The organism is Pallidibacillus pasinlerensis, from assembly GCF_009996845.1.
GTDB classification, from domain to species: Bacteria; Bacillota; Bacilli; order Bacillales; family Caldibacillaceae; genus Pallidibacillus; species Pallidibacillus pasinlerensis.
Genome location: NZ_JAACYS010000020.1, coordinates 1 through 42,407 on the forward strand (window position 1 = coordinate 1; position 42,407 = coordinate 42,407).

At 34.8% G+C, this 42,407-nt stretch carries 35 protein-coding genes, 1 pseudogene and 3 other annotated features; of the genes and pseudogenes, 25 read left to right on the forward strand and 11 right to left on the reverse strand.

The features are described from left to right. The first annotated feature begins 52 nt into the window (after nucleotides 1–52). Nucleotides 53–1,447 carry an L-cystine transporter gene (locus GW534_RS06185; protein WP_161920190.1) on the forward strand — a complete coding sequence of 465 codons (1,395 nt, stop codon included), beginning with the start codon at nucleotides 53–55 and terminating at the stop codon, nucleotides 1,445–1,447. A gap of 95 nt (nucleotides 1,448–1,542) precedes the next feature. On the opposite strand, the gene GW534_RS06190 is transcribed toward GW534_RS06185, so the two are convergent. Further along, entirely contained in the window at nucleotides 1,543–2,367 is an 825-nt protein-coding gene (locus GW534_RS06190) for a purine-nucleoside phosphorylase (protein ID WP_161920191.1), read from the reverse strand. Between the two features lie 314 nt (nucleotides 2,368–2,681). Between GW534_RS06190 and GW534_RS06195 the strand changes: the two are divergent. The 4 genes and pseudogenes from GW534_RS06195 to GW534_RS06210 all read left to right on the forward strand — a co-directional run bounded on the left by GW534_RS06195 (nucleotide 2,682) and on the right by GW534_RS06210 (nucleotide 6,785). Next, nucleotides 2,682–3,451: pseudogene (locus GW534_RS06195) on the forward strand (SDR family NAD(P)-dependent oxidoreductase). Nucleotides 3,452–3,484: 33 nt separating this feature from the next. Next, on the forward strand, nucleotides 3,485–4,711 hold the full coding sequence (locus GW534_RS06200; RefSeq protein WP_161920192.1) for a dihydrolipoamide acetyltransferase family protein: 1,227 nt from the start codon (nucleotides 3,485–3,487) through the stop codon (nucleotides 4,709–4,711). A 12-nt stretch (nucleotides 4,712–4,723) separates the two neighbouring features. Next, nucleotides 4,724–5,806, forward strand: a complete 1,083-nt coding sequence (pdhA, locus tag GW534_RS06205; protein WP_161920193.1) for a pyruvate dehydrogenase (acetyl-transferring) E1 component subunit alpha — start codon at nucleotides 4,724–4,726, stop codon at nucleotides 5,804–5,806. Nucleotide 5,807: 1 nt separating this feature from the next. Further along, the gene (locus GW534_RS06210; protein WP_161920194.1) at nucleotides 5,808–6,785 is read left to right on the forward strand and encodes an alpha-ketoacid dehydrogenase subunit beta; all 978 of its coding nucleotides are present in this window, start codon (nucleotides 5,808–5,810) and stop codon (nucleotides 6,783–6,785) included. Nucleotides 6,786–6,818: 33 nt separating this feature from the next. Here GW534_RS06210 and GW534_RS06215 read toward each other — a convergent pair whose 3' ends face one another. Next, nucleotides 6,819–8,039, reverse strand: a complete 1,221-nt coding sequence (locus GW534_RS06215) for an EAL domain-containing protein (protein WP_161920195.1) — start codon at nucleotides 8,037–8,039, stop codon at nucleotides 6,819–6,821. Nucleotides 8,040–8,277: 238 nt separating this feature from the next. Here GW534_RS06215 and GW534_RS06220 point away from each other — a divergent pair, with 238 nt between their 5' ends. Then, nucleotides 8,278–9,960: a methyl-accepting chemotaxis protein gene (locus GW534_RS06220; RefSeq protein WP_161920196.1), complete on the forward strand. Its 1,683-nt coding sequence runs from the start codon at nucleotides 8,278–8,280 to the stop codon at nucleotides 9,958–9,960. A gap of 49 nt (nucleotides 9,961–10,009) precedes the next feature. Here GW534_RS06220 and hisC read toward each other — a convergent pair whose 3' ends face one another. Further along, nucleotides 10,010–11,083: a histidinol-phosphate transaminase gene (hisC, locus tag GW534_RS06225; protein ID WP_161920197.1), complete on the reverse strand. Its 1,074-nt coding sequence runs from the start codon at nucleotides 11,081–11,083 to the stop codon at nucleotides 10,010–10,012. A gap of 64 nt (nucleotides 11,084–11,147) precedes the next feature. Further along, nucleotides 11,148–11,362: a binding site (T-box leader), on the reverse strand. A 393-nt stretch (nucleotides 11,363–11,755) separates the two neighbouring features. Between hisC and GW534_RS06230 the strand changes: the two genes are divergently transcribed. The 3 genes from GW534_RS06230 to GW534_RS06240 all read left to right on the forward strand — a co-directional run bounded on the left by GW534_RS06230 (nucleotide 11,756) and on the right by GW534_RS06240 (nucleotide 14,186). After that, nucleotides 11,756–12,961: an MFS transporter gene (locus GW534_RS06230; protein WP_161920198.1), complete on the forward strand. Its 1,206-nt coding sequence runs from the start codon at nucleotides 11,756–11,758 to the stop codon at nucleotides 12,959–12,961. Between the two features lie 175 nt (nucleotides 12,962–13,136). Beyond that, nucleotides 13,137–13,460, forward strand: coding sequence for a PadR family transcriptional regulator (locus tag GW534_RS06235; protein WP_161920199.1), 324 nt, complete (start codon nucleotides 13,137–13,139; stop codon nucleotides 13,458–13,460). An 84-nt stretch (nucleotides 13,461–13,544) separates the two neighbouring features. Beyond that, complete coding sequence (locus GW534_RS06240) at nucleotides 13,545–14,186, forward strand: FMN-dependent NADH-azoreductase (protein ID WP_161920200.1); 642 nt, start codon at nucleotides 13,545–13,547, stop codon at nucleotides 14,184–14,186. A gap of 121 nt (nucleotides 14,187–14,307) precedes the next feature. Here GW534_RS06240 and GW534_RS06245 read toward each other — a convergent pair whose 3' ends face one another. Further along, complete coding sequence (locus GW534_RS06245; RefSeq protein WP_161920201.1) at nucleotides 14,308–15,333, reverse strand: PTS transporter subunit IIC; 1,026 nt, start codon at nucleotides 15,331–15,333, stop codon at nucleotides 14,308–14,310. Nucleotides 15,334–15,973: 640 nt separating this feature from the next. After that, nucleotides 15,974–16,227, forward strand: a binding site (T-box leader). 77 nt (nucleotides 16,228–16,304) lie between these two features. Further along, nucleotides 16,305–16,569 (forward strand) — a binding site (T-box leader). A gap of 62 nt (nucleotides 16,570–16,631) precedes the next feature. On the opposite strand from GW534_RS06245, the gene GW534_RS16760 reads away from it, so the two are divergent. From GW534_RS16760 to GW534_RS06280, 8 genes are all read left to right on the forward strand, one after another. Further along, the gene (locus tag GW534_RS16760) at nucleotides 16,632–17,189 is read left to right on the forward strand and encodes a hypothetical protein (protein ID WP_312854635.1); all 558 of its coding nucleotides are present in this window, start codon (nucleotides 16,632–16,634) and stop codon (nucleotides 17,187–17,189) included. A gap of 18 nt (nucleotides 17,190–17,207) precedes the next feature. Beyond that, nucleotides 17,208–18,023, forward strand: coding sequence for an anthranilate synthase component I family protein (locus tag GW534_RS16765; RefSeq protein ID WP_312854636.1), 816 nt, complete (start codon nucleotides 17,208–17,210; stop codon nucleotides 18,021–18,023). 46 nt (nucleotides 18,024–18,069) lie between these two features. After that, on the forward strand, nucleotides 18,070–19,089 hold the full coding sequence (gene trpD, locus GW534_RS06255) for an anthranilate phosphoribosyltransferase (RefSeq protein ID WP_161920202.1): 1,020 nt from the start codon (nucleotides 18,070–18,072) through the stop codon (nucleotides 19,087–19,089). Continuing rightward, nucleotides 19,090–19,875, forward strand: coding sequence for an indole-3-glycerol phosphate synthase TrpC (gene trpC, locus GW534_RS06260; protein WP_161920203.1), 786 nt, complete (start codon nucleotides 19,090–19,092; stop codon nucleotides 19,873–19,875). It begins immediately after the preceding gene. Between the two features lie 19 nt (nucleotides 19,876–19,894). Continuing rightward, on the forward strand, nucleotides 19,895–20,506 hold the full coding sequence (locus tag GW534_RS06265) for a phosphoribosylanthranilate isomerase (RefSeq protein ID WP_161920204.1): 612 nt from the start codon (nucleotides 19,895–19,897) through the stop codon (nucleotides 20,504–20,506). Further along, nucleotides 20,503–21,699, forward strand: a complete 1,197-nt coding sequence (gene trpB / locus GW534_RS06270; protein ID WP_161920205.1) for a tryptophan synthase subunit beta — start codon at nucleotides 20,503–20,505, stop codon at nucleotides 21,697–21,699. The genes GW534_RS06265 and trpB overlap by 4 nt, the downstream gene beginning before the upstream one ends. Next, a complete protein-coding gene (gene trpA, locus GW534_RS06275; protein ID WP_161920206.1) occupies nucleotides 21,699–22,499 on the forward strand; it encodes a tryptophan synthase subunit alpha in 801 nt (266 codons plus the stop codon). Before trpB ends, trpA begins: the two co-directional genes overlap by 1 nt. A 567-nt stretch (nucleotides 22,500–23,066) precedes the next feature. Next, on the forward strand, nucleotides 23,067–24,101 hold the full coding sequence (locus GW534_RS06280) for an NADH:flavin oxidoreductase/NADH oxidase (RefSeq protein ID WP_161920207.1): 1,035 nt from the start codon (nucleotides 23,067–23,069) through the stop codon (nucleotides 24,099–24,101). Between the two features lie 62 nt (nucleotides 24,102–24,163). Here the strand turns inward: GW534_RS06280 and GW534_RS06285 are convergent, their stop codons facing one another. Beyond that, nucleotides 24,164–25,666 (reverse strand): glycine betaine uptake BCCT transporter, encoded by a 1,503-nt coding sequence (locus tag GW534_RS06285; protein WP_161920208.1) that lies wholly within the window; start codon nucleotides 25,664–25,666, stop codon nucleotides 24,164–24,166. Nucleotides 25,667–25,839: 173 nt separating this feature from the next. Beyond that, entirely contained in the window at nucleotides 25,840–26,694 is an 855-nt protein-coding gene (gene pdxS, locus GW534_RS06290; protein ID WP_407670445.1) for a pyridoxal 5'-phosphate synthase lyase subunit PdxS, read from the reverse strand. 123 nt (nucleotides 26,695–26,817) lie between these two features. Between pdxS and pdxR the strand changes: the two genes are divergently transcribed. Next, complete coding sequence (pdxR, locus tag GW534_RS06295) at nucleotides 26,818–28,221, forward strand: MocR-like pyridoxine biosynthesis transcription factor PdxR (protein ID WP_161920210.1); 1,404 nt, start codon at nucleotides 26,818–26,820, stop codon at nucleotides 28,219–28,221. A 169-nt stretch (nucleotides 28,222–28,390) separates the two neighbouring features. Here the strand turns inward: pdxR and GW534_RS06300 are convergent, their stop codons facing one another. Together GW534_RS06300 and GW534_RS06305 are read right to left on the reverse strand one after the other, a co-directional pair. Then, the gene (locus GW534_RS06300; protein WP_161920211.1) at nucleotides 28,391–28,924 is read right to left on the reverse strand and encodes an NADPH-dependent FMN reductase; all 534 of its coding nucleotides are present in this window, start codon (nucleotides 28,922–28,924) and stop codon (nucleotides 28,391–28,393) included. 110 nt (nucleotides 28,925–29,034) lie between these two features. Then, a complete protein-coding gene (locus GW534_RS06305; protein ID WP_161920212.1) occupies nucleotides 29,035–29,601 on the reverse strand; it encodes a nitroreductase family protein in 567 nt (188 codons plus the stop codon). Between the two features lie 287 nt (nucleotides 29,602–29,888). Here GW534_RS06305 and GW534_RS06310 point away from each other — a divergent pair, with 287 nt between their 5' ends. Together GW534_RS06310 and GW534_RS06315 are read left to right on the forward strand one after the other, a co-directional pair. After that, nucleotides 29,889–32,042, forward strand: coding sequence for an EAL domain-containing protein (locus GW534_RS06310; RefSeq protein WP_246203980.1), 2,154 nt, complete (start codon nucleotides 29,889–29,891; stop codon nucleotides 32,040–32,042). 140 nt (nucleotides 32,043–32,182) lie between these two features. Next, nucleotides 32,183–32,458: a DUF1292 domain-containing protein gene (locus tag GW534_RS06315; RefSeq protein WP_161920213.1), complete on the forward strand. Its 276-nt coding sequence runs from the start codon at nucleotides 32,183–32,185 to the stop codon at nucleotides 32,456–32,458. Between the two features lie 64 nt (nucleotides 32,459–32,522). Here GW534_RS06315 and GW534_RS06320 read toward each other — a convergent pair whose 3' ends face one another. After that, nucleotides 32,523–33,650, reverse strand: coding sequence for a DEAD/DEAH box helicase (locus GW534_RS06320; RefSeq protein ID WP_161920214.1), 1,128 nt, complete (start codon nucleotides 33,648–33,650; stop codon nucleotides 32,523–32,525). A 122-nt stretch (nucleotides 33,651–33,772) separates the two neighbouring features. Between GW534_RS06320 and GW534_RS06325 the strand changes: the two genes are divergently transcribed. The 4 genes from GW534_RS06325 to GW534_RS06340 all read left to right on the forward strand — a co-directional run bounded on the left by GW534_RS06325 (nucleotide 33,773) and on the right by GW534_RS06340 (nucleotide 37,313). Continuing rightward, on the forward strand, nucleotides 33,773–34,432 hold the full coding sequence (locus GW534_RS06325; protein WP_161920215.1) for a hypothetical protein: 660 nt from the start codon (nucleotides 33,773–33,775) through the stop codon (nucleotides 34,430–34,432). A 267-nt stretch (nucleotides 34,433–34,699) separates the two neighbouring features. Then, nucleotides 34,700–35,461: an MFS transporter gene (locus GW534_RS06330; protein WP_161920216.1), complete on the forward strand. Its 762-nt coding sequence runs from the start codon at nucleotides 34,700–34,702 to the stop codon at nucleotides 35,459–35,461. 162 nt (nucleotides 35,462–35,623) lie between these two features. Continuing rightward, on the forward strand, nucleotides 35,624–36,496 hold the full coding sequence (locus tag GW534_RS06335) for a DMT family transporter (RefSeq protein ID WP_161920217.1): 873 nt from the start codon (nucleotides 35,624–35,626) through the stop codon (nucleotides 36,494–36,496). A gap of 100 nt (nucleotides 36,497–36,596) precedes the next feature. Further along, nucleotides 36,597–37,313 carry a Crp/Fnr family transcriptional regulator gene (locus GW534_RS06340; RefSeq protein WP_246203982.1) on the forward strand — a complete coding sequence of 239 codons (717 nt, stop codon included), beginning with the start codon at nucleotides 36,597–36,599 and terminating at the stop codon, nucleotides 37,311–37,313. Nucleotides 37,314–38,085: 772 nt separating this feature from the next. Here GW534_RS06340 and GW534_RS06345 read toward each other — a convergent pair. Then, nucleotides 38,086–39,318, reverse strand: coding sequence for a cytochrome P450 (locus GW534_RS06345; RefSeq protein WP_161920218.1), 1,233 nt, complete (start codon nucleotides 39,316–39,318; stop codon nucleotides 38,086–38,088). 281 nt (nucleotides 39,319–39,599) lie between these two features. Here GW534_RS06345 and GW534_RS06350 point away from each other — a divergent pair, with 281 nt between their 5' ends. Beyond that, on the forward strand, nucleotides 39,600–40,184 hold the full coding sequence (locus GW534_RS06350; protein ID WP_161920219.1) for a VanZ family protein: 585 nt from the start codon (nucleotides 39,600–39,602) through the stop codon (nucleotides 40,182–40,184). 106 nt (nucleotides 40,185–40,290) lie between these two features. Here the strand turns inward: GW534_RS06350 and GW534_RS06355 are convergent, their stop codons facing one another. Further along, nucleotides 40,291–41,748 carry a glycosyltransferase family 2 protein gene (locus GW534_RS06355; RefSeq protein WP_161920222.1) on the reverse strand — a complete coding sequence of 486 codons (1,458 nt, stop codon included), beginning with the start codon at nucleotides 41,746–41,748 and terminating at the stop codon, nucleotides 40,291–40,293. Nucleotides 41,749–42,407 lie beyond the last annotated feature (659 nt).

Below are 42,407 nucleotides of genomic sequence, written 5' to 3' on the forward strand. Positions count from 1 at the left end.
ATTAATGTTGTACAAAATATACTAGTATAGAAAATGTTGAGGAGGTACTTCATTGAATACGCTATTTGTTATTATAAATATTATAATCTTACTAGCCCTTATTGTTGGCTTATTTATGATGCAGAAGAAACATGTTTCATTTTCAAAACGTGTTTTTGCTGGTCTAGGACTCGGGCTTTTATTCGGTGTTATTATTAATTTAATTTATGGAACCGATTCTTTTGTAACTGAACATACGATTGAATGGTTCAATATCGTTGGTTCTGGTTATGTGAAATTACTACAAATGGTTGTAATGCCGTTAATATTTGTATCCATAGTTGGAGCTTTTACTAAAGTTACTTTATCCAAAAACCTAGGAAAAATCAGTTTTTACGGTATCGGAATATTAATTTTAACAACAGGAATTGCGGCTGCAATTGCCATCGCAACAACTGTAGGATTTGGTTTAGATGGAATGGAGCTACATGAAGGAGAAGCGGAAAAAGCTCGAAATGAAGCTCTTGCTGAACGAGCAGCAATGGTTGAAGATTTAACAATTCCTGAACAAATCTTATCCTTCTTCCCGTCTAATCCATTTGCAGATTTAACTGGATCTCGTCCAACATCGACAATTGCGGTAGTTATTTTTGCAGCGTTTATCGGTATGGCCTATTTAGGGGTAAAACGGAAACAGCCTGAACAAGGTGAATTTTTCAAGAAAATTATTGATGCCTTATATGCCATCGTAATGCGAATCGTAACATTAGTATTACGTCTAACTCCTTATGGTGTATTAGCATTAATGGTAAAAGTAGCTGCTACTAGTAATTACGCAGCAATTATCAATCTAGGGAAATTCGTCGTTGCTTCATATGTAGCCCTAATTGCGATGTTTATTGTGCAATTATTATTAATTTCTTTTGCTAAATTAAATCCAATTACGTTTGTGAAAAAAGGAATGCCGGCGTTAACCTTTGCGTTTACATCTCGTTCAAGTGCAGGTACATTGCCACTGAACATTAAAACACAAACAGATGGTTATGGTGTTTCTGAAGGTGTAGCAAACTTTATCGGTCCATTTGGTTTATCGATTGGTCAAAATGGTTGTGCAGGAACGTATCCTGCAATGTTAGCGGTTATGGCTGCACCAACAGTAGGCATCAATCCACTTGACCCAGGGTTTATCGTATCACTTATTTTAGTTATTATGATTAGCTCCTTTGGTGTAGCAGGTGTTGGTGGTGGAGCTACTTTTGCTTCTTTAATTGTTTTATCTGTCTTAAACTTACCGGTTGCGATTGTTGGGTTGTTAATTACTGTCGAGCCACTTATTGATATGGGACGTACTGCATTGAATGTGAGTGGAAGTATGATGTCAGGTGTACTTACTGGTAAAATTACTGGTGAATTAAATGAAGAAGTATACAATGATAAAAATAGTTTAAATGAAGTCGTGGAGGCATAAAAAGTAGACGCAATTAATAAATTTTTATAATGCCTAAAAAATAATAAATAAATTGAGTAAAAAAGTAAAAGGACTGCCAGTCAGCAGTCCTTTATTTATGCACTTAAGTTTTCTAAAACCCCTTTAATTAAACTCACAAATTTTTCTCTTGCCTTAGCTGCCACATCTATCACTTCTTGGTGACTAAGTGGAGTCTCTAATATTCCACTTGCCATATTTGTTAAACAAGAAATACCTAACACTTTCATATTGCTATGGGCAGCAACAATTACTTCCGGTACAGTAGACATACCGACCGCATCGGCACCTAACGTACGAATCATACGGATTTCAGCAGGTGTTTCATAAGTTGGACCTGTCCACCAAGCATAAACCCCTTCATGTAAAGTTACATCTTTTTCTTGAGCAACTTGCTGAGCAATAGCTTGTAGATCTTTATCATATACTTGGGAAAGATCAGGGAAGCGTGTACCAAGTTCATCATTGTTCGGTCCGATTAATGGATTCGCACCTGTTAAATTAATATGGTCTGTAATTAACATTAAATCGCCAGGCTCGAAATCTTTATTAACAGCACCACAAGCATTAGTAATAATTAATTTTTCAATACCTAACGCTTTCATGACCCGAACAGGGAAAGTTACTTCATCCAAAGTAAATCCTTCATAATAATGGAATCGACCTTTCATTGCTGCGACAGTTACACCCATTAAGTCACCAATCACTAGTTCATTCGCATGACCAACTGCACCGGATTGGGCAAAGAAAGGAATTTCGTTATAAGGAATATTTACCGGATTTTTAATTTCATCGGCAAGGGAACCTAAGCCAGATCCTAAAATTAAACCAACCTTTGGTTTCGCATCGGTTTTGCTTGCTATGTATTGTGCTGCTTGATTAATCTCTTGAATGTTATGCATGTATGTAAACCTCCATTTATTGCAATTAAAAATTGCAATCCATTATTTTCCTATCCATATAGAGTTTAATGAAATAAATTTTGTTTGTAAATAGTTAAAAGAATAGGAATGTAAAATGTGTCTATATTCCAGTTCAAAATTGCCTAGCACATTTATTCTTTATTATCCCCATAATTATTATACGGAAAAACTTATAATTTTATTCACGAATAGTTGTTTTTCTAGTCTGAAAATTATTTATATTGTATAATTAATTTGTAGTTCTAAGAGTGTGACTTTTTGTTGCCTTTTTTATATGTAAAGGGGGATATAATATGTCAAGATTTTCTGGAGCAATTGCTGTTGTAACAGGTGCGGGAAGTGGCATTGGTGAGGCAACAGCAAAACGGTTTGCTGAAGAAGGGGCAAAGTCATTCTTGTTGGCCGGACGTTGGAAAAGTTAGAACGAGTAGCAGCAGAAATAAATGAACAAGGTGAAAAAAGTGCCTTTCCTTTTGTTTGTGATGTAACCGAAGAAAAAGATGTGAATCTTTTAAAAGACTATATTGTAAACGATTTCAAAAATTTACATATTTTAGTGAACAATGCCGGTGGAATGGAAAATTCAACAATACAAGAGACAACATATTCAACTTGGGAACAAATGCAAAATGTAAATTTAAATAGTGTTTTCCTCGTTTCAAAAGTATTAGGAAAAATAATGATTGATCATCCAAACCAAGAGAATATGGACCGCACCATCATTAACGTTTCATCTCTATCTGGTCATAAACCAGGTGCGAAATTCCCACATTATAGTGCAGCAAAAGCATCGGTTTTAAATTTAACAAGGGCATTAGCCTTTGAGTACGGTCGTTTTGGAATACGTGTGAATTCAGTTTCACCTGGTTTTGTTGAAACCCCACTCATAGGCGATGCGATGGAAAACGAACGCTTTATGAATGCGATTAAGAAACGAATTGTTATGCAACGCTTAGCAAAACCGGAAGAAATAGCAAATACGATCGCCTTTTTAGCTTCAAATGAAGCATCATACATTACAGGTGCTGATTTACTTGTTGATGGCGGTTATTTGTTAACGTAATAGATTAGTAAATGTAAAGGGAGGTAGAGTAATGTGTATGTTTTAAAGTTTACTGATATTGGTGAAGGACTTCATGAAGCGGAAATTTTAAAATGGTTTGTCAATGCAGGCGATACGGTAAAGATTGATGATCCAATTGTTGAAGTGCAAACAGATAAAGCTTCCGTTGAAATCACCTCTCCGAAAAGTGGTGTCATTAAAAAGAGGAATGGGGAAGAGGGCGATACCATATATGTTGGAGATACTTTAGTCGAAATTGAACTTCAAAATGAGTCAAGCTCTGTATCAGCACCGACTACCAAGCAGAAAACTGACCAAGAACAAACCTCAAGTTTATTGGAAAAATATCCTCATTTAAAAAAGTCACCCATGGAAAAACGCATCATTGCAGCACCAAGTGTGCGTAAATTAGCTCGAGAAATGAATATTGATTTAAATGAAGTGCAAGGTTCAGCAAAAAATGGTCGTATAACAAAACAAGACGTACTGAACTTTGCAAATCGAAAAGAAGGACAACCAGTAAAAGTACAACAACCAACACCACCTTCGCCACATGAAGATACTCAAGATGAAATAATTCCAATTCGCGGCTTACGTAAAAAGATTTATGAAAATATGGTTAAGTCTGCATTCACAATCCCACATACGACGGGAATGGATGAAATTAATGCAGATCGTCTAGTTCAATTTAAAGAAGAACTAAACAAGTTTTCATCGTTAAAAATTACATACTTACCAATTATTGTAAAAGTCGTCGTTGATGCATTAAAACGAAATCCAATTTTTAATTCGACAATCGATGAAGAAAACGGAAATATTATATTGAAAAAACAATACAATATCGGGATTGCAACGGCCACATCAAAAGGCTTAGTTGTACCAGTTATCCATAATGCCGACCAAAAATCGATTGAAGAAATTGCAGTGGAAATTGCGGAGTTATCTCAAAAAGCTGAAGAAGGAAAATTGAGCCTAAACGAAATTCAAGGGGGTACCTTTACGATTTCAAATACGGGTATGAAAGGCGGGTTTTATGCGACACCAATAATTAATTATCCTGAAGTAGCAATTTTAGGTATCCATTCAATTAAAGAAAAACCAGTGATATTGCCAAACCGAGAAATTGGCATCGGTAGAGTGATGGGCATGAGTCTATCTTTTGATCACCGAATCATCGATGGTGCGCCTGCAGGTATGTTTATGAATGATATAAAAACGTTGTTAGAACATCCGGAAAAATGGATATTAAATGCAAGATAGGGGGGACTGAGTATGTTTAATGAAAACGAACTAACATTTACACAAGTAAAAATGTTAGATGAAGAAGGAAATATTATTGGTAATCCTACTATTACAACATCTGATGAACAGTTACGGGAAATGTATGAATGGATGAAAAAAGCAAGAATACTAGATCAAAAGCTTCTCAGATTACAAAGGCAAGGACGACTTGGTACATATGCTCCATTAAGTGGACAAGAAGCAGCACAAGTTGGGAGTGCTTATGCATTAACGAAAGAAGATTGGGTAGCACCGAGTTATCGTGACCATGCAGCGTCAATGGTACATGGTCTTCCATTAGAACAAATTATTTCCTATAGTAAAGGACATTTATACGGTGGAAAAATTCCAGAAGGATTAAGGATTCTTCCAGTGCAAATTATTATTGCTGCTCAAACACTTCATGCGACGGGAATCGCTTATTCTTCAAAATATAAAGGAGAAAATAGTGTAGCTATTACATATTTCGGTGACGGTGCCACATCTCAAGGAGACTTCCATGAAGCATTAAACTTTGCTTCTGTCTTCAAACTACCTGTCATCTTTTTCTGTCAAAATAACCAATATGCCATCAGTGTTCCACTTGAAAGACAGATGGCAAGTAAAACGATTGCGCAAAAAGCGGTAGCATATGGTATGACAGGTGTACAAGTTGATGGGAATGATATTTTAGCAGTTCATGAAGTGACAAAAGAAGCGATTGAACGGGCAAGAAATGGAGAAGGTCCAACGTTAATAGAAGCAGTGACATATCGTTTCGGTCCACATACAACTTCCGATGATCCAACAAGATATCGTTCAGAAGAAGAGGTAAAACAATGGTCACAACAAAAGGATCCGCTTATTCGCTTAAGAAAGTATTTAGAAAATAAAGGATTGTGGGATGAAACGAAGGACAACCAATTAGAAGAAAGCTTCAATGATGAACTAAACGAACTCATCGACGTAATTGAAAGTAAGCAAATCCCGACTGTGGATGAAGCCTTTGATTATGTATACGAAAACAAACATGACCTCTTAGTAGAACAACAAGAAGAGGCAAAACGATTCTTGGCTAACGGTGGAGGTGAATAAAATGGCGGAAATGACAATGATTCAAGCAATCCGGCAAGCACTTGAAATAGAAATGAAACGTGATGAGCGCATCGTCTTATTAGGTGAAGATATCGGTAGAAACGGTGGCGTTTTCCGTGTAACCGACGGACTCATTGATCAATTTGGTGAACATCGCGTTATCGATACTCCCCTTGCTGAGTCATCGATTATTGGTACAGCTGTCGGAATGAGTTTGAATGGGTTACGCCCAATTCCAGAAATTCAATTCTTTGGGTTTGTTTATGAAACAATGGACCAAATAGCAAGCCAAGCTGCTCGCATGCGATTCAAATCGGCTGGGAGATACAATGTTCCGATTGTCATTCGTAGCCCTTATGGTGGCGGGGTACGAACACCAGAATTACATTCCGATAGTTTAGAAGCTTTGTTTAGCCATACACCAGGAATTAAGGTTGTCATGCCGTCAACACCATATGATGCGAAAGGATTATTAATCGCGGCGATTCGTGATGAAGATCCGGTTATCTTTTTAGAGCCGATGAAACTATATCGTACAATTAAAGAAGAAGTTCCTGAAGAAGCGTATGAAGTGCCGATTGGAAAAGCGAAAGTGGTAAAAGAAGGGTATCATGCAACGATTGTCGGTTTCGGTCCGGTTATGCCACTATTGAAAAAGATTGTAGATGAATACGAACAAGAAGGCATTCATTTAGAACTTATCGATTTACGTACGGTAGCACCGATAGATATTGATACGATTCTAAAGTCCGTTGAAAAAACAGAACGTCTTATGATTGTCCATGAAGCGGTGAAAACGAACGGAATTGGTGCTGAAATTGCCGCTTTAGTAAGTGAAAAAGGAGTCTTTTCCTTATCAGCACCGATTCTTCGTGTAACGGGTTACGACACACCATATCCAGTCGGAACAATCGAAGATGATTGGCTTCCAAATCCTAAGCGAATCAAAGCTGCAATTCATGAATTATTAAGTTACTAATAAACGTAACGGCAAGCTTTGTGCTTGCCGTTTTTACAATAATCCTTCTTGTTCAAATAAATAGTCATATGGTATATCTAGAAAAATAAATAAGTCGTCCGAGATTGGATATGAGTACGTCCGTATTAGTTCATATCGTTCAATATCTGTATATAAATCGGATAAAATCCCTTTCTTTTCTAAATTCATCCGGGCAATGTTTTCAAAAAAGAAAGGTCGCCAACTCCAGTTTTTCATACGTTCGTTTTGTACGAGCTCCCAAGTTCCATCTTTCAGTTTTATCGCATCAGCTGAAACTTGAATCCCCATATCATTACATACATAAACGCGAAAGGCAAAATCGGAACATTTTTTTCCAATATGTAAAATTAAATCATCATAGTTTTGATCTATATCCACGGTTTGTAAGATTGATTTAAATAGACGATGGATATTTTTTGTCAATTGTAATTGAGCTTTTACTTTTTTTCGCTCATGATTGATGAACAATTGAAAATGTTTTTCTAATTTAGCTTTACAACAATTTATATCAACAAAATGAGGTTCGGGACGGTGTAAAAAGTTCCCTTGATAAAATTGTCCACCGTTTCGCCATGCGTAATTTAATTGATTATATGTATTAATCCCTTTAAACATTAAGGATGCACCGATTTTTCTAGCAAATAAAGAAAGAGAGTGATGAACATCTGGAAATAAATGAGGGAGATCTTCATCATTTAAAAAGCCAGCGTCGACTTTAATTATATTTGGTTTCAAAAGGGCTAAACGTTCTAAGTTCCCATTTTGTTCACCGGTATCATCAATTGCAATTTTTATACCGAATGATTTCATGTATTGGAACACTTTTTCAATCGATTCTAACTCGTCATAAGAAAATTCATCTTTTATTTGGATAACAATTTTATTTAGATTTAAGTTTCGTTCTGAATAGCTTTGTAATAATTCTATTAAGTTTTCGCCACGATCTTTATATAATATTTTTGCTTCATATTTAAATAGTAAATTAGCTGAAATTTTGTTGTTTAAATAGTAATTTAGTGAACTATGAATTACATGATTGATAATTTCCAGGAGATATTCTTCAGGAATAGATGGATCCTTAAAAAACCAGTCAAGGTTTTGAATTGTTCCATCTTGCTCTTGGAAAAATGCGCTGACTTCATAACCCGTTACTAATTGAGTATCAGCAGAGATGATTGGTCGATAGTAAGGAATGATTTTATCTTGATTAAGTAAGATTTCAACAGGATCCATATTTACACCTCCTTCATCCATGATAACATTTTATGTCGAGATAACAATATCCTTTAAAATGTACCAGGATTTTATGTGAATATGTAAATTCCTATTTTTCTTCTTATATATTTGTTAAAATATGGATGTTAATTATTGATAAATAGTAATAGAGAAACAGTAAGGTATAAGTTAACTGTACACTAGATGAAGTAAATCCATTTAGTTAAACAATTACTATTATTCTTGGGGGATTAAAATGGGGGTAACAAGAAAGCTTGTTTTTTCTTATTTACTAATTGTTTGTTTTATTATTATTCTCGGAGTGAGCTCTTTTTACGGTCTTTGGAATATTGCTAAAAATGGCAACGAAATGTATCGTAATCGAGTCATTCCTCAAGGAGAAATATCCCAACTAACACAAATGATGGAAAATACAAATGTACAAATGTTAACATCCGTTCTTTATGAAGGCGAGTCCTTTGCTCAAACAGCAAAATCCAGTTTAACAAACATTGAGGGTATCATTGAAAATTTAGGGAAATATTCAATGGAAAGCGATGAACAAGAGTATCTAGAATCGATTAAACAAGATTTTGAAGTATATAAAGGGCATATTTTAGACACAATACAATCCATTGAAAATCGAAATTTTTTTGAAGCAAAACATATGTTACATAGGAGTAATCCTTCATATAACCGGTTAAGTGTAAATTTAGAATCATTACAAAGTTTAAACCGTGAATATGCCGAAGCTTTGAATGCATCGAATAGAGACATATATGAAAAAGTGTTACTGTTAATTGTTGCGTTAAATATTATTGCAATTATTTGTGCTGTTACGATTGGAATTTTTATGGGTCGATCAATCGGACTTCCACTTAAAAAGGTAACAAAGCAATTGCAGAAAATTGCAAAAGGGGATTTAACAGGAAGAACGTTAGAAGTAAAACGGAAAGATGAAATCGGATTACTTATTTCAGCTACAAATGAAATGAAAGAAATTCTTCATAATTTATTAAATGATATATTTAAAGTTTCCGAAACTGTCAAATTACATAGTAGTGAGCTTAGACAAGCATCAAATGAAGTTAATGAAAGTTCGAATCAAGTTGCCTCAACGATGCAAGATCTCACTTCAGGGGCTGAGACGTTAGCTGTGCATGCACAAGAATTGGCGCAAGGAATGGATCATTTTGTTACTGAAATTCAAGATACAAATGAGAAGAGTGAATTTATCAAAACTTCATCTCTTGAAGTGTTGAAACTTGCTGATGAAGGTAAGAAAACAATGGATTCCTCTGAGGAACAGATGGGATCAATTAATGAAATTGTAAAAGATGCGGTTGGAAAAGTCGAACAGTTAGCGAATCACACTCAAGACATTTCCAAATTAATTACAATCATTAAAAAGGTTTCGGAACAAACGAATTTGTTAGCATTGAATGCAGCTATTGAAGCTGCCCGTGCTGGTGAACATGGAAAAGGTTTTGCGGTAGTGGCAGATGAAGTAAGAAAATTATCCGAACAAGTTGCCTCATCGATAAAAGAAATCACAAGTATTGTTGAGAAAATACAAGGTCAATCAAGTGCGGTTAGTGAATCTTTAAAAAATGGTTATGTTGAAGTGGAACGAGGGTTTGTTTTAACAAAAGCTACATCTGAAGCTTTCAGCGAGATCAATAAATCGATAACGAATATGGTTGTAAACATTGAAGAAATTGCGGAAAAGTTAGCAAGTATCACAGTTGGTAGTAAAGATATGAATGAATCAATTGAAGAAATCGCTGCAATAGCAGAGGAATCTGCAAGTGCTGTTGAACAATCATCTGCAAGTACACAACAAATTAATAGTTCAGTAGAAGAGGTGGCTGGTCGAGCAAATGGACTTGCTACACTATCAGAAGAATTAAATAGGCATGTAAAAAATTTTAAATTATAATTGCAGATTCAAAAGGGCTAACATCCATTAGGAAGTAGCCCTTTTTCAATTATACTAATAAATCTTTATTAATATCGTTTTTCAATATTTCGATTACTGCTTTATTTTGTTCCATCGTTCCCATGGAAATACGGACACCATTTGGCATTGGACGAACGATATATCCTTTTTCAATTAACTTTGTAAATACAGCTTGTGGATCTTTTGTATGAACGAAAATAAAATTCGTTTGTGATGGATAATAAGATACACCTAAAGTTTCCAATTCTTGTTCAAATAGTTCGATTCCTGTTCTCGTTTCTGAAACCGTATGTTTAATGAACTCTTGGTCATCTAATGCAGTAGCTGCAGCAACTTGAGCAATAGTGGAAGTATTGAACGGTAGGCGACCAATATTAAGTTTAGCAATTAAAACTTCATTACCGACAGCATAGCCAATTCGTAGGGAAGCTAGTCCATAAGCTTTTGAGAATGTTCTTAAAACAATTAGGTTATCGTAATTTTTAATTAATGGAACTGTTTCCGGATAATCTTCAGCAACAACATATTCATAGTACGCTTCATCTAGTACAACTGTTACATATCCTGGTACTTTGTGTAAAAAGCTTACTAGTTCTTCTTCTGTTACATAAGTTCCAGTTGGATTATTTGGATTACAAATCCAAACGATTCTGGTTTTTTCATCTATCGCTGATCTAATCCCTTCTAAATCAAAGCGACCATCGACAAGCGGAACTTCACGAATTTCCGCGCCTTCAATAACGGCATGATGTTTATATTGCACGAAAGTTTGGTTCGCCGTTACGATGTTATCCCCTTCACATAATAAGACACGGCTTAAAATTTGAATGACTTCATCAAGTCCTGCACCGAATAGTAATTCATTTTCTTTCACTTGTAGATGTTGAGCTACTTTTTGGCGAATGATTTCGGCATTACCATCTGGGTAAGTAGCAGCTTCTTTAAGCGCTTCTTGAACAGCTTTAGCAATTTTTGGTGAGCAACCGAAGGCATTTTCGTTTGATGCAAGTTTAATAACTTCATCAACATTGTATTCTTTTTTGATTTGCTCTGGCGATTTACCTGGTTTGTACGGTTGGAGTTGTAAAATTCTTTCTTTCATTAATCAAATCCCTCTTTTCTGAAGTTTTTTCATGTAAATATGCAAAAAATCCCTACTGAAATACAGTAGGGACGAATCATACGCGGTACCACCCTAATTGTGAAAATACTTTCACCACTCATGTTTATAACGGTTTTCACCGTCTTTTCCAATAAGGAAATAATAGAAAAAGATGCTCAAGGACTGTAATTCATGTTTTATCTATGTACTGATTTGCATCAACCATCAGCTTTCTAAAACAGGGAGATAAACACTACTAAAATCCTCTCAAATTGTTAGAAATATTATGTAATTGATTATAGTTTGATTTGAGGAAAGAGTCAATATTAATTTTGACTGAACAAGATTAATTAGTAGAGCTTAAATAATGACTTTTATCATTGAATAAAAGTCATTTGTTTAAAAGGTGATTATTTTATAATTTGATGGTCACTTTTTTCGTCGTTAAGCGAATAAACCAGATAACGACTATGCTTAAGATAATGGAAGCGATGATGAATGTCGAATTAGATAATTGAATACTATCAACTCAAACATCATTCACCACCTAGTTGTAATGTGATGTATTACAGTTATACACATGTGTGTATAAGTGTATAACTGAAAAGTCAACAGTTCTTTTGACATAAATCTAAAAATAGTACTAAAATGAGTTAGGATGGAGGTATAACATTGAGAGAGAAAAAAATATTTACTAAAGATTTCATTATTTTATTTTCTGCTAGTTTTTTTGTAGCACTAATTTTTTATTTATTGATGACTTCATTTGCCCTTTATACAGTGGAGCGATTTGCGGCTTCTGAAAGTGAGGCCGGATTAGCTGCTAGTATTTTCATTATTGGTGCTTTATTTGCTAGATTGTTAGCGGGTAAATATATTGAAGTAATCGGCCGGAAAAAGTTATTGTACGGCAGTCTCATCTTATATTTAGTTGCAATTTTATTTTACTTTTTGGCAAACAGTTTAAGTTTATTATTAATTATCCGCTTTATCCATGGAATGGGCTTTGGTGCTTCTACAACAGCGATGTCTACAGCTGTAATGGATATGATTCCTTATGAACGAAAAGGAGAAGGGACCGGTTATTACACTCTTAGTTCTGTCTTCGCAACTGCGTTAGGCCCATTTTTAGCTTTGTACTTAACGCAAAACTATGACTTCCAAACAATTTTCATCATCTGCACTATCTTTACTGTATTTAGTTTGCTTCTTTCCTTATTTGCTAAAATCCCTGAAGCAGAAATCTTTCGAGAAAAATTGAAAAAACAAAAATCTGGATTTCACATCCAAGACTTTATTGAGATGAAAGCATTACCGATTTCTTTTATGATGGTTATTATCGGAATTGCCTATGCAAGTATTGTCTCGTTTATTAACGTTTATGCAATCGAAATTCAATTACAAGACATTGCAAGTTTATTTTTTATTGTTTATGCGATTGTTCTATTATTCACAAGACCGATTACTGGTAGACTACTAGATTTAAAGGGAGATAATATCGTCATTTATCCGGCAATTATTTTCCTAGCCATATGTTTAGTTTTATTAAGTCAGGCCGAAAATGGAATTGTCCTTTTATTATCGGGTGCCTTTTTAGCATTAGGTTTTGGGACACTCGTTTCTAGTGGACAAGCTATTGCTGTGAAGGAAGCACCGAAGGAAAGGGTAGGTCTTGCCGTTTCAACTTTTTATATTTGTTTAGACGGTGGCGTCGGGATTGGACCATACTTGATCGGTTTTATTATTCCGTTTGTAGGATTTCGAGGCATGTATTTCATATTGGCATTATTCGTCTTTTTAACTGTAATTCTTTATTACTTTTTACATGGAAAAAAAGCAGCAATGAGAAGGAAAAAACAGTTACAAGAAGTGTCTTAGTGTAGAGAGGGAGGCTGTTCAATGGGCAGTCTCCTTTTTTATTTTTATCAACTAATTTTTTCGAATCAGTACCTTGTTTTAAACAGTACTGTATGATATATTATTTTTCAAGGTAACAAATATACATCAGTACTATATAATATATAGTACCAAACTTAGTATGGTGGTGAAAAGATTGAACATCCAATTTAAAAAAGGTGTTTTAGAATTGTGTGTGTTAGTTTTACTAAATAAAAAGGATTGTTATGGATATGAACTTGTTCAAAAGATATCGGATCAAATTGATATATCGGAAGGGACGGTCTATCCGTTATTAAGACGGTTGAACAAAGAGGGCTATTTTACGACGTATTTAAAAGAGTCGACAGAAGGACCGCCTAGAAAATATTATCGCTTGACTGATGAAGGAAAAGCATATCTTAATGAATTGCTAAATGAATGGGATGCTTTTACGAAAGGTGTTAATGAATTAATAAAGGAAGGTGCTAAAGGTGAATAAAAGTCAATTTTTAAATAAATTAAATGTGGAGTGATATCTTAGAATTCATATATTTTATAATTTTGAAATAGTGAGGTATTTTGTATGAACGTATTAGTTGTAAAAGGAAACAATCGACCAGCTTCAGAAAGTGTCTCAAGTAAGATGTACGAAACATTTTTAGAAGCAATTAAAGACAATAAGCAATTAAATGTAACTATATATGATGTATTTGCTGAAGATATGCCATACGTTGGTCAAGACTTATTTAATGCCTTTGGCAAATTGCAAAGCGGTGAAGAATTATTAGATATTGAACAACGTATTTTAGCTGCAAAACAAAAAGCCAAAGATGCTTTTTCCAAAGCTGATGTTATCGTATTTGTTTTCCCACTATGGAATTTAACAATTCCAGCTAAGCTACAAACGTTTATTGATTACATTTGGGAAGCAGGATATACGTTTAAATATGATGAAAATGGTAATCTTGTTCAATTAATGAAAGATAAAAAAATCATTTTATTAAATGCACGTGGTGGTATTTACTCTACCCCAGAAACAGCACCAATGGATATGTCCGTGAATTACATGCGCACTGCTTTTGGTGGCCTTTTCGGTATGGAAATCATCGCCGAAGTTATTATCGAAGGTCATAATGCTGACCCGGCTCGTGCTGAGGAAATCATTGCTGAAGGGTTACAAAAAGTAACGGAAGCTGCTAAAACACTTGAATTACAACTAGCTTAAAAATGAAGGCCAGAATCGTTATTATGTTTATACATAATGATTCTGGCCTTTTTGGTACAGAGGGGCGGGTCCGGTGTTTCATTTTGAAAATGCAACGAGGGACCTGTCCCGGTGTATCACATTATTGAACAACAAGAACTAAGTCTTCTGTTTTTGCTTTTCCTCTTGCTTTTAAAATGTTGTAGCAAACAACAGAGATAATAGCTGGAATGATTACACCAACGACGATGTACATACTTAATACCCATACTCCTTGGTTTGCTAAAATGTTTAATGGTGCGATCCAAGAGTTAAGTCCTAATCCTGCAAGCTGATATGGAACTTGGAAGTTGAACATAACAGTTGCGATTGGTGCACAAACAATTGCTGAAATAAACGGTCCGATGGCTGTCCATGGATTTTTTACTAAGTTTGGTACTTGTACTTTTGGTGTTAAAAATCCTTGTGCGATGTTGGCACCAAGGTTATTTTGTCTAAAGCTCATCGCTGTCCAACCAGCAAATTGTGCTGTACAACCGATTAATGCTGCGGCACTTGAAACTGGATCAAGTTGTAATGCGATAGCAATGGCAGCGGATGAAGCAGGAGACATTAGGAAAATACTCCAAACTAAAGATATTACAATAGAACCGACAATTGGTGAACCAGCGACAGATGTTGCGATAAACGCGCTTAGTGTATTAAGAAGCGGTGTGATAACTGCAGCTAATCCTACCCCAATTACCCCACCGACAAATACAGCAGAGAATGGAATTGCAAGCATATCAAGTTGTGTTTTACCTGTAACTCTCTTACCGATCCATACAGTAATTAATGCGGTTAACGTTGCACTGATCGGCTGACCGGTTGTAAGAACCCAACCTGTCTCAGTTAATGTCATCGCCCCCGCACCAACTGTTGCTGTAGCCATTGCACTAAAGATAACCAACGTATTCCCACCTAATTGATAAGCAATACCAGCACCAATAGCTGGAGCAAGCATTAATTGTGCTACTTTTCCAATCTGTAAAAATCCTTCCCAACCAGTGAATGTTCCAATTGTTTCAATGAGTAGACCAATCCCTAAACAAACTAACACCGCATTAGCTAAACCTACAGCTGCTTTATAAGTTCGATCTACAATATATTCTTTACTCCAGCGTTTCATTGATAATACCTCCTATGTGTTTTTTTGTTTTAATTGAGTAGTAATCTAAAAAAATGCTATAGTAAAGCTTTAGTTTAAAAGAGTAAAATGATAATAAAAAAACCTATCCGTTTTTGGATAGGCGCTGTGTTTATATTGCTTGAGCGCCTACAGGGTAGCACAAGTAGGACTCAAACAATAACCGATTTTTTTGGTTAATTGTTTCAGTCCTACTAATGAATAATAATAATGTTTTCTAATTGTTTAAGTTGGTTCGTTTTCATGAGGAAGATCTCCTTTCGATTTATTTTTGTTTTTTTAAATTGAATTTATATTATAATTATTATTATATATTGTCAATTATTTTTATTTTAAAATATTAAATGTTGTTATTTTGGAATAAAAAACAAAAATATAAATGAGCACTAAGTCAGCAATATCATTATTGGTATCGGTTTCAATTCCTTGTGTATCATAAGGTAAAAAAAGCTTTGTTTTTTATAACATTTTATTTACGTTCGAATATTAATTTTTTTTTAAAAAAATCTTGGTAGATTTATAATATATAAATATATTAATTTGTGATTAAATATTTAAGTAACAAGAATTCACCCTTGACAATATATTGGGAATTATATAATATAATCTTAAAATTGATTTGTATAACGCTATGAAGAAGAAGAGTAGTCGATTGAAACACTATAGAGAGCTGGTGGTTGGTGAAAACCAGTGTGGGGAGATCGATGAATGGGCTTCTGAGCTCCAAACCGAACCATGGATTTTCATGCAGTAGGCTTTGGCGAAAGTGTCTCATCGTTATCTGAGACAGTGACTAAACAATCTATGTTGTTTAGTCATGTCAAAGTGAGCTGCATTCAGCTAATAAAGGTGGTACCGCGGTCCCTCGTCCTTTACGGATGGGGGACTTTTTGCATTTTACAATTGTTTGTGAATTCGACTAAATACTTACGTTAAGTTAAAAAATTTAATATTCTAACTCGATGAGCAAGAGAAGTAAGTGACTCTGAAGCGTTCCAGAGAGCTGGTGTTGGTGGGAATCCAGTACGTGAATGGTTACCGAATGGACTTGCGAGAGACTTCCTGAAAGAAATATTTCGAGTATGGAAGTACGTTTTCCGGCGTTACACGGATAGGATATAAGGATTTTGGAAAATCCCGTATCCGAAAGAGATGAAAAGGAAGGACTATGCTTTCTTTTCAATAGAGGTGGCACCGCGGTATACAATCGCCCTCTACGAACACATGATACGTGTGTTTGTAGAGGGCTTTTTTCATTTTAAAAAATTTGGAGGTGTATTATGACAAAGTTTTATAAATTAGTTACGGTTAAGGCAGGTTCATTAACTCCGATTGATCTTTTTGAGAGATTGAATGGAAAGAAGAAATTTTTACTTGAAAGTACTTTTCTCCACGAACAAAAAGGAAAATATTCATTTATCGGTGCTGATCCATATTTAGAAGTAATCAGTGAGGGAAAAGAAACGATATTAAGAAGCGTTGATGGTCATGTTGAAAGATTAAAACAGCATCCACTAAATTTTTTGAAAAGCTATTTTCCTAAAATCGAAGTCAATCTACCAATCCCTTTTTACGGGGGTGCAATTGGCTACATTAGTTACGATACAATTCATCATTTTGTTTCCATTGGTGAAGCAAAAGTAGATGAAATTAAGATGCCTGATGTTCATTTTATGTTATACAAATCGGTCATTGTTTTTGACCATGAAGCAAAGTTGATTTCTTTCATTACGTTAAATTTAGATGGTGAGCCTGAAGATGTGTTGGAAAAAAGATTAGCTGAACTACAAAATGTATTAACTAGAAAAACGGTGGCTAACAGAAAAGAAACATGTTAAATCGATTTTCAATTCACAATGACTGAACAACAATTTAAAGAAAAAGTAGAAATTATCAAACAGCATATCGAAAACGAAGAAGTTGCCCAAGTCGTGTTATCACAACGGATGAAAGGAAAACTTGAAGGTGATTCCTTTACATTTTATTTGAAATTAAGGGAAGTAAATCCGTCACCATATATGTTTTACATTGACTTTGAAGATTATCAAATACTCGGAGCTTCACCGGAGAGTTTAGTTCAAACGAAAAACGATGAAGTAATTACAAATCCAATTGCCGGAACAAGGCATCGTGGCATGTCAGTGGCTGAAGATAAAGCATTAGAAAAAGAGCTGTTGACCGATAAAAAAGAATTAGCTGAACATGATATGCTCGTTGAACTAAGTCGCAATGATTTAGAACGTGTTTGTGAAGCGAGTTCAATCCACTCGCCAACATATATGAAAATTGAAAAGTATCAACATGTTATGCACATTGTTTCCGAAGTAAGAGGGAAATTGAAAGAAGATTTTACTAGTATTGATGCTTTGTTAGCTTGCTTACCAGCAGGAACTGTATCAGGAATGCCAAAAATACGGGCAATGCAGATTATCAATGAACTGGAAGAACAGAAACGAGGCGTTTATGCAGGAGGAATTGGCTATATCAATGTTAACTTAGACATTAATTTCGCTTTAGCCATTCGTTCGCTTGTAATAAAAGATGGTTTAGCCTATTTACAAGCTGGAGCAGGAATTGTTAAAGAGTCTGATCCAACTTTTGAATATAACGAAACATTAAATAAAGCTAGATCCATTATGGAAGTAGCGAAGCAAATTTCAGTTAAAGGATAAAACTTAGGTTTGGAAAAATGGAAAATTAAAGAAAGGGGATGCAAGTATGAAAATTTATTTAGAAAAATTAATTGCTGGTTCGGATTTGAGTTATGAAGAGATGAAGGGAGTAACCGAGTATTGCATTAACGAGGCGACGGATTCAGAAATTGCGGCTTTATTAACAGCGTTACAGGCAAAGGGAGAAACTGCCGATGAAATTGCCGGTATCGTCGATGTCATATGTGCTAAGTCGACCTTTAAAACAACTCCGATATTAAATGCCATTGATAATTGCGGAACAGGTGGAGATAAATCCTTTAGCTTTAATATTAGTACAACGAGTGCTTTCGTTCTGGCTGGTGCTGGTGTGACTGTTGCAAAGCACGGCAACCGTAGTGTGACAAGTAAATCGGGGAGTGCGGATGTTTTAGAGGCTTTAGGTGTTTCTATTACTCTATCAAATGAACAAATTGAAGAATTATTACACGAAAATAAAATTGCCTTTTTATTTGCACCAAATGTTCACCCTTCTTTAAAGCCCTTTACTAAAGTTCGCCGTGATTTAGGTATTCGAACCGTATTTAATGTAATCGGTCCTTTAGTAAACCCGGTTGATCTTGATACGCAATTTTTAGGAGTTTATGACAAATCGTTATTACCTATGCTTGCGGAAACTCTGAAAAAGCTTGGCAGAAGAAGAGCTATGGTTATAAACGGTGCTGGTGGATTGGACGAGGCGACATTAGCTGGAGAAAACCATATAGTCTTTTTACACGAAGGCAACGTTACTACCTATACACTCCGTCCGGAAGATGTCGGCTTACCATATTACGCGATAGAAGAAATCCGAGGCGGCGACGCAAAGCGAAATGCGGAAATTTTATTACAAGTGTTAAATGGTAAAATTGGTCCCCATTATTATACCGTACTTCTGAATGCAGGATTAGCATTATTTACAAGTGGCAAGGCGGAAAGCATTCGCGATGGAATTAGACTTGCTGAAGAAAGTATTCAATCCGGAGAGGCTCTGAAGCGATTAGAAAAACTCGTTGAATATAGTACAAATTTAAGCGGGGTGGTATAAGTGACAATATTAGATAAGATTATTGCTGAAAAAAGAAAAGAAGTAGCTGAATTAAAGAAAAAGAACATAGAGCCAGTTATTGAAAAAAGAGTGCCGATGTTTAAAGAAAAAGTGAAACAATCAAATCAAATGAATATTATTGCAGAAATTAAACGGGCATCACCATCTAAAGGTGAAATTGATGCTAGTGTTGACCCTATTGCGAGAGCGAAACAATATGAAAAATTAGGAGCTGCTGCCATCTCAGTTTTAACTGACCAACGATTTTTCAATGGCTCAATGGATGACTTGCGACAAGTTAGGGAAGCGGTAGATATTCCAATTTTATGTAAAGATTTTATAATTGATCCGGTTCAAATAGATTATGCGAAAGCAAACGGTGCCAATATTATTCTTCTTATTGTAGCTACCCTGTCACAAGATGAGTTAGCTGAGCTATATCATTATGCAAAAGGTTTAGATTTAGAGGTGCTTGTTGAGGTGCATAATGAAGAAGAAATGAAACGGGCGTTAGAGTTGAATGCTGAAATCATTGGGATAAATAATCGGGATTTAAAAACGTTTGACGTTAGTCTTTCAACAACCGAAAAATTAGCTTCAATGATTACAAATTCGGACACAATTTTAGTTAGTGAAAGTGGGATGAAAATAAGAGCGAACGTTGAATTAGCAAGGGATGCTGGTGCAAAGGCAATTTTAGTAGGTGAAACATTTATGTTAGCTGAAAACTTAGAAGAGAAGTTCCAAGAATTTCAGGTTGAATTATCGAAAAGTTCAGTGAAATGAGGTGGAGGAGCGAAGAACTATGTTAGTTAAAGTTTGCGGGATTCAAACAAGAGAAGCAGCTGAGGTAGTCGTTCAGGAGGGGGCAGATTTTATTGGCTTTGTATTTGCCGAAAGTAAGCGGAAAATTTCTCCTGAGCAGGCTACCGAAATTGCTAGCGGATTGCCTAACCAAGTAAAAAAAGTCGGTGTTTTTGTAAATGAACAGCCGAAGCGGATGATTGAAATTGCAAAACAAGTTGGATTAGATTATCTCCAATTACATGGAGATGAACCGGCTGAAGTTGCTCGAAAGTTACCATTTAGAGTAATAAAAGCATTTGCGGCAGATTCATCTAATCTTGAAAACATTCAAGATTATCCTTGTGATTATTACTTGATCGATAGTCCAGCTGGCAAATATCGAGGTGGAAGTGGAAAAACGTTCAATTGGGAACTAATTGAGGAACTAAAACTTGATCGAAGTAAGTTAATTTTAGCCGGTGGTTTAACTGTGGAAAATGTACAACAAGCAATTAAAGTGGTTCATCCAATTGGTGTAGATGTTTCAAGTGGTGTAGAAACGAATGGTGAAAAAGATGTTTTAAAAATAAAACAGTTTATTAAAAATGCGAAAGAAGGAGATAGAAAATGACAACATATACGTTGCCAGATAAAAGAGGAAAATTTGGACCATATGGAGGTCAATTTGTTCCGGAACTTTTAATGCCTGCCTTAATCGAATTGGAAGAGGCTTACGAAACAGCGCAAAACGATCTACAATTTCAAAAAGAGTTACGTTATTATTTAAAACAATATGTTGGAAGAGAAACTCCATTATATTTTGCCGAACAGTTAACGAAGCATGTCGGTGGAGCGAAAATTTTCTTGAAGCGAGAAGATTTAAACCATACAGGTGCCCATAAAATTAACAATACGATTGGGCAGGCTTTACTAACAAAACGGATGGGGAAAAAGAAAGTGATTGCGGAAACAGGGGCAGGTCAACATGGCGTTGCCACCGCTACTGTGAGTGCTTTATTTAATCTCGATTGTATCATTTTTATGGGAGCAGAAGATATTGAACGTCAAAAACTCAACGTTTTCCGGATGGAATTGTTAGGAGCGGAAGTACGAAGTGTTCCGAATGGAAGTGGGACGTTAAAAGATGCGACAAATGAGGCTTTACGTTACTGGGCAAGTCATGTTAACGATACCCATTACATTATCGGTTCAGCAGTTGGCCCCCACCCATTTCCGAAAATGGTCCGTGATTTTCAATCGGTAATCGGTATGGAAACGCGAGAACAAATATTACAACAAGAAGGAAAACTACCAGATGCCGTTATAGCTTGTGTCGGAGGTGGCAGTAATTCGATTGGCATGTTTTATCCGTTCGTTGAAGATGATGAAGTTAAGCTATATGGAGTTGAAGCAGGTGGCTTAGGGATTGAAAAAGGTCAACATGCTGCTGCGATTACAAAAGGGGAAAAAGGAATTTTGCACGGATCTTTATCAAAAGTGTTGCAAGATGATGCGGGACAAATAAAAGAAGCCTTTTCTATTTCAGCCGGTCTTGATTATCCTGGAGTTGGGCCGGAACATAGTTACTTACACGAAACAAATCGGGTCACTTATGAATCGGTAACAGACAAAGAAGCTTTAGAAGCATTCCAACTTTTATCAAAAACAGAAGGAATTATTCCAGCGTTGGAAAGTTCCCATGCGGTGGCTTATGCGGTTAAATTAGCAAAAGATATGTCCCCAGATGAAACGATTGTAGTTTGTTTATCAGGTAGAGGCGATAAAGATGTTGCTCAAGTGCAAAAACGATTGGAGGTAGAATAATGGGAAAAGAGCGGATTGAGAAGGTTTTTAAAGAAAAATTGGCTAACAGAGAGAAGTTATTTGTTCCTTATATTATGGCTGGAGATGGCGGGTTAGATATTTTACAGGAACGAATTCAGTTTTTAGAAGATAGTGGAGTTTCTGCTATTGAACTTGGTATTCCGTTTTCGGATCCTGTTGCCGATGGACCGACGATTCAAAAGGCAGGCTTGCGGTCTTTAAAAGAAGGAACAACGTTGAAGGGTGTGTTAGAAAAATTAAAAGAATTTAAAGAGGAGACAACGGTTCCGATCATTATTATGACATATATTAATCTAGTCTTTCGGTACGGTTTAGAAAAATTTGCCGAAGATGCTAGAGTAGCAGGAGTAGATGGTGTTATTATCCCCGATGTTCCTATGGAGGAAGAGGATCTCGTTACCGAGTATTTGAAGCGGAACGATATTGCCTTTATTCGACTTGTAGCATTGACAAGTTCTGAAGATCGTATAAAAGAAATTGCTCGTCGATCGGAAGGATTTTTATACGCTGTGTCTGTTATGGGAACTACAGGGTCACGAAAAACCCATGAAGAACAAGTAGAAGATTATTTGAAAAAGTTAAAGGAGTATAGTTCTGTACCTGTTTTAGCCGGATTCGGTATCTCAAGTGTAGAGCAAGCACGAAAGTTAAGCGCACATTGTGATGGTGTTATTGTTGGTAGTCGCATCGTTGATTTATTCCATGAAGGAAAAGAGGAGGAAGTCAAAGCATTGATTCAAGGAAGTATTCAAAAATTAGAACCAAGTCATCAAGAGTAATATGGCTTGGTTTATATGATTAAGTTGGTTTTATTTTGCTTGAAAAATAGTTGAGGTGGATTCGCTCATTATTCAGTTATTATCGCTCATAATGTTGTGGAATTCGCTCATAGGAAGCAATATCGCTCATTGTTTGAAATAGTCGCTCAAAAAATGGGGCAAATCGCTCAAAAGTTATTGGGTTTCGCTCATAAAATTTGGAAAATCGCTCATAAACAAGATCAAATTCACATAAAGGTGTCTAATTTCAATATGTGTTAGACTGAAAATTTGATAGAATGTGCGATTTTTTATTATAACTGTGCTAATTTTAGTAAAAAGTGTGCGAAAACCACATTGAAGTGTGCGAAATTAAAAAAATGTGTGCGAAACCGCAATGATTTTGTGCGAATTTCTTAATTTTTGTGCGAATCTTCCACAGTAACAAGAAGAATACTAGAAATTAGCAATCTTATTTTAATTGTTACCAAATATCCTTTTTCATTATTAAAAAGTTCATATAAAATGAATCCGAACTCCTTTCAGCGTATAATAAAATCGAAATACATATTGAATGGAGGTTCTATCTTGTATAATCTATTTAGCCCGTATCAAATTAAAGGATTGGAATTAAAAAATCGAATCGTTATGCCACCGATGTGTCAATATTCTGTGACAAAAAAAGACGGTATACCAAATGAATGGCATTATGTACATTATGTAAGTCGAGCAATTGGTGGAACAGGTCTCATTATTATTGAAATGACTGATGTAGAACCAGATGGTCGAATTACTGACTATGATTTAGGGTTATGGTCTGACGCTCAAGTTCCAGCATTTCAGAGAATTATTGAAGGGTGTCATCAACATGGCGCAAAAGTGGGGATTCAAATTGCCCACGCGGGAAGAAAAGCAGAAGATGCGGAAGTTCCAGTAGCTCCATCGTCAATCCCTTTTAGTGAAGAATTTAAAACACCTCGAGAATTAACGACCGATGAAGTGAAAGAAATGGTGGAAAAGTTTCGTTTAGCTGCGCGTCGTGCTGTAAAAGCGGGTGTTGATACCGTTGAAATCCATGGTGCCCATGGTTACTTAATCCATCAATTTCAATCGCCATTAACAAATAAACGAACTGACGAATATGGAAAAGACTTAGCAAAATTTGGTGTAGATGTAATTCAAGCAGTTAAAAGTGAACTGCCAGCAAATATGCCATTAACATTCCGTATCTCTGCTGTTGAGTATGTTGAAGGTGGTTACGGAATCGATTATGCAATTGAACTTGTCAAACAGTATAAAGAAGCCGGTGTTGATCTCTTCCATATAAGTTCTGGTGGAGAAGGACCAATTGGAAGCGGTGGAAAACCAGGAATTCACGCGGCTTATCAAGTACCTTTTGCTAGAAAAATTAAAGAAGCCTGTGATGTTCCAGTAATCGCTGTTGGTAGATTAGAAGAACCTCATCTTGCCAATGCAGTTATTGGTAACGGTGATGCAGATCTTGTGGCCATTGGACGTGGCATGCTCCGAAATCCACATTGGGCATTAGAAGCAGCTGTTCATTTAAAACAAGAAGGAATTATTCCAACTCAATACACAAGAGGATTTCCAAGAATTAAATAAACAGAAGAACCAGACACCTCGCGCAAGGAGTCTGGTTTTTATTTTAAAAAAAAATTACATTTTTATTTTTTTCCATACCTACTAAATAATTGTTTTGCTTCTTTATTTAATGAAGTGAACAAACTTACTGTCATTAAAATCATGATAATTGAAAATGGTAATGCGGCTACAATCATCGCATTTTGTAAGGCTAATAAACCACCGGAATAAAGTAATACTAAGGCAATTGCCATGAGTAAAATGCCCCAAATAAGTTTCATTCGATTAGATGGGTTGGCTATCCCATTGGCAGACAACATGGCTAAAACAAAAGTACCTGAATCGGCTGATGTAATAAAAAACACAACAACTAAAACTATAGCTACAATGGACATTACCATTCCTAATGGATATTGATCAAAAACTCCGAAAAGAGATTGTTCTAAAGCTAAGTTAGAAATGTTAGCAACACCTAGCGCTTCTAACTGTATTGCAGTCCCTCCAAAGGTTGCAAACCATAGAAAGCCAAATAGGGAAGGGAGAAGAAGGACACAAAAAACAAATTCACGAATAGTTCTACCTTTTGAGATTCTAGCAATAAAAATTCCGACAAATGGTGACCAGGCAATCCACCATGCCCAATAAAATATTGTCCAGGAATTAATCCAATCACGAATATCCGCATTCAGTGGTGCCAATCGAAAACTCATATAAGGAAGGTTTTGTAAATAAGTACCGATTGTGTTCGTAAATAAATTTAAAATCATCATCGTTGGACCGAATATAAGCATAATTACTAACAGTAATCCAGCTAAAAACATATTTCCATTACTTAAAATTTTAATCCCCTTTCCAAGACCAGACAAAGATGATGCAATAAATAAAAATGTAGCAACTACGATAATAATGATTTGTATGGAAAAATTAGTCGGTATTCCAAAAAGGAAGGAAAGCCCCCCATTGATTTGCATCGCACCGAAACCTAATGTAGTTGCTACTCCAAAAACCGTCGATAGGATGGCTAAAATATCAATAATTTTTCCTGTTTTTCCGTTCACTTTTTTACCTAATATCGGTTTTAATGTGTTACTAATTGTTAAAGGTTCTTTCTTTCGAAAAGTAAAATAAGCGATGATTAATCCTACGATTCCATAAATGGCCCATGCATGTAATCCCCAATGAAAAAAAGTATAGGTGAGGGCATCTTTCACTGCCTGATTTGTTCCAAGTTCTCCAGTTGGTGAGCTAATTGCATAATGGCTAATCGGTTCAGCGGAGCCATAAAAGACAAGCCCAATCCCCATACCGGCGCTAAAAAGCATGGTTATCCAAGATATGCGTGAAAAATCTGGTTTATCATCCTGATTTCCTAACTTAATACGTCCAATTGGTGTGATGAACAAATAAACACATACAATGAGAAAAACCGAGGCAACGATCAAATAATACCAGCCGAAATATTGTGTAATAAAATGTTGTATATTTGCTGTTACATTTTCAAGCGCCTGTGGAGCTAGGATACCGAATAAAACAATTAGTAAAAGAATAATTGCAGATGTATAAAAGACAGTTTTATCCTTCATCATTTAAACCCCTAACCTAAAAAGAATTAAAATATTTGCTTACTATCTTAATATGGCTAATTCATAGGGGATTAATCCAAAAGTATGAAAGATAAAAGAGACATGGAAAAAATTCCATGTCATAAAAACTCCTATAGTATAATGTTTTACGCCTTTATTAACGAAACAAGTTATTATTACCATCCACGATTTTGCATTCTTTCCTCTACTGCAAGTGTTGTAATATCAATACCTTTCATCGGTGATCCTAAATCTTTTGAAAGTTTAGCGATTAAGTCATAGTCTTTATAGTTTGCTGTAGCTTCAACAATTGCTCGAGCAAATTTCTCTGGAGTTTCAGATTTGAAAATTCCAGAGCCAACGAATACACCGTCTGCACCTAATTCCATCATTAAAGCAGCATCTGCAGGAGTTGCTACACCTCCAGCAGCATAGTTTACAACCGGTAATCTTCCAGCTTCTTTAATTTGTTTTAAAATTTCGTACGGTGCACCAAGATTTTTCGCTTCTGTCATTAATTCATCATCATTCATATTTACAATTTTACGAACTTGGGCATTCACTTTACGGATATGGCGAACAGCTTCTACGATGTTTCCTGTTCCTGGTTCCCCTTTTGTACGAAGCATTGATGCTCCTTCACCAAGACGACGAGCCGCTTCACCTAAATCACGGGCACCACAAACGAACGGTACAGAAAAATCGCTCTTTAATAAATGGAATTCATCATCCGCCGGTGTTAAAACTTCACTTTCATCTATGTAATGAACACCCATTGCTTCTAATACACGTGCTTCCACAATATGGCCAATACGCACTTTTGCCATTACAGGAATACTAACTGCATTCATTACTTCTTCAACGATTTTCGGGTTTGCCATGCGAGCGACACCGCCACTTTTGCGTATGTCTGAAGGGACTTGTTCTAATGCCATAACGGCAACTGCTCCAGCAGCTTCAGCTATTTTTGCTTGTTCTGCATTAACAACGTCCATAATGACGCCGGCTTTTGGAAATTGTAATTTTGTCATTGTTCCACACTCCATTTGAATTGTTGTATTTTTTAAAATTTACTATATTATAAAAAGAAGCTGGTATGAGAAAAAGTTCCAGATATATATAATTTAACAGGACCAGATTGGAGTGTGAAAGAAATGGATATGCTTGCTTGTAATTTAAAAAGGGATAGTGAAACCCCAATATATGAGCAGTTATATCAATTTATTAAAAGTGAAATTATAACTGGCAACATTAGTTATGGTTCTAAACTTCCTTCAAAAAGAAAATTGGCTGATTATTTGAAAATAAGTTTAAACACGGTAGAAACGGCTTATGATCAATTAATTGCTGAAGGATATATAAAAGGCGTACCACGTAAAGGATATTTTGTTTTGGCATATGAAGAGTTAGATATTATTAATTTGGAACATGAAGTTGTTGAACCGATAATAGAGAAGGAAGTGCAAGTTAAGTATAATTTTCACCCGAGTTGGATTGATACAGAAAATTTTCCTTTTGCAAAATGGCGGAAGTATGCGAAAGATATTATACATGAGGAGCATCAATCATTGCTTTTACATGGCGATGCACAGGGGGAATATAGCTTACGTAGTGAAATTGCCCATTATTTGTATCAGGCTCGGGGAGTAAAATGTTCACCAGATCAAATTATTATTGGAGCGGGAATTGAAACATTATTACTGATGCTCATCCAATTATTTGGACAAGATACGACATATGGAGTAGAAGATCCTGGGTATCATGTAATCTCAAGGATTTTAAAAAATTTCCCAAATGATGTAAAACCAATTATGGTTGATGAAGAAGGTGTATGTGTAAATTTGATAGAACAATTGCACCCTGATGTCGTTTATGTTACACCGTCACATCATTTTCCGTATGGTTATGTTCTATCTGTTAATAGACGGGTTCAGCTTTTAAAATGGGCACAGGAAAAGGAAAATCGATATATTATTGAAGACGATTATGACAGTGAGTTCCGTTATAGTGGCACACCAATTCCGTCATTACAAAGTATGGACCAAGCTGGAAAAGTCATCTATTTAGGTACTTTTTCTAAAGCGTTAATGCCTTCCATTCGAATTAGCTATATGGTATTGCCGAATTCACTTCTAGAAAAATTTAAAACGAAATTATCTTTTTACCATTGTACTGTTCCTCGTTTGAACCAAACGATTTTAACGAAGTTCATGCAAGCTGGTGACTTTGAACGTCATTTGAATCGGATGAGAAAAATTTATCGCAGAAAATTAGAAAAAACATTAGACGTATTTCGCCCATATAAAATCGATATTAAAGTAATCGAAGCCCATTCTGGTTTTCATATTGTGTTAAAGGTGCAAAATGGTATGGAAGAAAAAGAACTTGTTGAAAGGGCCTTAGAAGAAAATGTGAAAGTTTACCCGTTATCGCATTATTCATTAGAAGGGAAAATGGAAACTCCACCGAAAATCGTCTTTGGATTTGCTGGAGTTCCAGAAGAACAGCTTGAGGAAGGAATCCATGTGTTATTACGGAGTTGGAAAATCGGAAAGTAATGCCCAAGGTCAAGGTGATTGTAAAAGACAGTATCGTTTAAATTAAAAATAGAATTTTCCTTTAGAAGGCTTATAAAGGACAAAAGATTAATTAATTCAATTCAGACTGTCTTTTACGTGAATTTTAGAGAAACTCTTAAAGGATTTGCAAAAAAATTGTCGTTTAACCCTATTCCTTTTTACCACTCAAATCTAATATTTCTTTAGCCATTCCTTCGATTCGTTTCAGGATAAGTTTATCGACAATTTCACTCTCATCATTAAAACTATCATCGGGAACAAAAACATTACGTGAAGGAAGGATGCCTCCAAAGAATTGTATAATTGGTCGTAAATGATATTCACCGACTAAAAAATATTTTTCAGATCCAGCCGTTGTGATAAAACTAACAATTTTTTTATCAAAGGCATATTCAGGTAAATGGTCAAGTAAGTTTTTTAAACTACCGGAAATGGAAGCTTGATAGATTGGTGTACCGATTACGATACAATCTGCTTTTAATATTTTATTAACAACAGTTACGGTATCCTCGTTATACGTGTAAAGGGCATACCCTCGCATAAACTCAATGTCATAATCTTTCAAATCAATTAGTTCAGTTTCAATATGAGGATTTAAAAATTTTGCAGCATGAAGCACTTGGGCGACCATATGGGCCGTTTTACTCCCGGCTAAAGCTCCTGAAATACCAACAAGTTTCAAATTTAGGACCTCCTTTTTATAAGTAAAAATTATAAAAAAATGTCTTATAACCAATTTTTATAAACATCTAATAAGCCCAGCGCACAAAACATTGTTCGCCGGGCTCATCATTATTCAAACCAAATTGTTTTTTCTTCGGCAGGAATCCGTTGTGCTTTAATATTATATTCTTGTTTAGGATAACCGATATAGACGATTCCGATAACTTTATCTTGCTCTTCTAATTTTAAATACGGTTTTAACTCAGGAGCATGGGCGATATCACCTGTACGGCATATCGTAGCTAAACCTTTTTCATGGGCTGCTAGTAGGAGGTTTTGTAACACACATCCTGCTGCAACTACTTCTTCAATTTCTGGGTTTTTCCCTGATGGACTAACTGCGACAAAAACAAGAACTGGTGCACGTAATGGACCTTTGCGAACTTTTTCAATTTTTCTTTGTGCTTCTTCTTCACTCAAACCTGCAACATTCTTTTCTGTAATTCGTGCCATTTCTTCACCAAGTTTAACCCGTGCATCCCCTTTAAATACACGGAACTTCCAAGGTTCTGTCTTTCTGTGATTTGGTGCCCAGACAGCAATGTCTAAAAGTTCTTTAATTAACTCATCAGGTACATCTTTGTCACTAACAACCCCTATAGATCGACGAGACTGGATTAATTCCGCAAATTCCATAACTCTCCACCCCTTTAGCTTACTATAACTAGTATATTCACAAAAAAATTATTATTCAATTGAGAGATATTTTCATTAAAGTTCTCCTGTACAATGACAAATTTAGTTAAGGGACACTTTTTCCTTTTAAAATAAGGGATTAGTCTCCCTTGTTTTTTAATTTTGACAAAATGTTAACGGTTGCCCAAAACAATAGAAAGAAAGCGCTTTTTATAGTAAAATAAGTTTTAAGTTAAAACAAGTCTAATCTAGTAAACAATTATATTTTCTTAAATCGAGGGAGAAATATGGATAACCTAAAGTTTAATCAAAAAAACGTAAAAGAGAATAGTGATAAAAATCCGAATATAAATGAAAATATGATTTCTTCTGAAGAGTTAAGGGATTTATATGATATAAAATATGCTCTCGATCAGTCAGCCATAATTGCGATTACTGATCCGAAGGGAAACATTCGGTACGTCAATGATCTCTTTTGTGAAATTACTGGATATATGAAGGAAGAATTAATAGGAAAGAATCACCGAATATTAAATTCTGGATTACATTCAAAGGAATATTTTAAAAATATGTATCGTACGATTGGGACTGGTAATGTATGGAAAGGTGAATTTCGAAATAAGAAAAAGGATGGTTCCTATTACTGGGTCCATTCAACGATAGTTCCTTTTCTTAATGAAAAAGGAAAGCCTTACCAATATATTTCGATTCGAACGGATATTACAAAAGAGAAATTGTTGGAAGAAGAAATTCGTAAAAGTAATGAAAAGTACCGCTTAATTGCAGAAAACTCATCGGACTTAATCTCAATAATTGAAGAGAATGGAGATTTTGTTTACGTATCTCCTTCATATACATCCCTATTAGGTTATAATTTACCCCATTTAGAGTCCGGAAATCTATTTGATTTAATTGCTCCAAGAGATATCGAGTTTGTTAAAGAAAAAATCACATCATGTTTTAATCGTGCAAAAGACAAGCTTCAAATTGAATTTCAATTACAAGATGTTTACGGGAAATTAATTGATGTTGAAGCATCGTTTAATATCGTTAAAAGTTATGATGATTCCAATAAAGATTTGTTAACGGTTGTTATTCGTGATATTCGCGACCGTAAAAAAATTGAAGAGGAGATAAATTATCTCGCATATCACGATTCATTAACCGGATTACCGAATCGCCGTTTATTTATGAGTAATTTGCGTACTGAGATTATGGATCAAAAGTTTTCTCGTTCGAAACTTGCCCTACTTTTTATTGATATTGATGATTTTAAAACAATCAACGACGAATGTGGTCATGACATTGCTGATCAATTGTTAGTAGAGATTGCAAGAAAATTAAAGAAATCATTAAAACCGCAAGATTTAATCGCACGACTTGGTGGAGATGAATTTATCATCTTATTAAAAAATATTGATAGTAAAACAGAAATTGAAGATTATTTAAATGACCTTTTACAAAAGGCGCATCAACCAATCGTGTTAGGAAAAGATACCCATTACGTGAACTTTAGTGTTGGAGTGGCAATATACCCGGAACATGGAAAAAATGGTGAAGATTTACTTAAAAATGCGGATGCTGCTCTACATTTGGCAAAAAAACAAGGTAAAAATGGGTATGCTTTTTACGATATAAATTTAGAGAATGAGTCGTTAGAAAAACGTCTACTAGAAAACGCTATGCGTGATGCCATTATCAATCAACAATTTTATTTAGAATATCAACCGAAACTAAATATTAAAACAGGACAATTGATTGGGATGGAAGCACTTGTACGCTGGAATCACCCTGTTATTGGAAGAATTCCACCAGGGAAGTTTATCCCGTTAGCAGAAGAAACAGGTATGATCATTCCTTTAGGTGAATGGATTTTAAAGGAAAGTTGTGAACAAATCGTAAAGTGGCAAGAGATGGGCTATCCGTACTTACCAGTTTCCGTTAATGTTTCAGTTCGTCAATTAGATGATAATGAATTTATAAATAAAGTTGAGAAAATCTTAAAAGAAACGCAAATTAATCCTGCGATGCTAGAGTTGGAAGTAACGGAAAGTGTTTTTGCAGATGTGAAAAATGCAGCGGAAATTTTACAACAAATCCGTAATTTAGGTATTCAAGTGTCAATTGATGACTTTGGCACTGGTTACAGTTCATTAACATATATAAAACATTTACCTATTGATACGTTAAAAGTCGACCAGTCTTTTGTAAAAGATATCCACGTAAACGAAGAAAGTCGGGCTATAATAAAAGCAGTAATTACATTAGCAAATTCAATTGGTATTAATGTAATCGCTGAAGGTGTGGAAATGAAAGAACATGTCGTGGAACTTGTCAATGAAGGTTGCAAGTTGGGACAAGGGTATTACTTTAGCAAACCACTAAGTGTACAAGATTTCGAACAGTTTATGCAGCAACATTATCGGGTGAAAGAGAAATAATTGTAGAAAAATTTGCTAGCGTCTCGAACTGAGAGCATCTCGGTTTGGGCGTTAATTTTTTATAAGGAAAATAATGTATGTAATGGGTGAATATGAGAAAAGATAATAATGATTAAAATCTAGAGGGGGGGAAGATTATTTTGGAAAAAATTGAAGTTGGTGAAATCTTCTCGATTAGTGATGATGTTAATGAAGATCATGATGTGGAAGTAATCGCAACATTAGAGTTAGAAGGGACACAGTACATTGCCGTCAGTTTTGTTGAAGATTTGGAAGAAGTTACAGATGAGGAAATTGATTTATTCTTTTTGAAAGTTGATGACGAAGGAGATATTGCACCGATTGAAAGTGATGAAGAATTTGAAAAAGTATCTTCCGCCTTTGATGAAATTTTAGATGAACAAATGGAGCATTAAGAGTAGGGGCTAAATTATATAGCCCCTTGTTTTTTTTTGAGAAAAACACATTTGAAATAATTTTTTAAGCATCTATTATTTTTCCGCGAACTACTCTTTTTTGTTTCATTGGGATTTTTAATTCATTACTCATTTTTTTCAAAAAGCTTATTTCTTTTGCATTAACTAAGGAAATGACCGTTCCTTTTTTACCCATTCTTCCTGTTCGACCTGAACGATGGATATATTGGTTGGTTGTACTTGGGAAATCATAATGAATGATTAAGTCTACATCTTCAATGTCTAAACCTCGAGCTGCTACATCTGTCGTTAATAGGAACGAAATTTTCCCAGAACGAAAGTCCTTTATTGCTTGTTTTCGATCCCATTTTTTTGATTCACCGGCAAGAACTGCGACTTTTAAGCCGTGGAATGTCAACTTTATAGCTACTTCTTCTAGTAGTTCACTATTTTTAATAAAAAGGATAGCTCTACCAGGATTTGTATGGAAAATTTTTCTCACTACATCGATTTTTTCCCTTTGTTCAGAAGGAATATAAAAGTGTTCCGTGTTTCCCTGTTTTTGAGACTTGTCGATAGAAATATGTACCGGCTCGTTCATTATTGTCTTTGCTCTTTCTTCAGTCTCTTTCGTCATCGTCGCAGAAAATAACAGGATTTGCCTATCTTTCAAAGTCGATTTAATAGTAGCTTCTACCTGTTGTATATGTTCCTGCCCTAATAATTCATCGGCTTCATCAATGACAATCATTTTAACTTGATGCATTTTCATTTTTTTCATTTTAACAAGCTCAAAAATTCTCCCAGGTGTACCGACTGCAATTTGTGGTTTTTCCTTTAATTTTTCAATTTGTTTTTTTATGTTTGCTCCACCAATAAAAGCTGCACATTTTAAACTAGTTCCTTTGCTGAATGCTCGAATAACGTCTAAAATTTGCATGGCTAGTTCTCGAGAGGGAACTAATATTACTGCTTGTAATCCTTTAATCGATTCATCGATTTTTTCCAGAATAGGAATTACATAAGCGAGAGTTTTTCCAGAACCAGTTGGTGATTGAGCTATGACGTCTTTCCCTTGTAATATTTGTGGAATTGCCTGCTTTTGAATTGGTGTAGGCTGTTGAAAACCTGAATGCTGCCAATTTTCATATATAAAGTTCTTTAAATTTTGTAATTGCAATAAAGTTGTCATGATTTATCATCCTTTTCAAACGTTCGTCGCTTCATTTTACCCAAATTTAAATTGAAATACAAAACAATTATTCTTCAAAATACGTATTCTAAAGGTAGAAAAAAAGAAAAAGGATGGATGTAATGAATTTAATCTTAACTTTAGCTTTATTCGTTGCATTTATTTTTCTCTTGATTCAAGGGATTATTTTAGCAAATAAATATGGTTGGTTTAAATTGGAAAATACACCTCTCCTTGTAATATTAGCTTTAGTATATGAAATGTTTGTACTTTTCATAGGTAGGTGGGTAGGTGAAGGGGGATTGTTGGAAGGTTTAAATTATGTTCGTTTTTGGTTGCATGCACTTGTGACACCTTTACTAATTTTATTTTCTTGGAAATCATTATATCGAGCCAGTTTTCATTGGGTGAAAACAGCTTGGTTAAAAATGGTAGTAATTTTATTGACCATTGCTTTAATTTGTTATGAACTTGTTACGGGGGTTCTTGGAATTAAATTAGAGCCGAAATGGGAGGCAGAAATATTATTTTACGAAAATGCAACGGAGCAGAAATTTCCACTTATGATTAGTGTTATTTTCGCTGTTATTGTCATCACAGGCTTTTTACTATGGAGAAAACAAAGATGGCCATGGTTGTTAATGGGTGTGAGCGTAATGCTGATTGGAAGTTTAACAACAAACTGGTTGAATCTATCAATGTTTATGAATGTGTTTGAATGGATTCTTTTATTTTCTTTATTATGTACGAAAAAATTCCAGGATCAACTACATAATATTTAGATAAAAAAAGCATGTTGAAACTTATATAAAATCAATCTACATTTCCTGGGAAATTTCGACAAATTTATTTCTCGTTAGTCAATGTTTTTATAGAGTGCTGAAATGTATTTTTATTAAAGTATAGACTTTTTCTATTTTTCTTATTGTTTTCGTTTTGTTTTCCAACTATACTGATTAATATCGCATTGAAATGTTTGAATAGAACAGTTTTCTACAAAATGCTGCTCTAACATTATGCGAATTTATAGAAAAAAGGTGAGCAGTATAATGTTTTTTCGGTTACATCGAACAATAAAAATTCGTTTAATAGAATCATTCTTAAGTTCCGCTGTTAGTTTTATAGATGAAAGTTACATCGTTGAAAAGAAGGAAAAGGAATCAATGGTTAAACATGTTGCACATATGGTGCGGAGTTATCGCCAAGTGTTCCACGATAAATTATTTATTTTATATTCAGTGGCACTTGTACTCTTTATGTCATTAGAGTATCAACTAAATAATTATGTCGGTATAAGATTAGAAAACGAAATGCAGAAACAGCCATTTTTAAATTGGGAAATTGATGGAATTTTAATGGCAGGGTTGCTTCGGACGGAGAATACGGTATTAGTAGTGTTAATAGCTCTGTTTGTAACTTCAATTGTTACTCGTTTTAAAGATCGACATGTAATTGTTATCAGTTCTTTCTTTTTTGTTGCTGGTTATGCCTTTATTGCTTATTCGAATTCGATTCCACTTCTCTTTATAGCGATGCTTATCGCGTCTGTTGCAGAGTTGCTTCGTGTACCAGTGGAACAAAATTATATTGGATCTCTTCCATCGGAACATGCAAGATGTTCATATCTAGCTATAAATGGAATGAGTTTTAATCTATCACAGATGATTTGTTCTTTTACTGTCATGATTAGCGCTTATCTTTCAAGTACAGTAAAAGCAATATTGATTGCAATCACTGGATTTATCGGTGTTGCTATTTTGTTGAAAATTGGTACAGCTTTGGATAAGCGAGTAAAAGAAGTAGAGGAATAACAATTTTACTATTAGTAATCCAATCCCTTAGTCATTTATACTGAGGGATTTTTTAATACTATTAAGATATATTATTTAAGGTATGAATTTATAGATTTTTTAAATAAGTATGACTATAATTAGTTTAATTGTATAATCTATCGTTAGCAGGAGGAAGAGGAATTGACAGGAAAACTAAAAATGATTACGACCATGCTTATTTTTGGTAGTATCGGTATATTTGTAAAAAATATTAATCTATCATCTAGTGAAATTGCGCTTTTTCGTGGAATTATTGGATGTATTACATTGATTATTGCCGGATTATTAATTAGGAAAGTCGTCCGCTTTCGTACTACAAAGAAAAATTTAATACTCCTTTGCATATCAGGTGGTGCGCTCGGTTTTAATTGGATGTTTTTATTTGAAGCATATCGACATACTACGATTTCCAATGCAACAATCAGTTATTATTTTGCACCTATTTTTGTCATGATTCTAGCACCTTTTATACTTAAGGAAAAAATGACATGGTTTAAAGCGGGAAGTATTGTAGCTGCAATCATTGGTATCTTTTTAATTGTCGGAACAGAAAATGGTGGTAGCGGAAGTAATCATTTTATTGGTATTATGTTTGGTCTAATAGCCGCAGCCTTTTATGCTAGTGTCATGTTAATGAATAAATTTATCAAGAATCTATCAGACCATGAAACTACTGTTGGTCAATTAGGAATGGCATCCCTTGTTATTTTACCGTATGTTTTATTTACGGAAGGGATAAATATTTTTAATTTGGATGGCCAATCAATACTCCTGATGTTGTTTGTTGGTATTATTCATACTGGTCTTGCTTATATGCTTTATTTTTCAGCTTTAAAACAGTTGGACGGACAAACAACTGCTCTTTATAGCTATATTGATCCGATCTTTGCTATTGTCTTGTCAGCATTAATATTGAGTGAGGCATTTACTCTAGTACAAGCACTTGGTGGCTTACTCATATTAGGTGCAACATTTATAAATGAACAAAAAAGTATGAAGGTAGCGAAGGAATAGCTGCTCAACATAAGAGTTGCTATTGAATTGATTTATATCAATTTTTTTGGAAATAGTATCGGGTATAATAAGGTAAAAGATTGAGATAGAGGTGTTTGCATTGGAAAGTTACCATAATCATTGTTGTAGTCAAAATCATGAAAAGGGCTGCAATCATCAAGACAGATGCATTTCAATCGTACCGATATTTAATCATCTTGAAGATGAACAGATGGATGAAATTTTAAATGTTGTGCGTTCGGTGACCTATAAAAAAGGGGAATTTATTTACCGCCAAGGAGAGTCTTCGGATTCGTTATATATTATCCATAGTGGTAAAGTACGTATTTATCGTTTATCAGAATCTGGTAAAGAGCAGGTGTTACGTATTTTAAATCCCGGTGATTTTACGGGTGAATTGGCATTATTCAAAGAAGGGACTCATGAAACGTACGCAGAAGCGATGGTTGATTCGAGTATTTGTTTAATTAATCGGGATGATTTACAACAGTTTTTAATGAAATACCCGAGCATTTCCTTACACATTTTATCTGAGTTCTCAAATCGATTAGAGCAAACAGAAAAACAAACGGCTCGATTTGCTACGGAAAAAGTAGAAACCCGCATTGCGTTGTTCTTTGCAGATTGTATGGATAAGGAGAGTAAGTCTAATGCAATTGAACTTCCGATGAGTAGGAAAGACTTGGCATCTTATTTGGGAACAACGCCTGAGACGTTAAGTCGGAAGATTACAGAATTAGAAAAGGACGGTTACATAAAGCAAAGATCTAATAAAATAATCGAGATCATCGATTTGGATGAATTGTTGTTAGTTTGAGTGGATACTGATATAAGCTCGTGGACAAAATGGATAGAAAATTAGTGTGAAATGTCATTGAGAGTGCGTCTCGTGGACAAAACGAGTAGAAAGTTAGAGTGAAATGTCACCGAGAATGCATCTCGATGACAAATTGGCAGGAAAGTTAGTTAGAAATGTCACCGAGAGTGCGTTTCGAAGACAAACCGAATGGAAAATGAGCTGGAAATGTCATCGAGAGTGCGTTTCGATGACAAACTGAATGGAAAATGAGCTGGAAATGTCACCGAGAATGCGTCTCGTGGACAAACCGAATGGAAAGTTAGAGTGAAATGTCACCGAGAGTGCGTTTCGAAGACAAACTGAATGGAAAATGAGCTGGAAATGTCATCGAGAGTGCGTTTCGATGACAAACTGAATGGAAAATGAGCTGGAAATGTCATCGAGAGTGCGTCTCGAAGACAAACTGAATGGAAAGTTAGAGTGAAATGTCACCGAGAATGCGTTTCGATGACAAACTGAATGGAAAATGAGCTGGAAATGTCACCGAGAATGTGTTTCGATGACAAACTGAATGGAAAATGAGTTGGAAATGTCACCGAGAATGCGTCTCGAAGACAAACCGAATGGAAAGTTAGAGTGAAATGTCACCGATCCCGTCTATAGCCCATCTCTCATGGATAAAACAGTTCATCAATAAGTCTGAAATGTCCATGATAAATGTTGAATTAATGTAACCATAATAAAAATAATCGGAGCCTCCAAATCCAATGAGGCTCCATTTTCAAATTATTTATTTAACACTTTTTATATTTTTCAAAATAAGACCCGTTTTTAACATAGTCGGCATTTTTCTTAAGCTATATTCAAAGTCATGATCGCCTACTTCGTAATTCATATTGTAAGTTAAAAAGTGTAATGTAGTTTTCATTAGGTCTTTTGCAAGTTGTTCCCGAAGCATATTCCAATCATATTCGTGTTCCTTCGGTGTATATGGATCAAATTTAATATCTTTATACCGATCTGGCCAGAAAAGGTCTGGATTGTGCCAAATGCGTGGATCATGATTTGTGCCATACATATCAAGTAAAACTAGACTACCTTCAGGAAATGTGTAACCTTCCCAAGTGAATTCCTTTCGTACCTTTGCACCTAAAAAAGGCTCAAAAGGGAAATAACGTCGTACCTCTTTAACAAACCACTCATCGTATTGATCAATATCATCAATTTTTCTTTTATATTCCTGGTGTTGAATTGTGGCTAGTGCCTCAAACGTAATAAATGTTGCGTTTGAAACAATCGTTTTTAAAATATGAATGAGGATATTTGTTGCAACTGATACACTTAATAATTTCTCATCGTGTTGGAAATTGGAAATTTGATTAATCGTACTATTCGGCTCAGGTTTAATTTCTTCTTTCCAAACTTGAACGAAAACTTCTTGTATCCAGCTTTCCACACGATTTCGAATTCGCTTACTATATCTTGGCTTTAAGCCAACAGTTTCAAAAGGATCAATTAAGGCAAAAATCTCATCGGCCCGAATTTTTAACTCTTCATCATTAACGGGAATACCGGCCCATTGACATGCAACTTCTGTAAGTAACTGTTTCATTTCATCAAAAAAGATGATTTGTTCTTGTTTTGTCCAACTAACTAACCGCTCTTGAAATTTTTTCAAATAAAGTGTATTAAGCTCATTGATTCGAGATGAAGAGAGAAGTTCGTTAAATAATTGTTCCCACTGTTGATCATCCAAATTATGTATCGACATTTTTTCATTCGCATTAGGATTGATTTTTATTTGAGGTAAAACTTTTAACCGTTCAAATTTTTCCTCATCATAAAAAATCTCGGCAGCTTCTTGTCCACTCATACAAATGACGTTTTTACCGCCTAACTTCGTTTGAAAAACATCGGTATCTAAATGGTTACATCTATTTTGAACAAACAAATAACCTTCTAACATTAGTTGTATACGATTGTCCCAACCACGATCTTTCGGGATTTGTTTTTCAGTACTCATAAAAATACTCCTTTAAAAAATTTTACTATTTACTTTATTTTAAATTTATTTTTATCCAGACATGTTTTTGCTCTATATAGTTTACAACTATCCATTATAACCGAAATCAAATGCTTTTCCTAATTAACATTTCATTACGTAATGTTAACGAGCTTGTAAACTTGTATTTACACTAAATTTTTTTGTTGTGAAGTGAAAATTGTAATTCAAATGAGAGAATCTCTTGTTATACTAGAAATGGAGTTGAGGAAACATAAATTGTTCGGAAGGGATTTTTATAAATGGAACAGATTATTGGGTATACTTTTGATATGCTACCGTTTCTTTTGGTAATGCTACCGATTTATGTATTTGTTCGTGGGATTTATCTTTTTCGAAATAAAAAAGGTCAGTCGATTCAATTGTTGCGTGAATTTGGTCTTCTACTATTTGTTTTATACTTAACAGGTGTAGCATCTCAAACGATTGTACCCGAATTTGTGATTATAAACAACAAGTTACAGGCTGTTGATCTTGGCTTTAATCCGGACCGAATAAATCTAGAACCATTTAATAAAATTATAGAGACTCAAATTTTAGTTGAGAATGGTCACATAAGTTACTTGTTCATTGAAGTATTTGGTAATATTTGCATGTTTATTCCCATCGGTTTTTTCCTCCCATTATTATGGGATAAATTTAAAAATCCGTTTTTAACTGTTTTTGTATGTTTATTTATTTCTTTCAGTATCGAAACAATTCAGTTGATTTTGCCAAGAGGAACAGATGTAGATGATATTATATTAAATACTAGTGGGGGACTAATTGGCTACATTTTATATTCTGTTCAAAAAAGTCGTCTAAAAAACATTACTATCCAAGTTTAAGAGAAAGTGTATATTAAGAACGGAACATGGAAGTTTAAAAAAGAACTTCTAATAAAGAAGTAATCTTTGTCTGACTTTCTGCATATTCATTTTTATTAAGGCGTTGTTAAGCCTTATGTCTAGCTCTTAAAGTCCAAATTTGGTAGATCATCGCAATGGATGCAATGATTGTTAAATAGGTTAAGAAAATCCAGCCCGACATTAAATATGGGTAAATCGCTTGTTGAACGGGTTCGCTTGTTAAGAATTCTCTATAACGAACACATAGATAGATTATAATTCCCACTATTAGTGAGAAGGTAAATAATCCAAGGCCGAGTTTACTTTTTGTAGCTCCTCGTTCAGCCTTATATTGATTTGCCCACCCATCTTTTTTATGTGCTGATAACTTATCTAACCATACTTGGCAAAAGGTGATTAAGTTAACCCACAAATATATTTCAGGACTTATTAATAATGCAGCTAAAATGACGTCAATGGGTCGATGCATCGGCGTTTTTATAGCTAAAATTGTGTTTAAAATCGATGCTAAAATAATCGGAGTAATCCATATCCATGACCAATAAAATTGATCTGTTGCTATTGAAACAGCTAATAACAGTACAAATAAGACACGTACTGTTAAATCTAATAAAAATTTAATTTGTGAACGCCAAAGTCTCCATTTATGGGTTGTGTGTACATTCAGTTGTTTATTCGTTAATAAATCTACTGTTCCAGCCTGCCATTTATTCCTCTGTTGACGGAACGAATGATAATTCCTCATTGAATCAACAAAACAGCGGGCCTTTGGACTGATTAATGTTTTCCAATTTAGTTTTTGTAATTGCCAAGTTAATAACATATCTTCTACATCACTGTCATTTTGCCACGGTCCATCCAATTTGTTTTTGTCTACTACCTCCTGTAATGCTTCAGGACGGAATAAAGTTGCCTGACCGCCAAGTACATATGTGCTGCCACCGTGATATTGAAGATTTAAAAGCCAGCTTGCCATATCTTGTTTTTGCTGATGGGTCCACCATCTAGCCATCGGTCCACCATATTCGCCACTTTCAATTTTTTCTTCATAATGAACATCATCTTTAGAAAGAAGTTTCTTCTTTTTTGGTAAGCGCATCGTATATTTAGCCATGACACCACCAATATTACGTTGGCTCATTAAATCATCCCATAAATTTTTTAATGCGCCAGGTGCAAGTCGACTGTCTGCGTCCATTCCAAGGATTGCTTTGATCGATTGTTGATAAAGCTCTTGATATTCACTTTTTTCCTTAAAATATATCGCTAACGGATCTCCATAAATGTATTTCCAAGCAGTATTTAAGGCACCTACTTTTCGCTGTTTATTATTTTTTGTCGTTAAAACTATAACATTCAATCCAAAATCCCGAGCGGCTTCAAATGTAATTTCTTCTGTTCGATCATTACAATTATCCGCTATAACAAATATATCGAGTTGGACATACTTTGGTAATGTTTGGTCAGCAAGCCCGGCTAAACAATCCCGAATTGATTTTTCTTCATTATGAGCAGGAATAAAAGCTACAATTCTTGGCATCATATATCTTTTTCTAACTTGCTTCACTTTTTGATGGGGATTGTAAAGTACTTCATCTTTTTTTTGGTTAGGCTTATCGATTAACACTGGACTTTGAATCGTACTATAGACAACCTCGTGCTTCTTATCCGCTTCAAATAAAAACTTCTGCTCCGATGCTTTAATTTCATTATCCATTTAATGCACCTCCCTTCCATGTTAGTCTTTTTTACCATTACAAATGAAGGTAAAGTATTTTACCTTTATTTCATATCTAATTATATGGTTGGAAGTTTGAATGAATACGTAATTTGTTTGTCGATTTTATAAAATTGAATACTTTTAGCCTAAACAAAATTTCTAACATAGTATGAAATTCCTGGGAAAATGTGAGGGTGGAAAAAGAATTAAAATAATGAAATTCGAACTATTTAAACATAAATTAGAGCCTAATACCTATTCCTTTTTGTTTCATTTATACATAAAATTATAAAATATTACTAAAACTTTTTTACTATATGGGTTTACATTTAAAAAATTCAACTAATAAATAAATCATTTTATTAATTGGGGGGAATTTCAATGGTTTTTTTTAAGAAAAAGCCGAGAGGAGAAAATGAAAATACTCAACATGAAGATCTGAAAAATCAAGTGGGGATTTTTCTTGATGAAGAAAGTGAAAT

Coding starts and splice junctions, on each gene's coding strand:
- GW534_RS06190 (WP_161920191.1), bottom strand. CDS start 2,367: ATGCATAACATTCAAGAGATTAATCAAGCAGCACAATACATAGCAAGC.
- pdhA (WP_161920193.1), top strand. CDS start 4,724: ATGTTTAATGAAAACGAACTAACATTTACACAAGTAAAAATGTTAGAT.
- GW534_RS06210 (WP_161920194.1), top strand. CDS start 5,808: ATGGCGGAAATGACAATGATTCAAGCAATCCGGCAAGCACTTGAAATA.
- GW534_RS06215 (WP_161920195.1), bottom strand. CDS start 8,039: ATGGATCCTGTTGAAATCTTACTTAATCAAGATAAAATCATTCCTTAC.
- GW534_RS06220 (WP_161920196.1), top strand. CDS start 8,278: ATGGGGGTAACAAGAAAGCTTGTTTTTTCTTATTTACTAATTGTTTGT.
- hisC (WP_161920197.1), bottom strand. CDS start 11,083: ATGAAAGAAAGAATTTTACAACTCCAACCGTACAAACCAGGTAAATCG.
- GW534_RS06240 (WP_161920200.1), top strand. CDS start 13,545: ATGAACGTATTAGTTGTAAAAGGAAACAATCGACCAGCTTCAGAAAGT.
- GW534_RS06245 (WP_161920201.1), bottom strand. CDS start 15,333: ATGAAACGCTGGAGTAAAGAATATATTGTAGATCGAACTTATAAAGCA.
- GW534_RS16760 (WP_312854635.1), top strand. CDS start 16,632: ATGACAAAGTTTTATAAATTAGTTACGGTTAAGGCAGGTTCATTAACT.
- GW534_RS16765 (WP_312854636.1), top strand. CDS start 17,208: ATGACTGAACAACAATTTAAAGAAAAAGTAGAAATTATCAAACAGCAT.
- trpD (WP_161920202.1), top strand. CDS start 18,070: ATGAAAATTTATTTAGAAAAATTAATTGCTGGTTCGGATTTGAGTTAT.
- GW534_RS06265 (WP_161920204.1), top strand. CDS start 19,895: ATGTTAGTTAAAGTTTGCGGGATTCAAACAAGAGAAGCAGCTGAGGTA.
- trpB (WP_161920205.1), top strand. CDS start 20,503: ATGACAACATATACGTTGCCAGATAAAAGAGGAAAATTTGGACCATAT.
- trpA (WP_161920206.1), top strand. CDS start 21,699: ATGGGAAAAGAGCGGATTGAGAAGGTTTTTAAAGAAAAATTGGCTAAC.
- GW534_RS06285 (WP_161920208.1), bottom strand. CDS start 25,666: ATGATGAAGGATAAAACTGTCTTTTATACATCTGCAATTATTCTTTTA.
- pdxS (WP_407670445.1), bottom strand. CDS start 26,694: ATGACAAAATTACAATTTCCAAAAGCCGGCGTCATTATGGACGTTGTT.
- pdxR (WP_161920210.1), top strand. CDS start 26,818: ATGGATATGCTTGCTTGTAATTTAAAAAGGGATAGTGAAACCCCAATA.
- GW534_RS06305 (WP_161920212.1), bottom strand. CDS start 29,601: ATGGAATTTGCGGAATTAATCCAGTCTCGTCGATCTATAGGGGTTGTT.
- GW534_RS06310 (WP_246203980.1), top strand. CDS start 29,889: ATGGATAACCTAAAGTTTAATCAAAAAAACGTAAAAGAGAATAGTGAT.
- GW534_RS06320 (WP_161920214.1), bottom strand. CDS start 33,650: ATGACAACTTTATTGCAATTACAAAATTTAAAGAACTTTATATATGAA.
- GW534_RS06325 (WP_161920215.1), top strand. CDS start 33,773: ATGAATTTAATCTTAACTTTAGCTTTATTCGTTGCATTTATTTTTCTC.
- GW534_RS06330 (WP_161920216.1), top strand. CDS start 34,700: ATGTTTTTTCGGTTACATCGAACAATAAAAATTCGTTTAATAGAATCA.
- GW534_RS06345 (WP_161920218.1), bottom strand. CDS start 39,318: ATGAGTACTGAAAAACAAATCCCGAAAGATCGTGGTTGGGACAATCGT.
- GW534_RS06350 (WP_161920219.1), top strand. CDS start 39,600: ATGGAACAGATTATTGGGTATACTTTTGATATGCTACCGTTTCTTTTG.
- GW534_RS06355 (WP_161920222.1), bottom strand. CDS start 41,748: ATGATGCCAAGAATTGTAGCTTTTATTCCTGCTCATAATGAAGAAAAA.